Annotated in this window: 53 protein-coding genes, 1 tRNA gene and 1 other RNA gene (1 of these 55 running past the window's edge); 36 read left to right on the top strand and 19 right to left on the bottom strand. The window is 57.9% G+C overall.

Annotation, left to right across the window (positions count from 1 at the left end):
- Both AC6I6H_RS07700 and pfkA read left to right on the top strand, forming a co-directional pair.
- Positions 1–678, top strand: the 3' portion of a protein-coding gene (locus AC6I6H_RS07700) for a tetraprenyl-beta-curcumene synthase family protein (RefSeq protein WP_497953162.1). 396 nt of this gene lie to the left of the window's left edge; 678 of the gene's 1074 nt are visible here — the last part of the coding sequence; its start codon lies beyond the left edge, outside the window; the stop codon is at positions 676–678.
- A 48-nt stretch (positions 679–726) separates the two neighbouring features.
- Complete coding sequence (gene pfkA, locus AC6I6H_RS07695; protein WP_497953161.1) at positions 727–1692, top strand: 6-phosphofructokinase; 966 nt, start codon at positions 727–729, stop codon at positions 1690–1692.
- A 93-nt stretch (positions 1693–1785) separates the two neighbouring features.
- Here the strand turns inward: pfkA and AC6I6H_RS07690 are convergent, their stop codons facing one another.
- Complete coding sequence (locus AC6I6H_RS07690; RefSeq protein WP_497953160.1) at positions 1786–2247, bottom strand: peroxiredoxin family protein; 462 nt, start codon at positions 2245–2247, stop codon at positions 1786–1788.
- 141 nt (positions 2248–2388) lie between these two features.
- Between AC6I6H_RS07690 and AC6I6H_RS07685 the strand changes: the two genes are divergently transcribed.
- Positions 2389–2601 carry a DUF3906 family protein gene (locus AC6I6H_RS07685; RefSeq protein WP_497953159.1) on the top strand — a complete coding sequence of 71 codons (213 nt, stop codon included), beginning with the start codon at positions 2389–2391 and terminating at the stop codon, positions 2599–2601.
- A 126-nt stretch (positions 2602–2727) separates the two neighbouring features.
- Here the strand turns inward: AC6I6H_RS07685 and AC6I6H_RS07680 are convergent, their stop codons facing one another.
- From AC6I6H_RS07680 to AC6I6H_RS07665, 4 genes are all read right to left on the bottom strand, one after another.
- Positions 2728–3906, bottom strand: coding sequence for a putative glycoside hydrolase (locus AC6I6H_RS07680; RefSeq protein WP_497953158.1), 1179 nt, complete (start codon positions 3904–3906; stop codon positions 2728–2730).
- Between the two features lie 257 nt (positions 3907–4163).
- Positions 4164–4358 (bottom strand): hypothetical protein, encoded by a 195-nt coding sequence (locus AC6I6H_RS07675; protein WP_497953157.1) that lies wholly within the window; start codon positions 4356–4358, stop codon positions 4164–4166.
- 135 nt (positions 4359–4493) lie between these two features.
- A complete protein-coding gene (locus AC6I6H_RS07670) occupies positions 4494–5312 on the bottom strand; it encodes a YitT family protein (protein WP_497953156.1) in 819 nt (272 codons plus the stop codon).
- A gap of 169 nt (positions 5313–5481) precedes the next feature.
- Positions 5482–6024 (bottom strand): DUF4178 domain-containing protein, encoded by a 543-nt coding sequence (locus AC6I6H_RS07665; protein ID WP_497953155.1) that lies wholly within the window; start codon positions 6022–6024, stop codon positions 5482–5484.
- A 352-nt stretch (positions 6025–6376) separates the two neighbouring features.
- Here AC6I6H_RS07665 and cshA point away from each other — a divergent pair, with 352 nt between their 5' ends.
- The 3 genes from cshA to ssrS all read left to right on the top strand — a co-directional run bounded on the left by cshA (position 6377) and on the right by ssrS (position 9260).
- Positions 6377–7948: a degradosome RNA helicase CshA gene (gene cshA / locus AC6I6H_RS07660; RefSeq protein ID WP_497953154.1), complete on the top strand. Its 1572-nt coding sequence runs from the start codon at positions 6377–6379 to the stop codon at positions 7946–7948.
- A 203-nt stretch (positions 7949–8151) separates the two neighbouring features.
- A complete protein-coding gene (locus AC6I6H_RS07655; protein ID WP_497953153.1) occupies positions 8152–8979 on the top strand; it encodes a YesL family protein in 828 nt (275 codons plus the stop codon).
- A gap of 99 nt (positions 8980–9078) precedes the next feature.
- Positions 9079–9260, top strand: a non-coding RNA gene (gene ssrS, locus AC6I6H_RS07650) — 6S RNA.
- A 160-nt stretch (positions 9261–9420) separates the two neighbouring features.
- Here the strand turns inward: ssrS and xylB are convergent.
- Positions 9421–10950, bottom strand: a complete 1530-nt coding sequence (gene xylB / locus AC6I6H_RS07645; RefSeq protein ID WP_497953152.1) for a xylulokinase — start codon at positions 10948–10950, stop codon at positions 9421–9423.
- A 220-nt stretch (positions 10951–11170) separates the two neighbouring features.
- On the opposite strand from xylB, the gene AC6I6H_RS07640 reads away from it, so the two are divergent.
- From AC6I6H_RS07640 to AC6I6H_RS07620, 5 genes are all read left to right on the top strand, one after another.
- Positions 11171–11947, top strand: coding sequence for a DeoR/GlpR family DNA-binding transcription regulator (locus AC6I6H_RS07640; protein ID WP_497953151.1), 777 nt, complete (start codon positions 11171–11173; stop codon positions 11945–11947).
- A 108-nt stretch (positions 11948–12055) separates the two neighbouring features.
- The gene (locus tag AC6I6H_RS07635) at positions 12056–13222 is read left to right on the top strand and encodes a galactokinase (protein WP_497953150.1); all 1167 of its coding nucleotides are present in this window, start codon (positions 12056–12058) and stop codon (positions 13220–13222) included.
- A gap of 25 nt (positions 13223–13247) precedes the next feature.
- Positions 13248–14234, top strand: coding sequence for a UDP-glucose 4-epimerase GalE (gene galE / locus AC6I6H_RS07630; RefSeq protein WP_497953149.1), 987 nt, complete (start codon positions 13248–13250; stop codon positions 14232–14234).
- Between the two features lie 49 nt (positions 14235–14283).
- Complete coding sequence (locus tag AC6I6H_RS07625) at positions 14284–15849, top strand: UDP-glucose--hexose-1-phosphate uridylyltransferase (protein WP_497953148.1); 1566 nt, start codon at positions 14284–14286, stop codon at positions 15847–15849.
- 132 nt (positions 15850–15981) lie between these two features.
- Positions 15982–16368 carry a DUF1499 domain-containing protein gene (locus tag AC6I6H_RS07620; protein ID WP_497953147.1) on the top strand — a complete coding sequence of 129 codons (387 nt, stop codon included), beginning with the start codon at positions 15982–15984 and terminating at the stop codon, positions 16366–16368.
- A gap of 126 nt (positions 16369–16494) precedes the next feature.
- Here the strand turns inward: AC6I6H_RS07620 and tpx are convergent, their stop codons facing one another.
- On the bottom strand, positions 16495–17010 hold the full coding sequence (gene tpx, locus AC6I6H_RS07615; RefSeq protein ID WP_497953146.1) for a thiol peroxidase: 516 nt from the start codon (positions 17008–17010) through the stop codon (positions 16495–16497).
- Positions 17011–17124: 114 nt separating this feature from the next.
- On the opposite strand from tpx, the gene gltC reads away from it, so the two are divergent.
- Complete coding sequence (gltC, locus tag AC6I6H_RS07610; RefSeq protein ID WP_497953145.1) at positions 17125–18021, top strand: glutamate biosynthesis transcriptional regulator GltC; 897 nt, start codon at positions 17125–17127, stop codon at positions 18019–18021.
- Positions 18022–18961: 940 nt separating this feature from the next.
- Here the strand turns inward: gltC and AC6I6H_RS07605 are convergent.
- Entirely contained in the window at positions 18962–19669 is a 708-nt protein-coding gene (locus AC6I6H_RS07605) for a zinc metallopeptidase (RefSeq protein ID WP_497953144.1), read from the bottom strand.
- 352 nt (positions 19670–20021) lie between these two features.
- Between AC6I6H_RS07605 and AC6I6H_RS07600 the strand changes: the two genes are divergently transcribed.
- From AC6I6H_RS07600 to AC6I6H_RS07590, 3 genes are all read left to right on the top strand, one after another.
- Positions 20022–21410 carry an ammonium transporter gene (locus AC6I6H_RS07600; RefSeq protein WP_497953143.1) on the top strand — a complete coding sequence of 463 codons (1389 nt, stop codon included), beginning with the start codon at positions 20022–20024 and terminating at the stop codon, positions 21408–21410.
- A 61-nt stretch (positions 21411–21471) separates the two neighbouring features.
- Positions 21472–22533, top strand: a complete 1062-nt coding sequence (locus AC6I6H_RS07595) for a DUF294 nucleotidyltransferase-like domain-containing protein (RefSeq protein WP_497953142.1) — start codon at positions 21472–21474, stop codon at positions 22531–22533.
- A gap of 134 nt (positions 22534–22667) precedes the next feature.
- Entirely contained in the window at positions 22668–23378 is a 711-nt protein-coding gene (locus tag AC6I6H_RS07590) for an exonuclease domain-containing protein (protein WP_497953226.1), read from the top strand.
- 59 nt (positions 23379–23437) lie between these two features.
- Here the strand turns inward: AC6I6H_RS07590 and AC6I6H_RS07585 are convergent, their stop codons facing one another.
- A complete protein-coding gene (locus AC6I6H_RS07585) occupies positions 23438–24763 on the bottom strand; it encodes an MFS transporter (protein WP_497953141.1) in 1326 nt (441 codons plus the stop codon).
- A gap of 153 nt (positions 24764–24916) precedes the next feature.
- On the opposite strand from AC6I6H_RS07585, the gene AC6I6H_RS07580 reads away from it, so the two are divergent.
- A complete protein-coding gene (locus tag AC6I6H_RS07580; RefSeq protein WP_497953140.1) occupies positions 24917–25555 on the top strand; it encodes a TlpA family protein disulfide reductase in 639 nt (212 codons plus the stop codon).
- A gap of 653 nt (positions 25556–26208) precedes the next feature.
- A complete protein-coding gene (locus tag AC6I6H_RS07575; protein ID WP_497953139.1) occupies positions 26209–26796 on the top strand; it encodes a YkoP family protein in 588 nt (195 codons plus the stop codon).
- Between the two features lie 863 nt (positions 26797–27659).
- On the opposite strand, the gene cimA is transcribed toward AC6I6H_RS07575, so the two are convergent.
- A complete protein-coding gene (gene cimA, locus AC6I6H_RS07570; protein WP_497953138.1) occupies positions 27660–29276 on the bottom strand; it encodes a citramalate synthase in 1617 nt (538 codons plus the stop codon).
- Positions 29277–29524: 248 nt separating this feature from the next.
- On the opposite strand from cimA, the gene AC6I6H_RS07565 reads away from it, so the two are divergent.
- From AC6I6H_RS07565 to AC6I6H_RS07555, 3 genes are all read left to right on the top strand, one after another.
- Complete coding sequence (locus AC6I6H_RS07565; RefSeq protein WP_497953137.1) at positions 29525–30814, top strand: DNA polymerase IV; 1290 nt, start codon at positions 29525–29527, stop codon at positions 30812–30814.
- A 94-nt stretch (positions 30815–30908) separates the two neighbouring features.
- A complete protein-coding gene (locus AC6I6H_RS07560) occupies positions 30909–31142 on the top strand; it encodes a ferredoxin (RefSeq protein ID WP_497953136.1) in 234 nt (77 codons plus the stop codon).
- 165 nt (positions 31143–31307) lie between these two features.
- On the top strand, positions 31308–32834 hold the full coding sequence (locus AC6I6H_RS07555; protein WP_497953135.1) for a L,D-transpeptidase: 1527 nt from the start codon (positions 31308–31310) through the stop codon (positions 32832–32834).
- Here AC6I6H_RS07555 and AC6I6H_RS07550 read toward each other — a convergent pair whose 3' ends face one another.
- On the bottom strand, positions 32835–32966 hold the full coding sequence (locus AC6I6H_RS07550) for a hypothetical protein (RefSeq protein WP_497953134.1): 132 nt from the start codon (positions 32964–32966) through the stop codon (positions 32835–32837).
- 175 nt (positions 32967–33141) lie between these two features.
- On the opposite strand from AC6I6H_RS07550, the gene AC6I6H_RS07545 reads away from it, so the two are divergent.
- The 6 genes from AC6I6H_RS07545 to AC6I6H_RS07520 all read left to right on the top strand — a co-directional run bounded on the left by AC6I6H_RS07545 (position 33142) and on the right by AC6I6H_RS07520 (position 38576).
- Complete coding sequence (locus AC6I6H_RS07545) at positions 33142–34242, top strand: quinone-dependent dihydroorotate dehydrogenase (RefSeq protein ID WP_497953133.1); 1101 nt, start codon at positions 33142–33144, stop codon at positions 34240–34242.
- Positions 34243–34266: 24 nt separating this feature from the next.
- Positions 34267–35079, top strand: a complete 813-nt coding sequence (gene yjbM / locus AC6I6H_RS07540; protein WP_497953132.1) for a GTP diphosphokinase — start codon at positions 34267–34269, stop codon at positions 35077–35079.
- A gap of 74 nt (positions 35080–35153) precedes the next feature.
- Positions 35154–35561, top strand: coding sequence for a DUF309 domain-containing protein (locus AC6I6H_RS07535; RefSeq protein WP_497953131.1), 408 nt, complete (start codon positions 35154–35156; stop codon positions 35559–35561).
- A gap of 78 nt (positions 35562–35639) precedes the next feature.
- Positions 35640–36383, top strand: coding sequence for a pseudouridine synthase (locus AC6I6H_RS07530; RefSeq protein ID WP_497953130.1), 744 nt, complete (start codon positions 35640–35642; stop codon positions 36381–36383).
- Positions 36373–37179: a Cof-type HAD-IIB family hydrolase gene (locus AC6I6H_RS07525; RefSeq protein ID WP_497953129.1), complete on the top strand. Its 807-nt coding sequence runs from the start codon at positions 36373–36375 to the stop codon at positions 37177–37179. Before AC6I6H_RS07530 ends, AC6I6H_RS07525 begins: the two co-directional genes overlap by 11 nt.
- 380 nt (positions 37180–37559) lie before the next feature.
- Positions 37560–38576, top strand: a complete 1017-nt coding sequence (locus AC6I6H_RS07520; protein WP_497953128.1) for a hypothetical protein — start codon at positions 37560–37562, stop codon at positions 38574–38576.
- Between the two features lie 76 nt (positions 38577–38652).
- Here AC6I6H_RS07520 and AC6I6H_RS07515 read toward each other — a convergent pair whose 3' ends face one another.
- Entirely contained in the window at positions 38653–40014 is a 1362-nt protein-coding gene (locus AC6I6H_RS07515; protein WP_497953127.1) for an RsmB/NOP family class I SAM-dependent RNA methyltransferase, read from the bottom strand.
- 207 nt (positions 40015–40221) lie between these two features.
- On the opposite strand from AC6I6H_RS07515, the gene AC6I6H_RS07510 reads away from it, so the two are divergent.
- The gene (locus AC6I6H_RS07510; RefSeq protein ID WP_497953126.1) at positions 40222–40698 is read left to right on the top strand and encodes a hypothetical protein; all 477 of its coding nucleotides are present in this window, start codon (positions 40222–40224) and stop codon (positions 40696–40698) included.
- Between the two features lie 29 nt (positions 40699–40727).
- A complete protein-coding gene (locus AC6I6H_RS07505) occupies positions 40728–41429 on the top strand; it encodes an AIM24 family protein (protein ID WP_497953125.1) in 702 nt (233 codons plus the stop codon).
- Between the two features lie 21 nt (positions 41430–41450).
- Here AC6I6H_RS07505 and metG read toward each other — a convergent pair whose 3' ends face one another.
- Positions 41451–43082, bottom strand: a complete 1632-nt coding sequence (metG, locus tag AC6I6H_RS07500; RefSeq protein ID WP_497953225.1) for a methionine--tRNA ligase — start codon at positions 43080–43082, stop codon at positions 41451–41453.
- A gap of 526 nt (positions 43083–43608) precedes the next feature.
- On the opposite strand from metG, the gene AC6I6H_RS07495 reads away from it, so the two are divergent.
- Entirely contained in the window at positions 43609–44832 is a 1224-nt protein-coding gene (locus AC6I6H_RS07495) for a glycosyltransferase family 4 protein (RefSeq protein ID WP_497953124.1), read from the top strand.
- Positions 44833–44901: 69 nt separating this feature from the next.
- Here AC6I6H_RS07495 and AC6I6H_RS07490 read toward each other — a convergent pair whose 3' ends face one another.
- Complete coding sequence (locus AC6I6H_RS07490; protein ID WP_497953123.1) at positions 44902–45660, bottom strand: SDR family NAD(P)-dependent oxidoreductase; 759 nt, start codon at positions 45658–45660, stop codon at positions 44902–44904.
- A 103-nt stretch (positions 45661–45763) separates the two neighbouring features.
- Between AC6I6H_RS07490 and AC6I6H_RS07485 the strand changes: the two genes are divergently transcribed.
- Together AC6I6H_RS07485 and AC6I6H_RS07480 are read left to right on the top strand one after the other, a co-directional pair.
- Complete coding sequence (locus AC6I6H_RS07485; protein WP_497953122.1) at positions 45764–46072, top strand: hypothetical protein; 309 nt, start codon at positions 45764–45766, stop codon at positions 46070–46072.
- 55 nt (positions 46073–46127) lie between these two features.
- Positions 46128–46544: a hypothetical protein gene (locus tag AC6I6H_RS07480; RefSeq protein ID WP_497953121.1), complete on the top strand. Its 417-nt coding sequence runs from the start codon at positions 46128–46130 to the stop codon at positions 46542–46544.
- Here AC6I6H_RS07480 and AC6I6H_RS07475 read toward each other — a convergent pair.
- The gene (locus tag AC6I6H_RS07475; protein ID WP_497953120.1) at positions 46467–47516 is read right to left on the bottom strand and encodes a YkvI family membrane protein; all 1050 of its coding nucleotides are present in this window, start codon (positions 47514–47516) and stop codon (positions 46467–46469) included. The genes AC6I6H_RS07480 and AC6I6H_RS07475 overlap by 78 nt on opposite strands.
- A 188-nt stretch (positions 47517–47704) precedes the next feature.
- A complete protein-coding gene (locus tag AC6I6H_RS07470) occupies positions 47705–48331 on the bottom strand; it encodes a hypothetical protein (RefSeq protein ID WP_497953119.1) in 627 nt (208 codons plus the stop codon).
- Positions 48332–48544: 213 nt separating this feature from the next.
- Here AC6I6H_RS07470 and AC6I6H_RS07465 point away from each other — a divergent pair, with 213 nt between their 5' ends.
- On the top strand, positions 48545–49114 hold the full coding sequence (locus AC6I6H_RS07465; protein ID WP_497953118.1) for a xanthine phosphoribosyltransferase: 570 nt from the start codon (positions 48545–48547) through the stop codon (positions 49112–49114).
- 97 nt (positions 49115–49211) lie between these two features.
- Positions 49212–49538: a hypothetical protein gene (locus AC6I6H_RS07460; protein ID WP_497953117.1), complete on the top strand. Its 327-nt coding sequence runs from the start codon at positions 49212–49214 to the stop codon at positions 49536–49538.
- 99 nt (positions 49539–49637) lie between these two features.
- On the opposite strand, the gene AC6I6H_RS07455 is transcribed toward AC6I6H_RS07460, so the two are convergent.
- Positions 49638–51722: an endonuclease MutS2 gene (locus tag AC6I6H_RS07455; RefSeq protein ID WP_497953116.1), complete on the bottom strand. Its 2085-nt coding sequence runs from the start codon at positions 51720–51722 to the stop codon at positions 49638–49640.
- Between the two features lie 535 nt (positions 51723–52257).
- Here AC6I6H_RS07455 and AC6I6H_RS07450 point away from each other — a divergent pair.
- Positions 52258–52479, top strand: a complete 222-nt coding sequence (locus tag AC6I6H_RS07450; protein ID WP_497953115.1) for a hypothetical protein — start codon at positions 52258–52260, stop codon at positions 52477–52479.
- Positions 52480–52495: 16 nt separating this feature from the next.
- Here AC6I6H_RS07450 and AC6I6H_RS07445 read toward each other — a convergent pair whose 3' ends face one another.
- On the bottom strand, positions 52496–52894 hold the full coding sequence (locus AC6I6H_RS07445) for a YhjD family protein (RefSeq protein WP_497953114.1): 399 nt from the start codon (positions 52892–52894) through the stop codon (positions 52496–52498).
- A gap of 165 nt (positions 52895–53059) precedes the next feature.
- On the opposite strand from AC6I6H_RS07445, the gene AC6I6H_RS07440 reads away from it, so the two are divergent.
- Together AC6I6H_RS07440 and argS are read left to right on the top strand one after the other, a co-directional pair.
- Positions 53060–53146: transfer RNA gene (locus AC6I6H_RS07440), tRNA-Leu, on the top strand.
- A 77-nt stretch (positions 53147–53223) separates the two neighbouring features.
- Positions 53224–54939: an arginine--tRNA ligase gene (gene argS, locus AC6I6H_RS07435; RefSeq protein ID WP_497953113.1), complete on the top strand. Its 1716-nt coding sequence runs from the start codon at positions 53224–53226 to the stop codon at positions 54937–54939.
- 457 nt (positions 54940–55396) lie between these two features.
- Here the strand turns inward: argS and AC6I6H_RS07430 are convergent, their stop codons facing one another.
- Entirely contained in the window at positions 55397–56092 is a 696-nt protein-coding gene (locus AC6I6H_RS07430; RefSeq protein ID WP_497953112.1) for a class I SAM-dependent methyltransferase, read from the bottom strand.
- Positions 56093–56450: the final 358 nt, after the last annotated feature.

Here is a 56450-nt window from a genome sequence, read left to right as displayed (position 1 = left end):
AAGGACGATGGGGGATACCTCTCCAAGCTGGTGGATGTTTGCCGGTCGTGCATCGCCCGCCTGCCGTCTTACCCGCTGGTGGCGGAGGCGCTCCGCTATCAGGTTTCGCTTTACTGCGACCTGCAGGTGTACAAGCACATCCGCCTCGAGCTTCGGGAGGATTCGCTGCTTGATTGGTGGGAATCGCATAAGAACCGTTACCCGGACATATATTGGAACGAATTTGCTGCGGCCACCGGCTCGACCCTTGGCATGTTTATGCTGTTTCTGGCCGCGTCCGACCCCGCACTGGACAAGTCCCAGGTAAACGCGATCGCGGACGCGTATTTCCCGTATGTGTGCGGCCTGCACATTCTTCTCGATTACTTGATCGATCAGGAGGAAGACATAGCCGGCGGCGATTTGAACTTTTGCTTCTATTACGCCGGGCGGGAGCAGACGGCCGAACGGATCGAAGCGATCGTAACCGGCGCCAGGGCGTCCATCGGCGGTCTGCAGGAGCCGCGTTTTCACCGGATGATCATTGAGGGGCTGCTCGGCCTGTATCTCTCCGATCCGAAGGTGGCGGAACAGCCGGAAGTGAAGAATGTCAGCGGCCGGCTGATGAAGCGAAGCCCCCTGATGCGGACCTTTTTTCGCATCAACAGCATATGGATCCGGTTTTCCGGACGGACTTGACCCCACTACCTTACCAGCAAGCATTACCCCAATAGGAGGAAGAGAAAGATGTCGATTAAATCCATTGCAGTATTAACCAGCGGCGGAGATTCCCAAGGCATGAACGCCGCCGTGCGCGCCGTCGTGCGCAGCGCGCTGTACCACAACCTGAAGGTTTTCGGCGTTCAAAGAGGCTACTACGGTCTGATTCATGACGATATCCGGGAAATGGACCTGCGCAGCGTAGGCGATATCATCCATCGCGGCGGAACCGTACTTCAAACCGCCCGCAGCAAGGAAATGATGACCCCGGAAGGCCAGCAGCTGGCCGCCGACAACCTGCGTGCCCGCGGCATCGACGCGCTTGTCGTCATCGGCGGTGACGGCTCCTATCAAGGCGCCAACAAACTCAGCAAGCTGGGCATCCGCACCATGGGCCTGCCCGGCACGATCGACAACGACATTTCCTACACCGATTTTACAATCGGCTTTGACACGGCCGTGACCATCGTTGTCGACGCCATCAACAAGCTGCGCGATACAATGTCCTCCCACGAGCGTTCCTCCATTGTAGAGGTCATGGGACGCCACTGCGGCGACATCGCCCTCTATGCGGGGCTTGCCAGCGGCGCGGAATCGATTTTGGTGCCGGAGATTCCGTTCCAGATCGAGGATGTGGCGGAACGCATGAAGGAAAACTTCCGTTCCGGCAAACGCCACAGCATTATCGTGGTGGCCGAGGGCGTAGGCAGCGCCGAAGAAATCGGCAAGAAAATCACCGATCTGAACGGCATCGATACCCGCGTGACCGTGCTCGGCCACGTACAGCGCGGCGGCACCCCGACGCACAACGACCGGATTCTTGCCAGCCGACTGGGCGACTTTGCCGTACGCAAGCTGCTGGAAGGCGAATCCGGCAAAGCCTGCGGCGTGATCAACCGCGAGCTGGTGACGACGGACATCGACCTTGTCGTCAACACCAAAAAACCGTTCAACACGGAGCTGTACGAGCTCGCCCTCAGACTTTCGCAGTAAGCACAGCTATCATTTTCCTGAATATACACAACAGGCTCCCTGCATGCCGCTTATGAAGCGGTCGGCGGGGAGCCTGTTTATTGGCCGGCTTGATTAGTTCGGCGGCGTGACGATAAGCGTCTGCCGGAGCACTTCCATAATATTGTCCGGGGTCGGGTTGCCGCTGCGCGCGTACCGGATCAAGCCGTCCTTGCCGATGATGTATACCGTGCAGCGCGGACCCGTCAACCCGAGGAGGCCGGGGCTGATTTCATACAGCCGGCTGACCAGGCCGTCTTTATCCGTAACCAGAGGAAACAGAAGATGCTGCTTGTCGGCCAGATACTCATGCTCGCGTTTCGTTCCGGCGTTAATGGCGATGACGGCTGCATTCAGCTTGTCAAACTGGCTTTGGACGTCCCGCAAAACCGAAAGCTGGCGGGCGCTAACCGGGCTGTCGTCCCGGGCGTAAAAAACAAGAACGACCGTTTTCTTCCCCGCATAATCGCGCAAATCAATACGGCCTTTGGTGCTGTCCGCTGTGAACAGCGGCGCTTTCTCCCCTACCTTAAGCATACGACCCTCTCCTCATTGTTTTCAGCTTCACGTCTTTTTTCGGGTCCGGCCGAAGCCGTTGTCTGGCGGGCGTGATGCGTTGTGTGATACACTTGCCGGAACAGGGCTGCCGCCCAAATTCCTGTATTCGGGGTGAAGCGAATGCTGTTATACCGCCTTGAGGCTGCACTTGCCGACAAAACGGTCCGTCTTGCGGTCTTGGCCGACCAGGACGAAAAAGCGTTTGAATATGCCGAGACCATGCTGGCGCGCCATTATATTGTTCCTCCGGAGATCAAAGAGCTCGTCATTCTGGAGAAAAAACGGGCGGCCAAAGGAGCCGGCTATGTAATGGAGGACCCGCCGCAGACCTAAAGGAAGCCGCAGAACGTCTTCATTAATGGTATTCCAGCTTCAACGAAAAAATCCTCCGCGACTTCCGGAGGATTTTTTTGGCTTGCGCTTTACCTCAATCCGGCTGCAATTGCTTCGTCAGACCGGTTACGGGGAATAATTCACACCCGGCGTATACTTGTTGGAGGAGCTCCACAGCAGGAATTCCTCGACGCCGTTGTCTTTCAGCGCTTTGATTTGCGCATCCAGCTCCGGCTTGTCGTATTTGACGTAGCCTTGCACCCACGTTGCGGTAAAGTCCTGGATCCAGGGTCGGACGATCGGCTTCAGGTCGCCGAGCGGCTCCAGCTTCTTGGTCGTGTCCTTGCTGGCGCCGTCAATCGTCTTGTACGGCTCGGCGTCCGGCACGTTGGCGTTATACCAGCCGGTGCTGTAGTGGCTGGGATAAATCATTGCCGAGATGACGTCTACGTTTTGAGAAATCTTTTGAAAGTCCTGACCGATGCCTTCGGCGGCCGGAACGGCGGCGGCATAGCCGAAAATGTCGACCGAAACCCGGACGCCCAGCGGATTCAGCTCCTCGCGCGCATACTTCACGAACTCGGAGACCGCGTTGATCCGCGTGCGCTTGTCGCGGGTGTACTTCAGGGTTTCCGCCCGTTTCTCAAAGCCTTCCGGGAAACGGACATAGTCAAACTGGATTTCCTTGAAGCCCAGCTTGGCCGCTTCCTTGGCCACGGCGATGTTGTAGTCCCACACTTCCTTGACATAAGGATTGACGAAGCTGTCCTTTTTGCTGTTGCTCCAGACCGAACCGTCCGGGTTGCGGAACGACCACTCGGGCTTTTTCTTGGCCAGCACGGTGTCCTTGAATACCACGACACGGGCGATGGGGTAGATGTCATGCTCTTTCATTGTGTCCATCACATGCTGAATATCTCCGATAAAGTTTTTCTCCGCTCCGGTTTTGGCGAGCTCCGGATTGCCGGTCTTGTACGTGATGTAGCCGGAATCATCCTTGATGTCGATAACCAGGGAATTGAGGTCCGTCTCGTCCATAAGCTTCACCAGCTGGTCGAAGCGGGCGCCGCCCGCGCTGTAAGCGGTCGAATAAACGCCTTTGACCTTCGGTGCATCCGGCTGCGGGTCAACCTTGGATTCCGGGCGAAGGTAGTCGTCCGGACTGCCGGCCGGCGTGTTTACGTTGACAACGGCGGGCTTCGGGGGCGTTAGGGCGGCGGTTACCACCTTGTCGAGCGTGACATCCGTCTGCCCGGCGGACATGTTTCCCCAGATCATCAGTAGAGCGGCTAATAAATTTTCCATGCAAAAACTCCTTCAGTTCCGCCATCAGGCTGTATTTATGTATCGTTGGCCCTCGCCGGCCGGCCAGGGAACGAACGGTGATTCACTCGCATAATTAGACGAAAAGCGACAGGCGGGAGTTGCGGCCGGCCGGCAACATTTTTTGCGCCGGCGGAGCCTCCGCCAAATAAAAAGCGGGAACAGCCGAAAAAACCCCAACTGGCTGGCCGCTCCATCCAGAGAATGGACCTGGGCCCGGGCGCCGGTTGGGGTTTTCATCATTGCAGGTAAGCGTCCTTCTGGTGTTCGGAGATGCTGTATTGGATGATTTCCAGCGCATCCTCCGTTTCCAGGGAGTCGATTCCGTTGACCAGAACGATGTCGGAATCCAGCTCGGTCTTCTTTAGAAACGGAATCATCTGAGGCGTCAATTTCATAACTATACTGGCAAGCTTAACGGTTTCCACAAGCATCACCCTCCCAATCGAATTTTCTTGCTTCAAGAAAAGGATTCGGATCGAGCATGCGGGTCTACACACCAGGACAATATGAAATTTACACCTTGATTATACCACCGCCCTTCGAAATGCGACAGTGGCCGGCGCCTATTATTCCCTTCTAAATGCCCCCAGCACGCCAACGGTTTCCACAATGTTGACGAACGCCTTCGGGTCGTTTTCTTTTATGATTTTTTTCAGTTCCGCCAGTTCATAACGGGTCGTCACGATCATCAGCATGTCTTGTTCCTGGTGCGAATAGGCGCCTTCGGCTTTAAGCAGCGTGACTCCGCGGTTGCGAAGCAGCGCTTCCAGCAGCTTGTCCTTCTCCCGGGTGACAATAAAGGCCGTGATTTTAACGTGGCGAATGTGAATGGTATCGACCAGCTTTGACGAGATATAAATCGATAGCATGGAAAAGAGGGCCAAATCCCAATTCTCTTTATAATACCCTAAAAAAAGAATCACTAAACCGTTCAGTAGAAACATCACCGAGCCCAGCGGAAAATCGCGGTTTCGGGTTACGATGGAGCCTACAATGTCGAAGCCTCCGGTCGAACCGCCCGCCCGGAGCGAGATGCCGGCGGCCACGCCGACAAGAACGCCCCCGAATACGGCTCCGAGAATCGGCTCCTTGGCGATCGAATAAACCGGAATCAGCTCCATCAGCCAGGTGGTGGCCGCGACGGAAACCAGGCTCAGCACGATAAACCGCCGGCCGATGGCGATAAGCCCCCAAATGATCACGGGAATGTTCAAAACGAAAATAAGCAGACCGATGTTCCAGTCCGTAAAATAACCGATCAGCATCGCCACGCCGGACAAACCGCCGCTCAGGAGCTGGTGGGGGATCAGCAGCGTATTGAAGCCGAAAGCAATCAGGAAGGCGCCCGCCAGGACGGACGCAAGTTCGAACAGGGTTCGTTTCATGGTACACCTCAGTGCTAGTATTCGATGCGCCATGCAGGATTATCCAGCGCAACCTGTCTATTATATAGTCCGCCCCTGGCGGGAGACAAGGAGTTTATCGCCGCTCCGGACAAAAAAAATCCCTTCCCGGCGGATGTCCGGAAAAGGATGGAAAAGCGGAACGGGCGGGTTACACCGTAGCCGGTCCCGCACCGATGAATTTGACGTCGGCGGTTGGCACCCGCTCCCCCTGCATGGCCACGAATTTGCCGTCGTGCCATTGAAGAAAGAAGTAAGAATCCCCTTCACCGTAATAGCGCCAGACCACAATCTCGCCGCCGCTGCGAAAATCGGTGGTTCCTGCGGAAACCGACTCGAAGCCGCGGTGGCTTTCCAGCTCAAACTGGCGTTCGCCGTCGATATCGAGGCGGCTGGGAACGCTGCTCGGGTCATCCAGCGATCCTTCCAGAAATTCGCAGAGGAAGCATTCGTACTCCCGGCCGATATCCACAAGGAGGCAGGAAACATTTTTGCCGTTGCGGAGATAATAGGCATAGAGATGCGGCCGGCCCCCGGGCGGGAAATAGCGCACTTTCCCGGAAATGACGTATTCGTCCAGGCCGATATCGGCAATGTCGCCGGGCTGTGCTTCTTCGAACCAGTTTTTAACCGGCGCCGCCGGGGCTTCCTTGCGGCTGCTCCAAATCGATTTCACGCGTTTCATAATGGACATGGCGCAATCAACGCTCCCTGATTTTTGAAGTATGAATATGTTCCATTACGAATGAGCAGGGGACCGGTTTCGCCTTCATTCGGATTTTTGGGCGAAATACGCAGTTTTTTTGTTGGTTTGCCCCCGGATTGCTGGTAATTGCTTATTGGGCTGTGCTATACTAACTGATGATGTTCTTTAGTACGGCGGTATTTTCCTGCTAAAAGGGGAAATGCTTTTTTTATGCACCCAAGGGGTATGGAACGGAAGAGCCGCATTTTCCTTTAAGATACCGTACTGGAGACGCCTCACAAGGAAGGCGTATTTAGAAAGAGAAGGGCTTGGAACGCCCGGGAAAAGGAGTAGATCACGATTGAAAAATTTTAACGAATTCGGCTTCGAAGCGAAGGTTTTGCGGGCCGTTACCGAGATGGGCTTTGAGGAAGCGACCCCCATCCAGGAGAAAACCATTCCGCTCGCTCTCGAGGGACGCGACCTGATTGGACAGGCCCAAACGGGCACCGGCAAAACGGCGGCTTTCGGTCTGCCGCTGGTTCAAAAAATCCAGCCGACGGAGGAGCGCATCGTCGCGCTGATCATGTGCCCGACGCGGGAGCTCGCCATCCAGGTGGCGGAAGAAATCGGCAAGCTTGGCCGCTTCAAGGGCATTCGCTCGCTGCCGATTTACGGCGGACAGGACATTGTCAAGCAAATCCGCGCCCTCAAAAAACGTCCGCAAATCATCATCGGCACGCCGGGACGTTTGCTGGATCACATCAACCGGAAAACGATCAAGCTCGATGACGTGCAAACCGTCATTCTGGACGAAGCCGATGAAATGCTGGACATGGGCTTTATGGAGGACATCCAGTCCATTCTCCGCATGGTTCCCGAAGAGCGCCACACCATGCTCTTCTCGGCGACGATGCCCAGCAACATTCAGCGCCTGGCGCAACAGTTCCTCAAAAGCCCCGAACACATTTCCGTTATTCCGAAGCAGGTCAGCGCTCCTCTGATCGAACAAGTTTACATTGAAGTGCAAGAGAAGATGAAATTCGACGCTCTGTGCCGCTTGATCGACATGGAGGCGCCGGATCTCGCGATCATTTTCGGCCGGACGAAGCGCCGCGTCGACGAGCTTTCCGAAGCGCTGCAAAAACGCGGCTATTCGGCAGAAGGCCTGCACGGCGACTTGTCCCAGAACCAGCGCGACAACGTCATGCGCAAATTCCGCGACGGCAGCATCGACGTACTGGTCGCGACCGACGTTGCCGCGCGCGGACTGGATGTGTCCGGCGTATCGCACGTTGTGAACTTCGACCTGCCGCAGGACCCGGAAAGCTACGTTCACCGCATCGGCCGGACGGGCCGCGCCGGCAAGGAAGGCACGGCATGGACGTTCGTCACGCCGCGTGAAATCGACCATCTTCACTTCATCGAGAAAATTACCCGTCACAAGATCACCCGCAAGCCGTTGCCGAGTCTGGCAGAAGCAATCGAAGGGAAACAGAAGATGACGGCGGAGCGCCTCATCGACTTGATGCAGGAAGGCGAAAACCACGAGTACAAAGGCGTGGCCATTCAGCTGCTGGAGCAATATGATTCCGTCAACCTGCTTGCGGCGGCCATGAAGCTCCTGACCGGCGAGAAAAAGGATGTCGAAGTCGAACTGACGCCGGAAGAGCCGCTTCGCGCGAAGAAGCGCCGGCCGGATATCCGTTCGGCGGGCAGACGGCCGGGCGGTTACGGCGGCTACAGCGGCAACCGCAGCGGCGGCCAGCGCACCGGCGGCTCCTATGGCGGCGGCAGCTATGGCGGAAATCGTCCGCCGCGCCGCGATAACTGGGAAAGCCGGGACGGCCAAGGCTCCCGTCCGCGCGACGGACGCAGCGGCTACAAGCGGGACGAGAACCGCAGCAGCTACCGCAAGAACAGCGAGGAATAAGCATCATACAGGCGGGTCCTGTCCATTCCCGAGAGGGGATGGCGGACCCGCCTTTTTTGGCAGCCGGGGAGACCGGAATGTCCGGCTGCGGAGAGGCGTTGGAGCGGAGGCAGCAGGGAAGGATTTGAGTATCGGTTTGGGAAAAAATCCGCTATAATGAGAGGAAGACGGATTACTTTCAATTGCACAGAGGAGGAGCTTTTTTGGAACCACGCGGTATTATGGGAGGTTTTTACCGGATCTCCGAATGGATTATGCGGCTATCCGCTATCAATTTGCTGTGGATACTCTGCTCGTTGCCTTTCTGGTTTTTCTTTATGAATCTGCTCTTTACCCCAGAAGATCAAATTAACGCCGGTTATGTAATGACCTGGCTGTTGACGCTGGCCGTCGTCGCGCCGTTTACCCTGATTCCCGCAAGCGCTGCCATGTTTTCCGTCGCCCGCAAATGGGTGACCGGCGACGTCGATGTTCCGTTATGGAGAACTTACTGGCGCGGGTTCAAGGAGAACTACCGCCAAAGCATGCTGGGCGGTCTGTTGTTCGTTGTAGTCGGCACTTTGATGGTCATTAACTACTTTTTTTATAGAGGCCAAACCGGTTTCTATCAGGTCATTTCCATACTGTTCATCGTTTTGATGGTCCTCCTGGTCGCGGCGCTGCTCAACTTCCTGTCGATCACTGTACACCTGCACATGAAGTGGTTCCAGATCGTCAAGAACAGCGTGCTGATCACCATCGGGCAGCCGATCAGTTCCCTGATGCTGTTGGTTATGAACGCCGCCATTGTGGCGGTCAGCATGCGGTTTTCGTTCCTCATCGTCTTTTTCATGGGCAGCTTGATGGCAAGCGCTTCGTTCTGGAACTTCCACCGCGGGTTTACGCGTATTCAACAGCGGTATGCGGACAAGCAGGAAGGGGACGAAGAGGAAGAAGACGGCGAATCGGAGGGCAAGGAGGACGAAGATCAGCCTTTGCTTGCCGAAGGAGCGGAATATACCGGAATGCAGGACAAGCCGGAAAAAAATTAAGCAAACGCTTGGATTCAGGGCGAGCGGCATCAACCGGAGGTTTTGGAAAATTGCGAAGGTTGCCTTTGGCGGCCGGCAGGCGTATAATAGGTCCTACCTTGAGTCCTGCGGTGTACGTTACGGTTTTATGTTGTTTTGAACCAATGACATGTTTCTAGGGAGACCTACATTGCTTTGCGGCTGACAAGCCCCTTCGCGGGGTAGTCAAAACCAAAGCTGCGGACACCCACCTGCGAGAGCAGGTTTGAAACGCTTGAATCGGACGGCACCCGCGGGCTCTTACGGATTCCAAAAGCCAAAAGGCTGATTCTCCTGCGCTTGAAGCGCTTGGGAATCAGCCTTTTTTTGCATTTCCGGCATGAGGAGAATTGCGGCGGCGCGCACCCTGTTAGCGATACAGGCACCACGCCGCCGGTTTCTTTATTCCGGCGCCGGCCCGTCTCAGGACCGGGCCAGATCGCTCAGTTCGTGGAAGGTTTCCTTCAGAGTCGGGTACAGGGTGCGATAGACGCGGTAATACTTCTCGTAAGCCGCCTGGTTGCCCGGAATCGGCTCGACGCGGTCGACCACCTTGATCCATTCCGCGCACAGCTCGGGAATGCTGCGGCCGGTCACCCCGGACGCCGCCATTACGGCCGCCCCGTAAGCCGGACCGTCCGTCGAATTGACGGTGACGACGGCGACGCCGAAAATATCGGCGATCATCTGCCGCCAGAACGGGCTGCGTGCACCGCCTCCGTTGACACGGAGCTCGTTCACTTCCACTGAGGACTCCTTCATGAGCTCCAGGGAATCGCGCAGCCCGAACGTGATGCCTTCCATCACCGCGCGGGTCAGGTACGCCTTGGTGTGGCGCAGGTTCAGCCCGACAAAAGCGCCGCGCGCCTTTGCGTCGGGGTAGGGCACCCGCTCCCCGGTAAGATAGGGAGCAAACAGCAGCCCTTCGCTGCCGATCGGGGCCTGCTCGGCAAGGGCGGTCAGCAGCTCGTATACGTCGCGGCCCTCCCGCTCCGCCTGCTCGCGTTCCTCATGGGCGAACTGGTTTTTCCACCACTGGAACGAGCCTCCGGCCGCCAGCATGACGCCCATCCGGTGCCAGTTGCCCGGAACGCCGTGGCAGAACGAATGCAGCCGGCGTTCCGGGTCTTCCTGATAGGCGTTGTCGTGGACGAAAACAACGCCGGAGGTGCCGAGCGCCACGCTCGCGATGCCCGGCTTCACGACGCCGACGCCGACCGCGCCGCAGGCCTGGTCGCCGCCGCCCGCCACAACGGGCGTTCCGGCCGCAAGTCCGGTCGCTTCGGCGGCTTCTTCGTGCAGCTTGCCGACGATGTCGTTGCTTTCAAACAAGGGCGGCAGCCATTCCTCCCGGATGTCCAGCTTGTCCAGCACTTCGGCGGACCAGCGGCGGTTGGCGACATCGAGCAGCAGTGTGCCGCTCGCGTCGGCCACGTCGATGCCAAATTCGCCGGTCAGCCGCAGCCGGACGTAATCCTTCGGCAGCATGATATGCGCGATGCGGGCGTAAGCCTCCGGCTCGTGCTGGCGCAGCCAGACAATCTTCGGCGCGGTAAACCCGGTAAGCGCTTTATTCCCGGTCAGCTCGCCGAGCCGCTCCCGGCCGACGGCCTCCTCGATCCAGCCGCACTGCTCCTCGGTGCGCTGGTCGCACCAAAGCAGAGCCGGGCGGATGACTTGCAGGTCGCGGTCCAGAAAGACCGAGCCGTGCATCTGGCCGGACAGCCCGACGCCCTTCACTTCTTCGGGACGGACGCCGGCTTTGGCAAGCAGCTTCTTGATGCAGGCCGCCGTTCCGTTCCACCAGTCTTCAGGGTTTTGCTCCGCCCAGCCGGGATGCGGCTGAAGGAGCGGATACTCGACGCTACCGGATTCCTTAACAGTTCCGTCGGGGCCGACAAGAATGCATTTGACGGCCGATGTACCCAAATCGATGCCCAAATAGTAAGTCAACGTAATCACCTCATGATTCGTGTAAGTTGCGGCGCAAAAGGGAGCCGGTCCCGGAAAAGGTATTCCGTTTCGCTCTCTGCTATAATAGTATTCGAATGAAACCGCTCAAATCCTGCCGCACTTCGTAAATTAATTGAACAAAGTGAGCGAACCGGAAAAAACGCGGCAAACCGGGCGGCGAAGGCCGCTTGGGGTACGGCGACAGGAGGAACCAGAACCAATGTTTGCAGAAGAACGTTTAATGAGAATCGTCCGGATGGTCAATGAAAGCGGAAAGGTGACGGTCGCTCAGCTGAGCGAGGCGCTGAACGTTTCCCCCGTAACCATCCGGCGCGATCTGGAGCGGCTGGAAGAGGAGAGGCTCCTGTACCGTGCGCACGGCGGAGCGCTTTCGCGCGGAAACGGCACGCTCGACACCGCCCGGGAAATGTCCATTTCCGAAAAGCAGGAAGCTTATGCGGCGGAAAAAGACCGGATTGCCGAAGCCGCTGCGAGACTCGTGTCGGACGGCGAATCGGTTCTGCTGACGCCGGGAACGACCAACATGCGGATCGCGGCCAAGCTGTCGGGAAAGCGGGACCTGACCGTGGTGACGAACGCATCCAATATCGCGGCGGGCATCGCGGCCGAGCCGGGCTGGAATGTGCTGTTGACCGGCGGGAAAATCCGCCCGAAATCATTCGCGCTGGTCGGACCGATGGCCGAGCATTCGCTGTCCGACATCCGGGTCGACAAGCTGTTCCTGGGCGTGGACGGAGTCGATTTTACGGAAGGCTTGACCACGCCGAACCTGGAGGAAGCGGGCGTCAACCGGAAAATGATCGACGTCGCCCGGCAGGTCATCCTGGTGGCGGACCGCAGCAAGTTCGGCCGGGTGCTGTTTGCGCGCATTGCCGATTTGCGGGCGGTGGACGTGATCGTCACCGACAGCGGACTGCCGAAGGAAGCCGCAGAATACATAACCAAGGAAACGGATGCCCGGCTGCTCCTTGTTTGACAAAAGAACATTGACGAACGGGAACCCGAGGAGTAGAATGAAATCGAACAAAAACGAAAACATTTTATCATAAACGAAAGCAATTGATCTCATGAGAGAGGTGCACACATGCCTGATTTGAATGAACTGAAGCAGCGCTTTACGGAACGGTTTGGCGGTACGGAAGAAGGCATCCGCAGCTTTTTTGCTCCGGGCCGGGTCAACCTGATCGGCGAGCATACCGACTATAACGGAGGGTATGTGTTTCCGGCCGCTTTGACGTTTGGCACCACCATGCTGATTCGTCCGCGGACGGACCGCGTGATTCGCTTTTCTTCCCTTAACTTCCCGGCCGAAGCCGAAATCGTACTTGCCGAAGCCAAAAAAGAAGCGGAGCACGACTGGATCAACTATCCGAAAGCCGTCCTGGTGCATTTGGGCAAGAGGGGTTATACCTTTGGCGGGTATGATGTGCTGTACCTGGGGGAGATCCCGGGCTCGGGTCTCTCTTCATCGGCTTCGATTCAATTGGTGACGGAATTCGGCTTTATGACGATGGAAGGCCATCCGGTCGACCGGATCGAGCTTGCGCTCGTGGCGCAGGAGTCGGAAAATCAGTTTATGGGCGTCAACTGCGGCATCATGGATCAGTTTTCGGTGGCGATGGGCAAGCGGGAGCATGCGATGATGCTGAAGTGCGACGACCTTCACTACGAATATGTGCCTTTCCGGGCCAAAGGATACAAACTGGTGATCACCAATACGAACATGCGCCGCGGGTTGGTCGACTCCGAATACAACGCCCGCCGGGCTCAATGCGAGCAGGCGGTCGACTACCTCCGCGCGGCGTTCCCCGAACTGAAGCTTTTGGCCGAGCTGAATGCGGAGCAGCTGAAAGCAAACGAGCACCTGATCCAGGATGAAACGGTGCTGAAGCGCGCCCGCCACGTCATCGAGGAGAACGACCGGGTGCTGCAGTCGGTGGAGGCTTTGAAGGCGAACGACTTGAAGACGTTTGGGCTCCTGATGAATGCGTCTCACGAATCGCTGAAAAACCAGTATGAGGTAACCAACAAGGAACTGGACGTGCTCGCGAAGGAAGCGCAAAAGCTGCCGGGCGTACTCGGCTCGCGGATGACCGGCGCCGGATTCGGCGGCTGCACCGTTTCGCTGGTGGAAGAAGGAGCGGTTGACGCCTTTATCGGGACGGTCGGAAAGGCATACGCGGAGCAAACCGATTACAAAGCGGATTTCTATGTATGCGAAATCGGCGACGGAGCAAAAGAACTCGTTTGATCTATCACACGGAGGAGGTAACAGCATGGCGGTATTGGTAACGGGAGGAGCCGGCTACATCGGCTCGCATATGGTGGCGGAGCTGCTCGAGGCCGGTGAAGAGGTCGTGGTCGTGGACAGCCTGGAAACCGGGCATCGCGACGCGGTGCTAGGCGGCAAGCTGTACATCGGCGACCTGCGCGACGCCGAATTTCTCAAGAAGGTGTTCGCGGAAAATCGGATCGACGCCGTCATTCATTTTGCGGCCAACTCCCTGGTCGGCGAAAGCATGAAGAACCCGGGGAAATACTATCACAACAATGTCTACGGCACCTTGTGCCTGCTGGAGTGCATGAAGGAATCCGGCGTGAACAAGATTGTCTTTTCCTCTACGGCGGCAACCTACGGGGAGCCCGAAAAGGTTCCGATTTCCGAGGACGACCGCACTTATCCGACGAACACGTACGGCGAAACCAAGCTGGCGATGGAAAAAATGATGAAGTGGTTTGACACGGCGAGCGGAGTGAAATATGTTTCCCTTCGTTACTTTAATGCAGCCGGAGCGCATGCAAGCGGGAAAATCGGGGAAGACCACGACCCGGAAACCCATCTGATTCCGCTGATTCTGCAAGTTCCGCTGGGCAAAAGGGAAGCGATCTCGATCTACGGCGACGATTACCCGACCGAGGACGGAACCTGCATCCGCGATTACTTGCATGTCTCCGACCTGGCAAGCGCTCATATGCTCGCCTTGAAGCGACTCCGCGAGGGCGGGGAAAGCGCCATTTACAACCTTGGCAGCGGACGCGGCTACTCGGTTAAGGAAATGATCGAGGCGGCGCGAGCCGTCACGGGGCATCCGATTCCGGTCAAAAAAGAAGCGCGTCGGGCGGGAGATCCGGCCGTCCTGATCGCCTCTTCGCAAAAAGCGAAAGACGAGCTTGGCTGGGCGCCCAAGTGGGAGAGCCTGGAGGACATTATCCGCTCGGCCTGGAGCTGGCATCAAGCCAACCCGGACGGCTACAAAAATTAAGTAAGCACAGCCGGCTGGGTCTTTGGGGATGCAGCACAAAGGAGGAGCCATGAGCAACATCGACATCAAGCTTGAAATCGCCCGCCTCGTCCGGTTCGCCGAGGCGAAAGGCCTGCTGGGCGAAGGGGATGCCATCCCGGCGGTCAACGCGCTGCTCGATCTGCTGCGCGTTGAGGAGCCGTACGAAGGCGAGCTGGCGGAGCCGGTACCGGACCGGGCGACCGCCATTCTTGAGCGGATACTGGACGACGCCGCCGAGCGGGGCATCCTGCCCGACAACACGACAACGCAGCGGGATCTGCTGGATGCGCGAATCATGGGGCTTCTGATGCCCCGCGAATCCGAAGTGATCCGGCGCTTCCGGGAAACCGCCCGCGAGAGCTCGGTTGAAAGGGCCACGGATGAATATTATCGTTTGTCCATCGCCTCGAACTACATCCGCATGGACCGCATCGAGAAAAACGAATACTGGCTTGCCCCGACCGAATATGGCGAGCTGGAGATCACCGTCAATCTCTCCAAGCCGGAAAAGGACCCGAAGGAAATCGCCGCCGAGCGCAACGCGCCGCAAAGCCGGTACCCGAAGTGCCTGCTCTGCCTGGAGAACGTCGGCTATGCGGGGCGAGTCAACCATCCCGCGCGGCAAAATCACCGGGTCATTCCCCTGACGCTGGAGGGCGCGCCCTGGTACCTGCAGTATTCGCCTTACGTTTACTACAACGAGCACTGCATCGTGTTCAGCCGGGAGCACACCCCGATGAAAATCAGCCGCAGCTCGTTTATCCGGCTGCTTGATTTTATCGATGCGTTCCCGCATTATTTTATCGGCTCGAACGCCGATCTGCCGATTGTCGGCGGCTCCATTCTGAACCACGATCATTTTCAGGGCGGACGGCATGTCTTCCCGATGGAAAAGGCGCCGGTGGAACGGGAGTTCGTTCACCCCGATTATCCGGGGGTTCGGATCGGCATTGTCAAATGGCCGATGTCCGTCATTCGCATTTCCGGTCCGGACCGCGTATCGCTTATCGACCTGGCAGACCGGTTTTTGGCGGCGTGGCGCTCTTACAGCGATCCTTCTGCGGAGGTGCTGGCCTTTTCCGGTACCGCAGACGCTCCGGTGCCGCACAATACCATTACGCCGATCGCCCGCCGCAACGCCCGCGGCGAGTACGAATTGGATCTGGTGCTGCGGAACAACCGCACAACGGAAGAGCATCCGCTCGGATTATTCCACCCGCATGCCGACCTTCACCACATCAAGAAGGAGAACATCGGCCTGATCGAGGTTATGGGTCTGGCGGTCCTCCCCGGACGGCTGCAGCAGGAAATCGGCGCGGTGGCCGAGGTGCTTTGCCGCTATGCAGGAACGGGCGCGGCTGCGGAAGAGCTTGACCTTGACGTCTCCATCGAGAAGCACCGCGTGTGGATCGCGGACCTGCTTGCGCGGTATCCGAAGCATGCGGACAAGGAGCAGGCGGCGGAGCTGGTGAAGCGGGAGATCGGCATCAAATTCGCCCGCGTTCTTTCCGATGCGGGGGTTTACAAACGGTCGGAGGACGGGCAGCGCGGTTTTTCTCGCTTTTTGACGAACGCAGGATGCCGGGAATCGTAAGGATTCCGGGCCCTCGGGCCGTTCTCGGAGACGGCCCTCTTTTTCTTTCGACAAAACAATGGTAAAATGGTTGGGGGACACCCGCGGGGTGTAAGCCGGGACTAAGGACGAAAGTTCGAGGAGGGCAAATCGTTGTTAAAGAGAACACTGATTGGCGTGATCCGCAGCCATGAGACGACGGGGGAAAACGCGAAAGACCCGGAGCTGAAGACCAAGCACTACAAGCTTCCGAAGGACAAGCTTTGGGAAGAAGTGGTTGCCATGCTCAAGAAGCTGAAAGGGTATACAATTCTTCATGAGGTTGAGAACGTAGGCGAAATCGTCGTGGAGAAGCGGACCGCCTTAGGCCGTGCGCAAGACATCACGCTGACCCTGTTCCGCATTACGCCGGTGGAATCGGCCGTCGACATTTATTCGGCTTCCCGTGGCTCTTTGGGCGATCTCGGTTCCAATTACCGGACGATCCAGGAGATTTACCGGCATCTGGACAAGCGTTTGGCTCAATACCGATTGAAATAACCATCAGTTCCCGGCCGGCGGCTCGGGAGCTTTTTTCACATAGGGCCTTTTTGCGGAGGTCCAAAAGGAAAAAGGCATCCGGGACGGAACAGGTCCGCCGGATGCCAGGCTTCGGATTATTCTTTCTTACAGAAGTTCTTTTACGGCCGCAATCGCTTTGTCGTAGTCCGGGTGCTCGGTCATTTCACCCAGCACTTCCACGTACCGGATCTTGTCTTCTTTATCCACGACAAAGATCGAACGCATCAGCAGACGCAATTCCTTGATCAAAACGCCGTAAGCGGTGCCGAATGACACATCCTTGTGGTCGGACAGCATCACGACCCGGTCGACGCCGGCGGCTCCGCACCAGCGGGCCTGCGCGGGCGGCAGGTCGGCGCTGACGGTAAGGACAACCACCTCTTCGCCCAGCTCGGAGGCCGCGACGTTAAACCGTCTTGTTTGCGCGTCGCACACGCCGGTATCCAGCGAAGGAACGACGCTGATCAGCTTGATTTTCCCCGCAAAATCCTTCAGCGAGGCGGATTCGGCCAGGCTTTTGCTGACCGCAAAATCGGGGGCCGGATCGCCGGCCTTTACCGGAGAGCCCACCAGAGTGATCGGATTGCCTTTCAGTGTCGCAACGCCTGTACGTTCTTCCATTTCGTGATTCCTCCTTTGTCTCATGACCGTCATTCGGTTCAGCTTTTAGCACATACGCCTTTATTATAATGAAATGGATTTTGGCTTGTCCAATCGGGAAAGAGAGGCGCCGCTTTGGAACTTCGACAACTGCACTATTTTCAAAAGGTGGCGGAAAAGCAGCACGTCACGCAGGCATCGGAAGAATTGCATATTGCGCAGTCCGCCGTAAGCCGGCAGATCCATCAGCTGGAGGAAGAGCTGGGCGTGGCGCTTTTCGTGCAAAAGGGCAGAAACCTGCAGCTGACCCCCGCCGGGAAGCTGTTTTTGCAGCGCGTCGAAACCATTCTTGGCGATCTGGAACGGGCCGTGCGGGAAGTGCATGAATTTCTCGATCCGGCGCTCGGCGAAATCCGCATCGGGTTTCCGCACAGCCTGGGGATCAACCTTCTGCCGAAGGTGGTTGCGATGTTCCGCCAGAGCCATCCGGGTGTCCGCTTCCGGCTCCGGCAAGGCACCTACAACAGCCTGATCCGCGATTTGGAGGAGCGGCGGCTTGACCTGGCGTTTATTTCCCCGCTGCCGGATTCGCATGAACGGGTTACCGGAGAGCTGCTGCTGACCGAAGAGCTTTATGCGGTGCTGCCCGCCGGCCATCCGCTTGCCCACCGCGATGAGATTCAGCTTGCCGAGCTGGCCGGAGACCCCTTTGTGATGTTCAGCGAGGCGTATTCGCTGCGGGCGATCGCGCTGGCCGCCTGCCGGGAAGCCGGTTTCGAGCCGAGCATTGAGTTCGAGGGCGAGGAAACCGACACAATCCGCGGGCTGGTTGCAGCGGGAATGGGCGTCAGCCTGCTTCCGGCGATGGCGCTGACGGAGTCGCTGCCTCTGCATCCGGTCAAGGTGAAGGTGGCAGAACCGGCCGTCACGCGGACCATCGGCATCATCCGCCGCAAAGGAGAAAGCCTGTCGCCGGTAGCGGCGGGATTTCACCGGTTCTTGACCGGTTATTTCCGGGACAGAACCGAATGATGGGAGAAACGAGTGTATCAATGAGAGGGGCGATATGAAATTGAACCGATTTGGTTTAAGTTTTTTGCTATTGGCTTCACTCACCTCCATTCTGCTCGGTTGTTCCAAAATCGAACTAACAGATGAAGAAATGATCTATTATGCTGAAGGTGAAAAGTGGACTGGGTAGTATATGACAAGTTCCTCTTCAGCCTCAAAAGAAAATGTGGTATTGAATTTTTTCTACAAGGGCAATCTATCCGAATTAAAGCATCAAATAAAATTGTATTTTCGTATGGCACGGGTTAACGGAAATATTGCAGAAACGCTACGCCATGAAAACATAGATAAAGCTTACTTTATAGATAAAGCTGACTTTGTTCGATCACAATTTCATTCACGGTGATGGTGAATCGGTCGATATCATTCAAGAACTACCCTGAAAATAACGCAACTTCATCGTCTGTGGTGCCCGCCATGGCATGAGTGGCTAACGGTTGCCACAGCGCTTATTCGCCCAAAAAAACCCTGTTCACATTTCTAACGGTTGTGGGAGCGCTTATTTGCTCCAAAAAGACCAAAACGCCCCCTCTCCGAGCCAAATAAGCTCCGTGGCAACCGTTAGATTTTGAAACGTCTCGTTTTAAGCCAAATAAGCTCGCTGGCAACCGTTAGAATTTGTCCGGCCCCTTCCGGCGTCCCATGACCAAACCTCTCGGCGCGTGATGGATATGGGTCCACGGCATAGCCAAAAAATCCCCCTGAACTAACGCAACTTTAGTTTCATTTTCTGTTGTGCCCGCCAGGGCATGGGTGGCTAACGAGAAGATAATAAGTGTTATTGAATGGAACGATAAGGCGAAAACCTTACAGTTAACTCGATTTGTGAGGAAATAAAAGACAAAAAAGTGCCCCGACGCCGTTTCCGGCGCGGGGCACTTTTTTGGTTGGAACCGGTCGCTTAGTCGTTGGAGCGGGAGTTTCCAAAAATCATGATAAACCGGAGCAGCTGCAGAAGCGAAACCAGCGCAGCGGCTACATACGTGAGGGCGGCAGCGTTCAGCACGCGGTCAACGCCGGGTTTTTCAGAAGGAGAGATGAAGCCTTCCGCAACCATCAGCTTTTTGGCGCGGTTGGTGGCGTTGAATTCCACCGGCAGCGTCACCAGTTGGAAGGCGACGGCGGCAGAGAAGAAGATGATGCCAAGCCAGATGAGGCCCGAGAGGCCCATCAGGAAGCCGGCGATCAACAAAAAGGGCGACACGCCGGAAGCAAAGTTGACGAACGGGAACATGCGGTGGCGGGCGACCAGCATCGGATACGATACTTTATGCTGGATGGCATGGCCGACTTCGTGGCAGGCGACCGAAATCGCGGATACGCTGTTTTCATAATAGACCGGCTCGGACAGGCGCACGACCCGTTTGATCGGGTCGTAGTGGTCCGTCAGCGTGCCCGGTACGGCCTCGACCGGAACGTCATACAGGCCGTTCAGGTCCAGCATGCGGCGGGCCGCGTCGTAACCGGTCATGCCGGAGGCGGCGCGGACTTCGGCAAAACGGTTGAAAGTACCCCGGACGCGGAAGGAAGCCCACATCGACAAACCGAAAGCGATCAGAATCAGCAGCATCATCGGGTCAAGCCCGTAAGCGGGATAACCAACTGGCATTGCGGTGACCTCCTGTTATTAGTTTCATATTGTATTAATACTAATACGAACCCGGAGTGCGCCGGTTTCATCCGCTGGCGCTTCCTGACTATCTTTACCCAAATTTCTTTCCTTAATGAAGGGGGAGAAAAGCGGACATGCGGCAACGGAAATATCGCAGAATGGATAAGGTCATGGAATATAATGGACATGACGTAAGCGTATATACCAAAGTATATCGAAATCCGAACGATGGGAAGGAAAACCAACCGGATAATTAAGAAAAAAGATGTTGCATTTTCTAACATAGACCAATATAATTACAACAGATGTGATAGATGTTATGAAATATAACACAAAGGGAGAGGGTTCTATGTGGAAAAAAGTCATGTTAACCGCGGGGGCTTTGACGCTTCTATTCCCCGCCATGGCACTCGCCGCTGACGAAGCGACGAGCCCCCAGCTGCAAGCAGCGATCAACTCGGTCTGGGTCATGCTTGGAGCCATCCTGGTCATCTTCATGCAAGCGGGGTTCGCGCTTCTGGAAGCCGGTTCGACCCGGATGAAGAACGCCGGCCACGTAGCCGGCAAGACGGTCCTCACCTTTGGCATTTGCGCAGTCGCATTCTGGGCCGTGGGCTTCGGTCTCGCATTCGGCGACGGCAACGAGTTTATCGGAACCTCCGGGTTTTTCGTTGACGGCCTGAGCGATTCGGTGTTCGGCTCGCTGAACGCCAACGACATCCCGATCTCGCTCGAATTCCTGTTCCAGCTGGCTTTTGCGGGCGTATCCCTGGCGATCGCCTGGGGCGGCTTCGCGGAACGCGCCAAGCTCCCGGTTTACTTCATCTTCGGTCTTCTTTATACCATCGTCATTTACCCGATTGTCGCTCACTGGGTTTGGGGCGGCGGCTGGCTGGCCCAAATCGGCATGCAGGACTTTGCCGGCTCCACGGTCGTTCACTTGCAGGGCGCGACAGCGGCTCTTGTCGGCACCTTGCTGCTCAAGCCCCGGATCGGCAAGTTTAACAAAGACGGTTCCCCGAACCTTATCCCCGGCCACAACCAAGTTTTGACGGTCCTTGGCGTTATCATCCTCTGGATCTGCTGGTTTGGCTTTAACGCAGGCAGCACGCTGTCCGCGATGGGCGACGGCTTCTTCGGCTACGTTGCCTTGACGACCAACATGGCCGCTGCGGCAGGCGCTGTCGCTACGCTGATCGTTTCCTGGATCTACTTCGGCAAAGCCGATGTGCCCGCCATGCTGAACGGCGTGCTTGCCGCTCTCGTCGCCATCACCGCGGCTTGCGCTTTCGTTGAACCCTGGGCCGCCATCGTGATCGGCGCGGTTGCCGGTGTGTTCACCTTCCTGACCTCGCAGTGGTTTGAGAAGATGGGCCTCGACGATCCGATATACGCATTTTCCGTCCACGGTCTGGCGGGCGTTTGGGGTACCCTTTCCACGGGCCTGTTCGCTACGCCCGAGCTTGCCGAGCGCGTCGGCATCGGCGAAGCCGGCCTCTTCTACGGCGGCGGCTTCCACCAGCTGGGCGTTCAAGCCCTTGGCGTTATCGGAGCCTTCGCATTCGTGCTGGCGCTCAGCTTCGTCATCCTGTTCGCCATCAAGAAAACGATCGGCCTGCGCGTCACGGAAGAGGAAGAATTGATCGGCCTCGACTTGAGCGAACACGGCAATTACGGCTATCCGGAGCAAATGCGCAAAGTGGCCGACGCGACCCAAGCCGAGCTGGAAGGCAAATAAACGGCATCCCTTCATCATGGGAGGGACATATGTCTCATGTTTCCCAAGGGGGATTACCTTCATGACCAACTTGCCGCTGGATACAGCCGCGTCATTCATAGAACGGGCAGGGAGCATGGAAGAGCTGCGGGCGTTCCGCGTCTCGCTCACCCGTACGCTCCGGAGTCTCCCTTTGGTGGATTCGCCCCGGGAATTTCATGAGCAAATCAATCAAATGCACGACCGTCTGATGGTCAAAACGGTGAAGCTCGTCGAAGAAACCCTCCTCCGGGAGGGCTTCGGCGGGCCTCCCGTCGCTTATGCCTTTGTTTTGTTTGGAAGCGGGGGCAGGCGGGAGCAAACGCTGTGGAGCGATCAGGACAACGGGCTTATATTTGCCGACCCTCCGCCGGACCGGATGGAAGCTGCAAGGGCATATTTTGCCCGCTTCGGTTCGGAGCTTGTCGGAGAACTGGCCGCAGCGGGGTACCCGTTATGCGAAGGAGAAGTAACCTGCCGGAACCCGCAGTGGAACAAACCGCTGGCGGAATGGAAGAAGATGCTGGACGGCTGGCTGGAGGAGCGGACCTGGGAAGACATCCGGCATGTGCTGATCATCGCCGACATGCGGGCGCTGCACGGCTCCGCCGAGCTGGCGGACGGCTTGTACGGCCACATGCTGGATTATATCGCGGCGCACCCGGACACGATCCGCCGGATGCTGGAGAATACGCTGCGCCGCAAGCCGGCGCTCGGGCTGTTTAATCATTTGATTGCGGAACGGTACGGCGAGGACGCTGGGAAATTTGATGTAAAGTACGGGCTGTATATTCCGTTTGCCAGCGGCATCCGGCAGCTGTCGGTCCGTTCCGGCATCCGGGAGACCTCGACCCTCGGCCGGATCGAGGAGCTGCTGCGGGCCAATACGATTCCGGAGGCGGACCTGCGCGAGTGGCGGGAGCAATTTCTCTCCGCATTATATTTTCGCGCGCTGGCCGTGTTCGACCAGCCGGAGGAAGAGCTTGGCCCGAGCTCGATGCTGCGGGTATCGGTCCTTACGGCGGACCAAAGAAAACGGCTGAAGCGCGCCTTGCGGTCCGTCAGACGGCTGCAGAGAGCGGCGGCGGAGCAGGTTGGAAACTAGACTTGCGCAAGCCGGACTTATTTTAAAGAGGGATAACCGGAAGGCGGACAAGGCAGGCGTAAATGCGGCTGGGCGCTTTAGCCGGAAAGGAGGGGGCAGTGAAACCACCATTCAGACCATACGAAGGCGGCGGAATGTGGCACTTGTACAAAAAAGGAGGGCTCACGCCGGCTATCGCCTCCATCTTCGATCCGGGCAGCGCCCAGCACATGGCCTTTATCCGCTCCATGATGAAGGAGCAGCGAAAGCAGGATCTGTACGAAATTCAGCTGAAGGACATGGAGGCGGTTGTTTTCGATCTGGAAACAACCGGCTTTTCTCCGTATAACGGCGACGAGATCATTTCCATCGGAGCGGTGGCCGTTGTAGGGGAGCGTGTGGTGGAGGAGGAAACGTTTTATTGCCCGGTGAACCCCAAGCGCAAAATACCGGAGCCGGTAATTCAATTAACGGGGATAACGGACGAGGAGGCGGGCCGGGGCTCCGACCTTCTTCCCGCGCTAAGCGAGTTCATGGACTTTATTCGAAGAAGGATTCTGCTTGCGCACGGCTGCGGGCATGACAAGCATTTTCTCAACGCCGCGTTATGGAAAACTTCCAAAACCAGCCTGAACCACCGGCTGATCGACACGATGATGATCGCCCGCTGGCTGAACCCGAAGCTGCGCGACGTATCGCTCGACGCGCTGCTGGAGCTGTACGGCATTCCTTGCGAGAACCGCCACCATGCGCTCGGCGATTCGGTAATGACCGCAAAGCTCTGGTCCCGCCAGCTGAGCGATATTATGAGCCGCGGCGTGCAAACGCTTGGAGACCTTTACTCCCGGCTCAGCGTGTACGGATAACACGGAACGTCCGTATGCAAGAACAAACAAAAACTCCCGGACATCCGGGGGTTTTTGTTTTACTGCACCGTTTTTTGCGGTTTGACCAGAAAGAAGACCAGCCCGAGGCCGATCAAGGCCAGACAAGATACGGTGATGAACACAAGCTGCTGCGAGCGGTCCATCATCCAGCTGAAGAGGGGAGGGCCGGCGGCAACGCCCAGAAACCGCAAGCTGTTGTAAAGCGAAGTAATCATGCCGCGTTCCGATTTCTGCACGGCTCCGGTAATCAGCGTATTCAAGCAGGGCAGAAGCAGTCCCGTCCCGATGCTGCTCAGGGTGAGCAACCCGATAAACAGATACAAGTAAGTGTAAAAGAAAATCGAAGCCGCCAGCGCAGCCACGGAGAGGGCCAACCCGATCAGCATCAGCCGGCGCATGAGAACGCCGTTTTTCTTGATCAAGCTCCCGGTGATGTAAGAGGTGGCAACCATTCCAAGCAGCGGGATGGCGAGAATCAAGCCTTTGACAACGCCTTTGACCGAATAAGGCGGCTCCTCCAAAATGTTCGACAAGTAAAACAGCACCCCGAACAGCGTGAAAAGACCGATCGAACCGGCGAAAAAGGCCGGTATGAGCCACTTTCCTTTTTCCTTCAGATTATGGCCGATGGCGGATAAGTATTGCTTCAGGGATGGAGCCTCCTTCTTTTTTTTCGGCTCCTTGATCAGAAAGGCTACAGCCAGGATGGCGATCAGGCAGAACACGGGGAAAGCGAAAAATGGAGCATACCAGATAATCAGGGCAAGAGCCGAGCCAAGGATCGGACTGATCACCTTGCCGGTTCCGTTGGAGGCCTCCGTCAAGCCGAGCACCCGGCTTTCGGTACCTCCCTTGTACATATCGCCGACCAGCGCCATGGCGATCGCCGTCGTGCCCGAGGCGCCGATACCTTGAACCGCGCGGGCAATGATGACGGTCGTATACGATTTCCAGATCGCGCCGAATCCCGCGAGGATGCCTGCGCCGCCGAAAATGATCAAGGCCGGAATGATCACTCCCTTGCGGGTAAAACGGTCGGACAGATAACCGGCAACGGGAATCATCAACCCGGCGGTAACGGAGAAAAGCGTGATCACCATACTGCTTTGCGCCTTGGTGATTCCCATTTGGGTCATCATCTGCGGCAGGATGGGGACCAGCATGGAGTTGCCCAGCACAAGCACCATCGGAATCGAGGCAATGGCGAAAAACTCCCAGAAGCGGCCTTTTGCCCGGGTTTTTCCTTTGTCTCCGCCTTTCTGCTCCGCCTCTTCGTCTTCTTCCTCCTCTTCCCGTGGGGAATCGGCCCACTCCATGGCGCTTTCAAAGGACACCGGCATGCGGGAATGCTTGATTTTTTCCACTATATCCCCCTCTTTTCCCAACATCGCTACCGTTACTCTTCCCGGCACCCGCAAAAACCATTCTTCCTATGCCGGAGCTTCAGCGGGTTCGGATAAGGCGGCAGTCGTCCACCCATACTAGCAGGATAAACGGTGAAGAACGGAGGCGGCGGAATGGAAAATGGGGACGAATGGGTGGAACGGAGAAACCGGGTATGGGCCCGCTGCCTGAAGGCAGGACTAGTATTGCTGCTCGCAAGCGGATTAATGGGGAAGGCCGTGCATGGAAGAACGGATGAAAAGACGGCAGCCTTCGAATGGGCCGGCGATCGGCAGAAAGGGATCAAAGGAGGAAGCGATCCGAAAACGGAACCGGCTCTCACGGCCCTTTCGCCGGGGGCAAAGGCGCCGGAAGTGGTGCTGCATGGGCTGGACGGTGAGCTTTACCGGCTTGGCGGCAAAAGGGAGCGGCCGCTCCTGCTTGTTTTTTGGGCGTCCTGGTGCGGCATTTGCGCGGAGGAAGCGCCGATGTGGGCCAACCTGCACCGCATGTACAAGGACAAGCTCGACCTCTACGCGGTCAATGTCACCTTTCAGGACACACGGGAGGGAGCCGAAGCGTTTGCCGATCGGCATGCACTGGCGTTTCCGGTGTTGGAAGACAGGAAGGGGAAAGCGGCACGGGCGTACGGGCTCTCCGGTGTTCCGACGGCCTTTCTCATCGACCGAGGCGGTGTTGTTACCGATATGCTGGTTCTTCCCGATGAAGCGGAGTGGCGGAGGAAGCTGGAGCGGGTGATGAAATCGAAGTAAAATCTTCAAGAATGTGACAAGCGCTGAAACAAGCGCTATCGACCGCAACCTGCCTGAGCATGAAAAAGGATCGTCCCTATCCTGGCTAAGTGTCGGGATAACGGGCGATCTTTCATTTTTTAAGGCAAAGCAGCTCCTCATTTTTTTGCAAAATTTGTTTTAATACCAAACTCCCGCGGAATTACGAGGATTTTGCCAACAATCCGCCCCCATGTTGCGATATAATTTTGTGCATGTACATATTCCGTTCATATTCGGGTAACGAAGGAGACACGTTCATCGTGTACACTATCCCTAGCGGCCGAGAGTAAATGTGGACGATAAGCGGACTAAACGAGAGAAGATGCTTGTAAAAAGTGGAACAATCAGCCGCTTCCCCCAGTTGAGGGAGATGGACGATTTAAAGCTGGCCGGAAAAGCCGAATCAATCTCGCGTTCCTTTCAAGTTCGATCGAAAGAAAAAAATTTGCAACCGTCCAACCGTCCAGTAAAGACACCCGACTTTCATCCAACTGAAACTGCGACCCGCGGCCGGCTTGGAAAAACGCTTGGTCCTTTATACTGAAACGAGGAAGGTTTATTCGCCTATGAAAGATAACTCTCGGGATTTATATTCAGGATTTCAAATTGGAAAGTTGGAAAGAGGTTCGGGTATGAAGCGAGTGGTGCAGTTCGTATGGATGAAGTGGGAGCGTGTATTCGAGTGGTCGACACGCATGCGGTCCGTTTATTCCGGAGAATTCGGAATATGCAAAATGTTTGTTACGAAATATCACGGGAAACGCATTGAGTGCGAAGACGGATCAACGATCTGCCCGGGAGACTGGGTGGGTGAGCTGCATCTGGACAATCGGAAGGTCCTGCTCATGCTGCAATCAAAAGACGCAAATCGCGTCGCATTAACGATCGCGCGGATGGCGCGCATTTCCATGCAGCAAATTTGCGCCGAGGTCCTATCCAACCCGAAGCTGAGTCGAGTCAAAGCTCTGCAAGGCATTACTTTGCTGCACAGGGGAATCATTCATGGACTGGGTTTTGAAAAGCATGAGATCGAAGCCGGCAAATTCCGCACGTTCACGACCTCCTATTTACGGCTTCTGATCCGTGTGTTTCAACCGGGGGCCAGGGAACGAATCGACCGGCATGCAGGGAAGCTTGTTCCGATAAGACTGGTATTGACCAGGAGTGTGCTTATTAGCCGATTCTCCGTGAAGGATAGATGCCCGACAGCAGAGGCCTAATGGCTTAGGTTGGAATCGTATAGAAAAACAAAATTCCCGGAATACCCGGGGATTTTCAGAGTGTCGAGAAACCCGGCTCATTTTAGTGCCCATGGGTTTCTTTTGCGTTTGTCACTGTTATAAAGGGGAAAAACACGAGGGGGGATTCCGTTTATCTCGGTGATTCTGGCAGGTCGCCATCTTCTTCCTGTTCTGGACGGCTACCGTCTTCAATGCCCCCGTTTACTCGCTCACCCTTCCTTTTGCCTCTGCTTTCTTGGCCGAAACTTGCAAGTGGCGGGACACAAGCCAACGATGATCAGGGAAAAGAGGGCAAATAGGTGCACAGCGACACTTATTTCCGACGGTTTCTTGTTCCAATCGCGAAATAATTCCATACACGCACTTATTTCCGGATAAACAAACGATATTCGGAGAAAACAGAAGAAATAGTTGCCTTTTCGCATTTATTTGGCCGTAAACAGCTAAAAATGATGCCAATAGTTGCTTTTTCGCACTTACTGTCCCGCCCTGCCAACGCGAAGCCGTCTGGTTATTGGAATTTCGCATCCGCCGCCCTTTTGCCGATAGCCGCCCACCACCTTGCCGTTCTTTTCCAAACGACGAGTGTCGGAAGAGGCACTGGTCTCCGAAACCACCGGTAAGCCAAATGGATTTGGATATCCCGCTCCGCTCCAATTGACGTTCGGAACGAATGCCGTGAAATGGCTAAGAAAAATGGTTGTTCGATAACATCAACATCAACGCGGTAGCCGTACAAGATTAATTCGCACAAATAAGGTTATCGAGACTACTCGACAAATCGGAACTTCTCGACAAACTGAAAATTCCCGGAATACCCGGGAATTTTGTTTTTCTGGTGCTTACAAATTCACGATGCCCAGCCGTTCCTTTGGATGCCCGGGAGAGACATCGGCTTGGGTTTTGCCGATCAAGGCGTACCGGATACTGTCGAGAATGGCCTGCCAGCTCGCCTCGATCACATTTTCGGAAACGCCGACCGTGCTCCACGAGTTGGTCAAGTCGCTCGATTCCACCAGAACCCGGACCTTGGCGGCGGTCGCATCCTTTTCGTTGATCACCCGCACTTTGTAATCGGAAAGATGCATGTCGGCCAGCTCGGGATAATGCTTGGACAGCGCCTGCCGGAGGGCGTTGTCCAGCGCGTTGACGGGGCCGTTGCCCTCCGCCGCAGTGTAAACCGGCTCTCCGTGAACCTTCAGCTTGATGATCGCTTCCGACGCGATGGCGTGAGTACCGATTTTTTCCACGAGAAGCTTGAAGGAGTCGATGGTGAAAATCTCCTCCAGCGTTCCGCCGGCCTTGTGCAGCAGCAGCTCGAGGGAGGCGTCGGCCCCTTCGAATTGATACCCCTGGTGCTCCATTTCCTTGATTCTCTCCATCACCTCGCGGGTTTTGGAGTTCTCCAGGTCCAGGCTGAGGCCCATCTCCTGCGCTTTGAACTGAAGGTTGCTCTGGCCGGAAAGCTCCGATACCAGCACGCGCCGCTTGTTGCCCACCGAATCGGGCGAAATATGCTCATAGGTCCGGGAATCCTTCAACACGGCGGAGACGTGGATGCCGCCTTTGTGGGCAAAAGCGGCTTTGCCGACATACGGCTGATTGAACGGCATGTGAACATTGGCGATTTCGCTGACGAAACGAGCCGTTCCGGTCAAATGCTTCAGCTGCTCCGGACCGAGGCAGTCATAGCCCAGCTTGAGCTGCAGGTTCGGAATCAGCGAAGCCAGATTCGCATTGCCGCAGCGCTCGCCGTAGCCGTTCATCGTTCCCTGGACCATCCGGGCGCCGCCCAGAACGGCGGACAAAGCGCCCGCTACGGCCAGCTCACAGTCGTTGTGGGTATGGATGCCGATGGAAGCGGCGGCCGATTCCCGCACGCGGGATACGATTTCCTGAATTTCGGAAGGCATGGTGCCTCCGTTGGTGTCGCACAGCACCAGCCAGTCTGCGCCCGCCTCCTGGGCATGGGACAGAACGGCCAAGGCGTACTCGGGATTATGCTTGTAGCCGTCGAAGAAATGCTCCGCGTCGAAGCAAACCTCCAGACCGGCCCGCTTCAAATAACGCACGGATTCCGCAATCATCGCCAGGTTTTCTTCCAGGCTCGTTTGCAACGCTGTGTGCACGTGAAAGTCCCACGATTTGCCGACCAGACTCGCTGCGGGTACGCCGGCTTCAATGATCCGGTTCAGGCTCGCATCCTGCTCGGCGGTGCTGCCTTTGCGCCGGGTGCTGCCGAATGCCGTCACCTTGGCTTGCAGCTTATGCGACTTGATACGCGAAAAAAACTCAATGTCCTTGCCGTTGCTGCCGGGATTGCCGCCTTCAATATAATGAACGCCCAACGCGTCAAGCTTCAGCGCAATTTTCACCTTGTCCTCGGCAGACAGACTGATTCCTTCTCCCTGCGTTCCATCCCGCAGCGTCGTGTCGAAGATAGCGATCCGATCGGCCATCCGTCGTCTAACCTCCTGTTCGGCTGAAAAATCAGAATTAACCCATTATAGCATAACTCGAAAGGAATGGAATGCTTTATTGCGTAAACGGGGCAAAGGATTTTTCTCCGCTCTTGACCCTCTCCCGCAGGGGCGGTATGCTGAAATCGGAGGTGCCGTCTGCGTGCTGCGGAACGGCTTTTTGCATGGAGCTCGGAAACGGGACCCGGCATTTGTCTTCTTCATTTTATACAGCGGTGGTGAAAGTCATGGACCCCGAGAAAACCGCCGGCGCTTATCCGAAAAGCGGCCGGGTCATTCTTCATATCGACATGAACGCATTTTACTGCTCGGTGCATGAAGCGACCGAACCCGAGCGTTATAAAGGCAAGGCGGTGGCCGTTGCGGGGAGCGTCGAATTGCGCCGCGGCATCGTGGTGACCTCTTCCTATGCGGCGCGCGCCACGGGGGTCAAGACCGGGATGAACGTGGGCCAGGCGCTGAAGCTATGTCCGAACCTGATCGTGATTCAGCCGGACTTTCATTTGTACCGCCAGTTTTCCCGGCGGTTTATGGACATCGCGTCCAGCTATTCGCCTCTCATGGAGGCTGTCTCCATAGACGAATGCTTTCTCGATATTACCGGCTCGAAGCAATTCGGGACGCCGCTTGAGATAGCCTCGGAAATCCAGAGAAGAATCCGGGACGAGCTTCATCTTCCCTGCTCCATCGGCCTTGCGCCAAACAAGCTGCTTGCCAAAATCGCCTCCGACATGAAAAAGCCGAACGGCCTGACCGTGCTGCGGCTGAGAGACGTTCCGCCGGTGCTGTGGAGCAAGCCGTGCGATACGCTTTACGGGGTGGGGCGCAAAACGGCCGAGAAGCTGGAACGGCTCAACATCCGGACGATCGGGGAGCTGGCGGGAGCGGAGGAAGCTTTTCTTACCAAAGAGTTCGGCATCGTCGGCTCCTGGCTGAAGCGGGCGGCGCACGGCCGGGACGAAACGCCGGTCAGTCCGCTGCACGAGCCGAGCAAATCGGTTGGCCATACGACGACGCTGCCCGCCGATTTTACGGAAATGACGGATATCCGACGCGTGTTTCTCAATCTCGCGGACCAGACCGCCCGCCGCATGCGGCGTCAGGGGCTCATCGCGTCCACCGTCTCCATCACGATCCGCGACCCGAAAATGAAAACGATCACCCGGGCGATTACCGTTCCGGTTCCGACGGAAAGCTACGACGAGATCTACCGCGAAGCCTGCAAGCTGTTTGAGAAGCACTGGCCGCCCGGCAGTCCGGTCCGGCTTCTCGGCATTACGTTAAGCGGGCTTCAGCCCAAAACGGAATCGGCGATTCAGCTGGATTTGTTTGACTACACCCGGCAGCCCAAAAAGGAGCATCTTAATGAAGCGATGGACCGGATCCGGGACAAATTCGGGGAAAGCGCGATCCTCACGGCGGGCATGCTGGGCGACGACCCGTCCACGCTGATCCGCAACCACAAGATCCGTGGAACCTCTTTGCAGAAGGACCATTTGCGGGAAAAACGAGAGTAGTCCTCCCGGATTTACTGGAAAACAATGAATTGAACTTGTCAGTTAAATATATTATAGTGGAAGGGCAAGGATTCCATCTAGGAGGCAATACCAAATGGCCAAGTATACCTACGTTGACAAAGAGACCTGCATAGCATGCGGCGCTTGCGGTGCGACCGCTCCGGATATTTACGATTACGACGACGACGGTTTGGCGGAAGTCGTGTACAATGGCGACGGAAACCAGGGAGTGACGGAAATTCCGGAGGATCTGCACGAAGACATGCAGGACGCGCAAGACGGTTGCCCCACGGATTCCATCAAGGTAGCGGACGCCCCGTTTAAGTAACACCGGCATCCGCCGGCTTATATACCGGGCAGACGACCCCCGTTCTTGGAGCGGGGGTTTTTCTTTTGACAGCCGGGTGGAAATTCGGAGCTTTCCCGCCGATAACTATGGTAAGCGGCGGTTCGGAGCGAGAGGGCGAGCCCCGTTGTTAACGGAGGTGAAATCGTGCAGGACGATCCTCAGTACCTGAAGAAGTTCGTCAAGGAACACCCGGACAATAAAATGGGCTGGTATTTGCTCGGCCGTTATTACGAACGCACGGGAAAAACAAAAAAGTCGCTTTATTGTTACGCAAAAGCGGGAGAAGTGTTCGAAGCTTTCGAAGACAAGCGGCTGCCGAAGGACCTGAAGCGGGAAGCGGATACGCTGCCGCAGCGGGAGGAAGCAATTGGAAGCGGGGCGGCGAAGGAAGAGGCCGCATACGCGGAAACGGAAGCGGATGCGCCCGAGCGGGCCGTCCGCGCCGAGCGTCCGGCGGCTGGGCCGGACAGACGGCGAAAGGGCAGCCTGGCCCGCAACGGGCTGCGGCTGGCCGCCGTGCTGCTTCTGCTGCTGGCCGGCACCGTGTATTCTCCCGCCGCCGCGCCGGATCGCAGCGCGTCCGAAAACGGGGAGCACGGCTCCGCGGTCGAACCGGACCTGCCGGCCGGCCCGTCCGGTCAACCGGCTTCGATGAGCCGGCCGGCCCGCGATGTGCTGTACATAAGCGAAAAAGAAGGAAAAGAGGCCATCCGCACAGAAGCCGGCAATCTTGTCATGAATGAGCCGCGGAGCGAAAGCGCCATTCTGGCGGAAGGGCCGGCTACGGCGGACGGACAGTGGACGGCGTGGCCGGTCAAGCCGAAGCTCTGGCTGGAGGTCAAAGCGGAGGAGCCGGGCGGAAGCCGGCGGGAAGTGACGGCCTACAGCCCGGAGGCGTGCCAGTGCGAGCCCGGCCGGGACCCGGCAAAAGCGGCCGCGTTCGTTTCCGGCTGGCAGGCGGAGCAGGAGCAGGAGGCGCTGCTCGCGAGTGCGGTCGGCGCTTACCGGACCGCTTACGGCCGGACGCCGGATACCCTGGCCGAGCTGAGCCGGGATTACCCCGCCAACTTCATCTCCGGTCCGACCCCCCTGATGGAACAGCTGTGGGGTACCCGTTATGCCGGCGGAGCTTCCGCGCCCGGGGCAGGGACAGGCGGCGGCAACGGAGCCGCGGGTCCGGCCGGCGGCGAAAATGAAACAGCCGGCGGAGGTTATCCCAACCCGCTTGGCGAACCGCTGGCGATCATAGTGGACAAGCAAAATCACCGGCTGGCGCTGGTCAGCGGCTCCGTGATCGTCCGCAATTATCCGGTTGGCCTTGGCGCCGACAAGACGCCGGAGGGCGAATTTGTGGTGAGCGAGAAGGTCAAAAACCCGAACGGCAAGCCGGACGGCGCGTTCGGAAGCCGGGGGATGACCCTGTCGGACACGTTGTACGCCATTCACGGCACGGACGAGCCGGACAGCATTGAAAAAGACGAGTCGCTTGGCTGTGTGCGCATGCTCCAGGAAGACGTGGAGGAATTGTTCGCCATGACGCCTCTCGGCACGAAGGTTACCATTACTTCGGGAGCGCTGCCGGACGACATTTTGCGGGCAAACGAAAGGTTCGCCCTTCCGGCCGATGCCGAAGAGACGAACCCGGGGAAAGTATACCGTTGGCTGAACTGATCAGGAGCCGAACACGAGAAGCAGAATCATCAGAATGATAAAGCCGCCTGCGATGGACGAAGCCCAAATGATCGCTTTCTTGTTCATTTGTTCCTTCTGCTGGCGAGCTGCATAACCCGGCTTCTTTTTCATAACGAACACCGTCCTTGGGATAGTGGCTTTCTCTACATTTTATCACAAAGAAAGCGTTTCAGCCGATGTTTTTTTCGCTGACTCGCCTTTTCTTTTTGGCGCTAAAAGAATAAACTGATTCGAGGGAGTATAAAATCGAACCGGAGAAGCGCTTCGACGAAACGGAGGATCGCGTGTGCTGTATCAAAAAGCTGCCAAACCGCTTCTCTTCCGGCTCGATCCGGAAAAAGCGCATCATTTGACGATCGGGGGACTCCGGACGGCGTCTCGTCTTCCCGGCATGCTGCCGGCAATCAGGAGCATGTACGGCGTAAAGGCGCGGCCGGAAACCTCGGTTTCCTTGTGGGGAATCGACTTCCCAAACCCGGTTGGACTCGCCGCCGGACTAGACAAAAACGCGGAGGCGGTAGCCGGGTTTTCGGCGATGGGCTTCGGCTTTGTGGAGGTGGGGACCGTTACGCCCCGCCCTCAGCCGGGCAACGAGCAGCCGCGGCTGTTCCGCCTGCCGCCGGATCTGGCGCTGATCAACCGGATGGGCTTTAATAATGAAGGAGCGGCGAAGATGGCCGAATCGCTCGGCGCGCTTCGTTCCCGCCCCGTTCCGGTGTGCGTCAACATCGGCAAGAATAAAATCACCCCCAACGAGGAAGCGGCGGACGATTATTTGTCCTGTATCCGCACGCTATACGGGCAAGCCGACCTGTTTGCGGTCAACATCAGCTCGCCGAATACGCCGGGGCTGCGCAGCCTTCAGCACGGGGATGAGCTGCGGCGGCTGCTGAACGCCGTGGTGAGCGAGCTGGAGCGGCAAAGAAACGCTTCCGGCGAAGGCCGGGCGAAGCCGGTTCTGGTCAAAATTGCGCCCGACCTGAGCGAAAGCGAGCTGGAGGAGGCTGCGGACACCGCGCTTGCTGCGGGCGTGTCCGGCATTATTGCCACCAACACGACCATCGCCCGGGACGGGCTGCGGCATGGAAACGCCGGCGAAACCGGCGGCCTCAGCGGCCGGCCGCTGACCCGCAAGGCGAACGACGCCGTCCGGCGGTTGTACCGCGTCACGCAAGGAAAGCTGCCGATCGTCGGCTCCGGCGGGATCTTTACCGCCGCCGACGCCTATGAGCGCATCAAATCGGGCGCCAGCCTTGTCGAGATTTACACGGCGCTCATTTATGAAGGACCCGGCCTGCTCCGCGAGCTGAACAAGGGGTTGGCCGACAGGCTGAAGGCCGACGGCTTCCGCCACATCTCGGAGGCCGTAGGCGCGGATGTGAAGTGAGTATTTCGGGAAGGGGAAGTACGGATGGATGGAAGGGATTGGAACAAGTTTTTGCTCCCTTACGAACAAGCGGTCGAGGAGCTGAAAGTCAAATTCAAGCTGCTGCGGGCGGAACTCAAGAAAAGGGAAGAGTATTCGCCGATCGAGTTCGTCACGGGCCGCGTCAAGCGGATTTCCAGCATCCTGGATAAAGCCAAGCGCCTGAAAGTCCCCATGGACCAACTGGAAACGGGAATCGAGGACATCGCGGGCATCCGGATCATGTGCCAATTTATGGAGGACATCGCCCGGATGGCGGATTTGATCCGTTCCCGTAAAGATATGAAGGTGCTTTATTATAAGGACTACGTGACCAACAAGAAGGAAAGCGGCTACCGGAGCTACCATATCATCGTGGAATATCCGGTCCAGACCGCCCTCGGGATGAAAAACATTTTGGCTGAAATCCAGATCCGCACGCTGGCGATGAATTTCTGGGCGACCATCGAGCACTCGCTGAATTACAAGTACAAAGGCGATCTCCCCGAGGACGTCAAAATGCGGCTGAGCAAAGCGGCCGAAGCGGCCTACCAGCTGGACAAGGAAATGGCCAGCATCCGGGAGGACATTACGGAAAGCCAGAAGCTGTTTGAAGACCGGTCCAATCTGATCAGCTCGCTGCTGAACCGGATCCAGGTGCTTTACTTTTACCGGCGGGTTCGGGAGGCTGCACAGTTTCAATTGCGGTTCAACGAGCTGTGGGACAATGAGGACATCTGGGGCCTTAAGGAGCTGGCGGAGGACATGGACCGGGCGATCGAGAAAACGACACGCGATTACGAGGCACGCCAGGAATAGAAGGTCCGCCGAGTCCGGCGAATAATGACCGGCATCTCTTCCGAAATGGCGTACCGGCAGGCAGGAGGACGCTAGTGGCATACGATCCGCTGTACGTGGCATTTCTCTATCATTTTAATAGGGACCGGGATTATTTCGAGTGTCACGAAGTGCTGGAGGAGCTGTGGCTCCGCGAGGGCCGCAGTCCGCTTTACCAAGGGCTGCTGCAGGTCGCGGTCGCGCTGTACCATCATCGCCGGGCCAATGTAAACGGCGCCTTCAAGCTGTTTACGGGAGCGGTGGAGAAGCTGGGGCCTTTTCCGGCGGATGCGCTCGGCATCGATCTCCGCAAGCTGCTGGCGGAAAGCCGGGCTTACCGGGAGGAACTGGCGGCCGCAATCGCCGCCGGAGAGCCGGAGCGGGTGCCGTTCCGGGATTTGACGATCGTGATCCGGGACTCCGGCCTTCAGGTATTGGTGGACCGGTTTGCTTCCGAACAATAACCATTCGAGACCGGCAAGCCGGATTTCCATCCGGTTCATGCCGGCCTCTGCTATATTCGGATGAAAAGGTGGAACGTGATGAAAAAGACCGAACGGCTGGACAAAATATTAGCCCATGCGGGCTTCGGGTCCCGGCGCGAGATCAAGGAGTCGGTCAAACGCGGACAAGTTACCGTAAACGGTGGTCCGGCGAAAGACAGCGGCATGCAGGTGAATCCGGAGCTGGACGACATCCGCGTTTCCGGCGAACCGGTCCATTATCGCAAATACGTTTACCTTATGCTCCACAAACCGCCGGGGGTCGTCTCGGCGACGGAGGACAACCGGGAGCGGACCGTGCTTGACCTTTTGGGCAAGGAATACGCGCACCTGGAGCTTTTTCCGGTCGGCCGTCTGGACAAGGATACCGAAGGGCTGCTTCTGCTGACCAATGACGGGCAGCTGGCGCACCGGCTGCTCTCGCCGCGAAAGCATGTGCCGAAAACGTATTACGCCGAAGTGAACGGATGCGTCGGGGCAACGGACCGGGAAGCGTTTGCCGCCGGAGTCGCGCTGGAAGACGGGTATGTGACCATGCCCGCCGAGCTGAAGGTTTTGGCGGAAGGCAACCCGGAGCAGGGCGAAATGGCCCGCATCGAGCTGACGATACACGAAGGAAAATTTCATCAGGTCAAACGGATGTTTCAGGCGGTGGGAAAAACCGTCGTTTATCTGAAGCGGCTTTCGATGGGGCCGCTTGTGCTGGACGAGCGGCTGCCGATCGGACAATATCGGGAACTGACGACCGAAGAAGCGGAAGGATTGAGAAGCTATGAAGTGTAAACTGATCGCGCTTGACGTGGACGGAACGTTGATCACGGACGATCATGTGCTGACGGAACCGACGCGGGAAGCGGTTAAGCGTCTGGCGGAGGCCGGAACAACCATTGTGCTCTGCACGGGAAGAGGTCCCTTGAGCGCTTTGCCGGTATACGAGGAGTTGAAGCTTGGCGGTGAAGGGATCATGATCACCCATAACGGGGCGACTGTGATCGACATCGACGAACGAAAGGTGCTGAGCGATTTCCGCATCGAATTCGCAGACTTGAAGCCTTTGGTCGATTACTGCCGGGAGAAGGGCATTCACTACGATTTGTGCTCTCCTTTCGACCTTTATGTGGAGCATCTGACGGATGACCTGAAAGCGATGTACGAACGGTTTTCCCAGATTCCCACGGTGATTCCGGACGTCTCGCATGTGGACGAGCCGAAGGTGAAGTTTACGCTTTCGGGCACGGAGGAGGCGATGGACCAGGTTGAAAAGGATTGGCCCGAAATCGGCTGTTCGCTTCGGAAAATCCGCAGCGGCCTCTTTTTCATTGACGTTATCAACCCGGAGGCGACGAAGGGCAACGCGCTCAAGCAGGTATGCGGGCAAATGGGCATCGCGCGCGAGGAGGTTGTGGCGATCGGCAATTATTACAACGACATTGAAATGCTGGAATGGGCGGGGCTTGGCGTAGCCATGGCCAATTCGCCGGACGCCGTCAAGGAAAAGGCGGACGTCGTCACCGGCTCCAATGCCGAGGACGGAGTCGCGCAGGCGATTCGCCGCTATATTCTGGACGCCGGCCAATAAACGGAAGACAAAGAAAAACCGCCGCTTATCGCGGCGGTTTTCTTTGTCCGGGTCTTCCTCCGTTAAAACGTGAACGGCTTAGTAAAAGGAGCCCTTCAGGATGATGACAAGAAGGATAAACAGAACCAGAACAAATCCAATGGCTTGCCCGTAACCGGCAACTGCGGTCATCGAAATGCCCTCCTTTTTAACGGAAATTGCTTTTCCCGAATGTTCATCCGGCTTTGACTTTGCGTCAGGCGCTTTCGTCCGCCGGATAATTCCATAGTATGAAAAACGTCACGAAGAGTATGGACGTTTGCCTGTTTTCTCTTTCGATAATCCGTTTTTTTTCGGGCACCCTATCTTTGATCACACCGAAGGGGAGGGAACAAGCGGATATGACGACCATAAAGCTCGAATTGCAGCCCGTGATGCGAACCGCCGGAGGAGAGGTTTGCGACATTATGGCGGACGGGACGTTTGCGGGTACGTTGACACTGGTATACCGGGAAGGAGACCGCATCTTTGGAGCGGCTCAGGTGGAGGAGGACGCCATCGACCGGGACGACATGGCCGAAGTGCGGGATTTCCTGGACCGGTACGTCGGTGCGCTGGCCGATGCTTTGGAGGCGGATGAGTTTGAAGTATTGCTGACCCGCAGCCCCTACGAAGATATCCTGGCTTCCGACGAAGACCTCGAGGCGGAATTTCTGGGCAGCGACGAGGCCGATTGGGTAAGCGACCAAATTGTTCTCGACGAAGTAACCGGAGCCGAATACGATTACGAACTGGTGCTGGTGGAAGAACGGCGGGACCGGGCGGTGTACCGGATATACGACAACGAGGACAACTGGCTGGCGGAGGCCCGGCTGCGGATTTTGCATTCGACCGTCACCGGCGAGATACGCTGGAACCTGGAGCCGGACGACCTCGATATCGAGGGAGTGACGCGGCTGGTCGTGTCCGATTTCGACGAGGACACCGTCGACTCTTTTACGCTGGTTCACAAACGGGGGGACGAATACCTGGAAACCGTTCAGCTGGATCACGAAGACCTGCTTTTCGAATCGGAGATCGAGGCGGACGAAAACGAGGCGGACTTGAATACGGTCGTAGATGAGGATTTCGAAGTGGTGCTGGCGCGGGACGACGGGGATGTGTTGACGTACGAAATTTATCAGCAATCTCGAGGCGGACTTCCCGTCGGTACCGCCACCGTTGACATTCACGACCGGAGGCTGACGGGGTTTCTGGATTTCCGGGACAAGAACGGGGAAAAGGATGCGGAAATCATCTCTTGCCTCCTGATGCGGGAGCTCGACAAAGAAAAGGATTATACCGGTCTTAACCTGACGCTTATGCACGGAAATGAAGCGATTGACGAGCTGGTCATCGAGAATGAACCGGTGCATTAACGGTACGCCCGTCTGAATAAAACCGCCCCCGGCAGCCTTGACGGACGCCGGGGGCGGTTTGTTATAAGCGGCGCTGTCAGGCCGGGGGCAGACGCAGCCCCTTCGGATAATGATTTTTCAGAATGCCGCCGCTTGCCTTGGCCCAACCAAGCGAATACCCCTCGACCGTTACCAGCGTCCAGCCGGATAGGCGGGGATCGGCCGGCAGGGTTTCTCCACGCAGGTAAGCGGCCGCCTGGTCGGAAGAGAGCCGGACCGTTTGGGCCGCTTCCTCCGGCGAAAGGGCGGCGGCCAGAGCATGCGCGGGCTCCACGCGGCCCTTCTTGAGCTCGGCCAGGTGAAGGCCGGGCCGCAAGGCCTTGACGCCCTCCAGCATATCGGCCCCGAAGCCGGTACCGGAGGCCTGCGGGAGCAGGTAAAGCTGCTCTCCGAAGAGCAGCGGGCTTCCGGGACCGGTACGGAAGCCGGGAAGCGCACGGGCCGCGAACTCGCGGAACCGGTCCATCGCTTCTTCCGTCCGGCGGGCGGCGGTCCGGTCGGTGCCGCGGGACTTGCGCCCCGGACGACGCTCTTCGTCTCCCGCAGGTCCCGGAGCACGGTGAAGCAGGGCGACGAAATGCCCTTCCCCGAGCGCCCGGTGCGGCCAGATCCGCTCCATCCGCAGGCATTCGAAATCGTCGCGTTCTGCCAGAAACGCCCGTATGGCGTCCTCATTCTCCTCCCGGTTAAAGGTGCAGGTCGAATAGGCAAGAACCCCGCCCGGCTTCAGCATGCGGGCGGCCTGAAGCAGAATATCGCCCTGCCTGGCCGCGCAAAACGCGGGCGCGTCCGGTGTCCACTCCGCCGCCGCGTCCGGGTCTTTGCGAAACATGCCTTCGCCCGAGCAGGGCGCGTCCAGCATGATGCGGTCGAAAAAGGCGGGAAAGCGGTCCGCCAGCGCATCGGGCGTCATGCTGACGACGACCGCGTTGCGGATGCCCATCCGTTCGATGTTTTCCGAGAGAATGCGGGCGCGTCCGGGATGAATCTCGTTGGCGACGAGGAGCCCCTGTCCTTGAAGCGCTCCGGCAATTTGCGTCGATTTGCCTCCGGGAGCCGCCGCCAGATCAAGCACCGTTTCGCCCGGGCGCGGGTCGAGCATTTCGGCGGCCGACATGGCCGACGGCTCCTGAATATAGAACAGCCCGGCGGCATGATACGGGCTCTTGCCCGGGCGGGCGTCTTCCCGGTAGTAGAAGCCCGTCGGGCACCATTCGACCGGCTGCAGGCCGAACGCCTCCTTAAGCCTCTGCCAGACGGGATCGTCTTCACGGGTTTTCAACGGGTTACGACGCAAACCGTATGTCCGGGGGGCGTCGTAGGAAGCCAGGAAGGCGTCCGCTTCGGGCCCGAGCTGGCTTTTTATCCGGTCCACAAACGCGTCCGGCAATCGTTTCATGGTTTCAAGCTCCTGTCCTTCGAAAATTTTGCATGGGATTTTTCCGTTTCTCCCATCGTACCGCAAAAAATCCCCGCAAGCTAATCCGCAAACTTTGCCGAAAAATGCTGCCATTTGAGAAACGAAACGGGTAATGATACGTATACATGAGAGGCGATTCCCGGGCGGGCGCCTTTTGACGATTTCATAGCGGGGAGGACGCGAACCATGAAACCATCCGGCCGACGTACCCTATTTTTGCTGCTTGCAGGCACCTTATGCTTGACCCTCCCTTTTCCCGGTAAGGCCAGCGCGGATGCGCTCGGCCGCGTCAAGGAATTTTTTCAGCTTCCCGAAAAGGTCAACAACCTGCAAAACAAATACCAGGAAATCCACGAAGAATACGAAAACAGCGTGGAGCAAATCCAATCCCAGGTCGATCAAACCCAACAGAGCCTGCAGGAGGCGCAGGCGGCTTCCGAGCGTCTGCAGCAGGACCAGGCGGCTCTGTTGAGTCAAAATAAAGAGCTGGCCGAGCAGAACCGGCAGTTGGCCCTGACGGTGAGCGAGCTGCAAAACACGGCCGAGCTGAAGGAAAAGGCCAACAAGCGGCTTTGGCGCGCCGTCATTACCGCCACCGCTTTGATCGGCGCCGCCTTCCTGGCGGGCCGGTTCACCCGGCTGGCCCTGCGGCGCCGCCATTAAGGTTGCAAGCGAGTAAAGGAGGGGGCGGCATGATCGTCCAGCAAGACAAAGAAAGCGACAGCGGAGCGAACGGAGCCCGGCTGACGCTGGCCGAAGGAGAACGGCTCCACCTGCTCAACTCCAAAACCATCGTCGCTTTCCGCGGGGCCTCCCGGCTCCGCGAGGACCGGATCATGAACCTGAAGGGCATGTACCGGAAGCGGAAGCTGATCCGCTCCGATCTGTCCGGCCCTTCCGAAACGGTGATCGCGCTTCCCGCCGGTCATTACCTTTTGCCGATCGAGCTGACAGGGGAAAGCGACCTGCTTTTCGATATCCGCAGCGTGCTCTTTTACGGCTCCGGGATTTCGATGAAGAGCGTCATCCTCAAAATCAAAAACATGCTGGTGACGCGGGAAATCATGAAGATGAAGTTTACCGGCGTCGGCCAGCTCGGCATTCTTTCCCGCGGGCCGCTGTACGAGATGAAGCTGGACCCGGAGATTCCCGTTTATGTGGATTCCCGCTGTCTGGTGGCTTATCCGGAAAGCGCGAAGGTGGACATGTGCGTCTACGGCAATCACCTGGCGAGCCAGCATATGAATTACCAATGGGAAATCCGCGGGCGCGGAACGGTTCTGATGCAGACCGGCACCACCGACCGCGAGCTGGAAGCGGAGCTGTCCAACGAAAGCCTGATCCGCCGGGTTCTGCGGGAGGTCATTCCCTTCGGCGGCGTGTTTATCAAATAATGCCCGGCTCCGCCGTCCCGGTTATTCGATGCTGTTCGCGGCCAGCCGGGCCGTTTCCTCTTCGGCGGCGGCAGGATCGATGCGGCCGAACAAGACGCCCGGCTCCCGGAGCGCGGTTCCGGCCGGGATGCTGCTGTAAGCCCATTCCGGCCCGGTCATGCCCAGGAAGCCTTGAACGGCTTCGCAGGAAAAGGGAAGGAAGGGGGAAAGCAGAACCGACAGGTTGGCGATCATCTGCACGCAGGTAAACAAAGTATCCGCGGCCCGCCGGGGATTGTCCCGGAAGTCGCTCCAGGGCTTTCGTTCGTCGAAATACTTGTTGCACGACCGTACGTAGGCGAACACTTCCTCCAGCGCAAGCTTCAGCTCCGCCGCTTCGATTTTTTCCCCGATCCTTCCGTATAATCCCGCCAGTTTTTCCCGCTGCTCTTCATCCATTACGCCTTCGGGTACCCGGCCTTCATACGATTTCATGAGAAAAGCGAGATTGCGGTTGACGAAATTGCCGAACGCGCCAAGCAGTTCGCCGTTGTGGCTGTTGATAAACTCGCGCCAGCTGAAATCCCCGTCATGCTTTTCGGGCGCGTTCGCCGTAAGGAAGTACCGGATCGAATCGGGCTGGTAGCGTTCCAGGAGCTCCTGCGCCCAGACGGCCCAGTTGCGGCTGGTCGATATTTTTTTGCCCTCCAGCGTCAAGTATTCGCCGGATACGATCCGGTCGGGCAAGCGGAGATTTCCTGCGCCCAGCAGCAGAGCGGGCAGAATGACTGTATGGAACGGAATGTTGTCTTTGCCGTGTACGTAATACGAGACGGCCCCTTCGCTCCAGAAGGGACGCCAGTCCTTGCCGGTCTGCTCCGCCCAGGTTCGGCTGGCCGAATAGTACCCGCTGACGGCCTCGATCCAGACGTAGATTTTCTTCCCCTCGAAGCCTTCCACGGGAACATCGACGCCCCAGGGCAGGTCGCGTGTGGCGGCACGGTCGTGCAGGCCTTCCCGCAAATAGCGCTGCGTCAGCTGGACGGCATTTTCCCGCCATCCGCTTGCGGATGCGGCGTATGCCTCCAGTTCCTTTTGCAGCTTGGAGAGGATCAGGTAATAATGGTCGGCCGGCCGGAAAACGGGCTCGGTTCCGCACAGCTTGCAGGTGCGTTCCAGCAGGTCCGAGGGGTCCAGCACGGCGGAGCAGGCCTCGCACTGATCGCCGCGCGAAGGCTGGCCGCACCGGGGGCAAAGGCCTTCCACGTAACGGTCGGGCAAAAATTTGGCGCAGGAGGGGCAATAGGTTTGGTCCACCGTCCGTTTTTGCAATAGACCTTTTTCCAGAAGATCCAGAAACAGCTCGCGCACGACCCGGTGATGGCTCTCCTCGTCGGTTCGCGTGTAAAGGTCGTAGGTGAAGCCGAGCCGGCGGAAAACCTCCGCGAACTCGCGGTGGTAGCGGTCCGCAACCTCCTGGGGCGCAATTCCTTCGCGTTCGGCGCGGATGGCGATGGGCGTGCCGTGGCAGTCGCTTCCCGATACATACAGCACGTCTTCTCCCTTGAGGCGGTAATACCGGGCAAGAATATCGCCCGGAAGCAGGCTTGCGATGTGGCCCAGATGCAGCGGGCCGTTGGCGTACGGCCAGGCTCCTCCGATCAGAATCGGCATGTTCATCATTCCTTTGATTTGGTTTGGGTAACGCAAAAAACCCCCGCCGCTTCACAGCCGAAAATCCGGCATGAAGGGACGAGGGAACATTCACCCGCGTGGTACCACCCTGGTTCACCGGCCCCTTGCGGAGCCGACCTTATCGGGTACGCCGCAAGAAAATGCGGTTATACCCTAGCGCGGTAACGGGCGCAAGCTTCCGGCGCAGCCTACTTCTCCGGGGAGGTTCGATGCGCGGCTCGGAGACCATGTTCCTTTGGCGTTTCTTTGCCCCTTTTCAGCGGACGGGGCTCTCTGGCAAAAGAAACGGACAAAGTACTCTTTCTCTTCGCAGCCTTTGTTCCAATCGATTGGATAGAACTATAGCACAGCCCTGCGGAAACACGCAAGCGGGCATCCGAAAAAAACTTCTCTTTCCACATTCGCCGCAGGGAAGGTACAATAGAGGCATACGACAGGCGTCCGTTCCGGTTAGCCCGCAGCATCAGGCGCGCCGGGACGGGCGGACGACCGAAAGGGGAACCACATGAACATCCTGCAAGCATTGTTTTTTCCGCCGGAGCAGCCCGGCGGGGTTTCTTCCATGGTGCCGTACATTCAAGAGCGGTTTGCGGCCAAAAAAGGATGGCAAATGGAGCTTTTCTCCCTCCCCAAGCGGATTCGCGGCAAAGGAACGGAAACGGTCGTCTTTTCCACCTTCGATTGGACGGCTTACGAGGGCCATCCGATCGTGGACAAATACATGCAGACATACCGGGATTATCTGTGGTGGACCCGCATGCGGGTGAAGGAATCGTATGATTTGATCCATGCCCATCATCCGATAGCCGCGCTGGCCATGCGGGAGGCGTTCCCCGATACGCCGGTGATCGTCACCATTCACTCCAGCTATGAAAGGGAGCTGCTGCTGAACGGCAAAATCCGCGAAGGCGGACCGGAGCAGGCGTTTCTCACCTCGCTGTACCGGGAGCTGGAAGACAAGGTCAATCAGATTTTGACCGTTTCCTCGGCATTCAAGCAGTATCTCTCGGATTTTGTGCAGGAGCCGGAGCGGATCGGCATTATCCCGAACGGGTTTGACGAGAAGCGGTTCCGCCCGGTTCCCCACGACAACGCGGTGCCGCAGCTGATCACCGTTTGCCGGCTGGTGCCCGCCAAGGGGCTTGATGTTCTGCTTCGCGCTTGCGCGCTGCTGAAGCAAAGGAACAAGCCGTTTGTGCTCCACATGATCGGCGACGGCCCGAGCCGCCCGGAGCTGGAGCAGATGGCCGCCGATTTGAACCTGTACGAGGACACGATCTTTTACGGGTACATGCTCCATCCCGAAGAATTTATGCCGTTCTTCGATATTTTCGTTCTGCCGTCCCGCGCGGAGGCGTTCGGCAACGTTTTTGCGGAAGCTTCGCTTTGTCTTCTGGCCGTGGTCGGGACCAACGTAGGCGGCATCCCGGAGCAAATCGAGAACGGCCGAAACGGGCTGCTGGTTCCGGTGGACGATGCGGAGGCGCTGGCCGACGCCCTGGAGAAGCTGTTTATGGACCCGACCTACCGCTACAACCTGGCCCGTGCCGGCTGGGAAAAGGCGAAGAAGTCTTACTCGCTGAACCGGGTCATCCGCCAGTTCGCCAAAATCTATGAATCATACCGGAAGGAAGAAGCGCCTTTGCCCGGGGCAGAGGCGGGAGAAGAGCCGGTGGCGCAGCCGGCGGTCGAACGGCCGCCGGGCTCGGGAAACGCTCCGTCTACCTGAACGGACAGCCCGAAGCGGCGGGGAGACGGCAGCGAAGCAGGACGCGCTCCCGGCCGGTCGGAATCGGACTTACACGTAAATCATCTTGACGGTCATGCCGCCGTCGACCACAAAATTTTGGCCGGTGATAAAACCCGACTGCGGAGAGGCCAGGAACAGGCAGATTTCCGCAATATCGTAAGGCACGCCGACCCGGCCGACCGGATGCTGCGTCTTGTCCTGCTCGCTGTGGACCGGTTCTTCCGCCCGGGAGGACAGCTGCCAGTCGGCGGTTTCAATCCAGCCGGGGCTGACGGCGTTGACCCGAATGCCGGACGGGCCGAGGCTGACCGCCATCGCATGCGTGAGTGAAAGGATGCCGCCCTTGGAGGCCGAATAGGCTTCGGTGTCCGGCTCGGACATGAGGGCCCGGGTGGACGACATATTGATGATGCTCCCGCCGCCGGTTTCTTTCATCACCTTGGCCGCTTCCCGGGCGCACAGGAAGGTGCCGCGCAGATTGACTCCGATGACCCGGTCGAAATCGTCCGCCGACAATTCGAGGAACGGCGTGGAGCGGGAGATGCCGGCATTGTTCACCAGCACGTCGATGCGGCCGAATTCCTCCCGCGTGAGCGAAATCCAGCGGCGAACGGCGTCCTCCTCCGCTACGTCGACGCGGAGAAAAAGAGCGCTGCCGCCCAGATCGCGGATATGCCGGATCACCTCCAGGCCCGCTTCCTTGTCGGTGTCGCAGAGGGAAACGGCATAGCCGTCCTGCGCAAATTTGATGGCGAGGGCTCGTCCGATTCCCTGTCCGCCTCCCGTGATTAAGGCCGTTTTCCTCATGCTTCCCATCTCCCTTGTTCGATAACTTGTATGAGCCGATTATACATGCAGAAATGCTTGCAATCAAAATTGTGGCAGCGCCACGCGAAGGACGGGATCATTCATGGCAAAACCGCCCGCAAAACCGCCGGTGACGCGGGAAATCACTTACCGGATCGGCCGCCGGACCGGCCGGATTCAGGCGCCGGGCACCGCCGTCGGGCTAAAATCCGCCGGCCCGGCGCAGCCGGACGGCGCCGGCGCCGGAGAGGCCGCCGCAGCCGTCAGCGGGGCGGTGCGCTTGTTTCGCCGGACGATATGGCGGGAAACGCCGCTTCCCGGGCCGGTTGCGCTCCGGCTTCTGCTGCTGGCGCTGCCCGTCTGTACCTTTGCCTTGACCGTATGGTATGTATTTCTTCTGACCCGTCTTTAGGGAGGGAATGCTTGCTGTCCGGCAGGTGTAATCCACTGCAAGGAGGCTGTCTGCAATGACCAAAGGACTGCTTATCATCGGGGTCGCCGCCGGGCTCTGCCTGACTGCGATCGCCGTCTTTACGGCTTGGTATTTTGCCGCCTGGAAACGGAGAGGGAACGACGCCTCGGAGGGTGCGGACCGGCGCGGGGAAGCCCGCCGGCTGCTTGGCCGCTGGAACGCCCTGGATTACCTGCTGCTGTTTCCCGCCGCGTTTGCCGTCTTGTTCCTCGCGGTGAATTTGACCGCCGTCTGGCGGGACCGGGAGGTCTTCCCTCCGTATTACCCCGCTTATCTTTTGTCGGCGCTTGTTTTTGTGCTGCTCGGCTTTGCATTCCTGTATACCCGCCTCGTGCTAACGATCCGGCTGTTTCGGGAGCGGGCCGTTCCGCAGGAGCAGACCGGCCCAGCCGACGCTGACCGCGCCGAATAGCGGGTACAGAACAGACAGCAGGGAGGAAAAGCCGGCCTGGGACACCAGCAGGCACACTCCCAGAAGCGCCGGAATCACGAGACCGGCGGAACGGTTCACTTTGGTTCGGATTTGGGCAGCTCCGCCAAACACGTCGGCGATAAAAGTGGTAAAGATTTCACCGAAGATGACCAGGCTGTAAAGCAGTCCGAACACCTTGGGGAAGGCTCCGAGCATCCCGGCCATCGGTATTTCCGCCCGGGCCGCTTCCGGCATGCGGGCGGCGAGGGCAATGTGGGCGGCCAGCAGCATAAGGCCGATCAGGGCGCCGCCGAGGATGCCGCCCCGGACCAGGACCTTGCGGTCGGCGAACGCGGCGCCCATCGGAACGAGAACCGCCTGGGCGGTAGCCAGATTGAACGCCGCGTATAGAAACGGCGAAAGCAGGATACGGAGCGGGGAACGCTCGGTCGGAAGGGAAACCCAATTAAGAACGGCCGGATGGTCCAAGCTCGCGTAGAACACCAGGCCGATGAACAGAATCATCATCGGAACCACCACTGCGTTGACCGCGAGCAGCCCGTTCATGCCTTTTCGGAGCACGGCGTAGCCAAGGGCGACAGTGAGCAGCACGCCGGTCTGGTAGTGGAGCCCGAACTGCTCGGTGAACAGCGATCCGGCCCCCGCCGTCATCACGGATGCGGTGCCGATCAGCACGACGGCCTGAAACCAGCTGAACGCGGTGCCGAGCTTCGGTCCGAGAAGATGCCGGTTCAGCGCCTCGGCGGTATCCGCTTTTGTTGCGTGAGCCAGCAGCATGATCCGGATTCCCAGCCAGGCAAAAAGAAAAGAAGCCGCCAGAATGCCGGGCACGGCCCAGCGGCCGGAGAGCGTAAAAAATTGCAGGATTTCCTGGCCCGAAGCAAAGCCCGCTCCGACGATGGTGCCGGTATAGGCGAAGGCCACCTGCAGCGATTGGCCGCGTTTTCCCATCAAACCCCTCCTCCTTTCCGCATAGCCGCTATTAACAAGCTATGTCCGGAAGGGACGGGTCATGCCGGGTTGTCCGGGGCAACCCGGTAAACCAGGATAACCTACAAAAGCCCCTTCGGGCAGCCGGAATGTTCCGGCTGCGGCGAAAGGGCTTTTCCATTGGTTGTGAAGGTGCGGCCAATGCCGTCTCAGGAGGCGTCCAGGCCAAAAAGCTTGATCGATTGTATCGTGTCGGACAACGGGTCCACATCGAGCTTGAGGACGCTGTCCTCCGTCTGGTACGTCATGACATAACCGGTGTTGCCGTCGGGCTCCCCGAGCGCCTTCACGGCCTCGGAGGGAGACTGGCCGAGCCGCAGGCCGCGCAGGCCGGGATCCGCCTCCACCCCCGCGATTTCGACAAAACGGACGCGGTTGTTCTTATCGAAGCCGACAAAGAACTGGGAATAGTCGTAGACGGTCAGCGGGTCGCTTGGCTCGTTCATCGTATAGCGGCGGTACGGCTCTCCATACCGGCCGGTGACGTCTTCCAGCCCATCCGCAATTCCCAGCGACATCAGCACGGGCTTGTCCGCGGAATATTCGATCGAAGGCGCGCTGTCCGCTTCGGGGGTCGGAACGGGTTTGCTGAACGGAGCTTCGTTGCTGTCGGGTTTGGAATGCAGGGCCTCCGCGGACTGGTTTCCGCCGGACGGAGCCGGTTCTTGCTTCGGAGCCGCGCCGGGGGAGACGAGGTAGCCGGCGGCAAAGCCGATGACGACGGCCAGACCCACGGCAAGTATGCCGGGCATCCAGCGGCTTATGGTGCGTTTCATCCGGCACATCCTTTCCGTTGTCTGTTCCAGAGCGAACGAAAAATCATCTTCTTTATATAGACGGTCCGAAAGACGAAAAAGTTCCGTTTTTGCCGAAAAAACCGTACCGGTTCTGTCCATTTCCGAGAAAATGCGAATTCTTTACCTGTTTGGCGAAAGTTTGCTATGATAGACAAAAGATGCGGACAGAAACGGGAGGGCGGACGGAAGCCTATGGAAAAACTGAAAGAACGAATTCGCCGGGAAGGCACGGTGCAGCAAGGCGGGGTGCTCAAGCTTGATGCGGTGCTCAATCATATGGTGGATCCGGAATTGATCATGGAGATGGGAAAAGAATTCGGAGAGCGGTACCGGGAGCTGAACGTGACGAAGGTGGTGACGATCGAGTCGTCCGGCATTCCGATTGCTTTTGCGACCGCCGCGTATTTGAAGGTTCCTATGGTGTTTGCGCGCCGCAAGAAGACGCTCACCACGGACGAGGATATTTATTGCGAACGGGTTCCTTCCTTTACGAAGGGCATTGTGACGGACATCATGATCCCCCGTTCGCTGCTTAAAGCGGAAGACCGGGTATTGATCATCGACGACATTATCGCCAACGGCGACGCGGCCCGGGGCATTGTCCGCATTATCGGGCAGGCGGGTGCGGAAATCGCCGGCTTTGGAGTTGCCGTCGAGAAGGCGTTCCAGCAGGGGGCCGCTTCCATCCGGGAGCTGGGCATCCGGCTCGATGCCCTGGTGACGATCCTCAGCCTGGAGCAGGGCGAAATAAGAATGAAATAACCAGTTTTTCTGAAAATCGGATGAAAAACGCGTCTTTTCCCAAAGGCCATTATCCGATATAATAGAAAGAACGGTACAGAGAGAGGAGGAAAGACATATGGGGGATAAAATCATCTCGGAAGAGTACATGATCTCCAAACTGCAGGATGCCAAGGTGCATTTCGAGCGGGCCCTGGATTGCAAACACACGGACTTCGACGATCTGTATCCATACATGATCGAACATCCCCAGTTTTTCTGGTACAAACGGTATGTCGCCTGGTCTGAACTGCTGACCATCGTCAAATTGTGCAAGGAACTGGATATCGTCTGGCAGGAGCAGTTTTCCGCAAAGCAGGTCGAGTACATCGACAGCCAGGTTATGTCCGGTACGGTGCTGGATTGCTGGTATGAGACCAATGACAGCAAGGAACATGTCGGATAACGCCACGTCTCTTATAGATAAAACCCGGCCGCTTGGCGGCCGGGTTTTTTGCTGTTTGTTCATTGCCATGCCGTAAGCCGCCGGCCGACGGTTCTACCGCTACCGCAGCTCGTCTTCCGGAGTTTCAATGGTTACTCCTTCCGCGTGCTTACGGCTCAGAAGCTTTCGTTTTTTCCGGTTTTCCTTGGATTCAAACACGATATCCATGTCGTAGTCGGCGGGATAAAGATGCTTCCGGTCGATATAGGGCTTCAGCCGTTTGCGGTTGACCCGGACTTTCTCTTTCTGGATCAACAGAATCAGGTTGCCCCGCTCGTCTTCTTCCCGGTACACCACCCCCGGTTTTTTGAGATACGGTACGAAGACCAGGTCGCCGGTTTTGAAGCGCTGTCCGGCAGGCGGGCCGCCTTCCGGGCTTTCCGCCTCCCCGTTCCCGGGTTGGCCCCCGGAGTTCGGCTGTCCGTCGCCGCCGGCGGAGGAATTGCCTCCCGGCTTGGGATGCTCGCGCTTCGCGCGTTGGCGGGAAGGCGAAGCGGGCTGGCCTCCGTTTCCTTCCGGTGCAGCGAGGCCGGCGGAAGCCGCATGCTCAATCGGCTTGCCGGTTTCCGGATGCCCGCCTTCTTCGGAGGGCTCCTCCTCCATCCGCTCAAACGGAGAGGCCGCTCCGCTTGTGACTTCCCGGGCCCGGTCTACAATGCGCGGGTCGATGCCGAGCCGGAGCGCGATCAGGAACGCGTAGCTGCTGCCCGCTTCGCCGACCGTGAGCCGGTATAGCGGCTGGAGCGTTTCCGGGTCGAACTCCATCCGGGCGTTTTCGAAACCGGGTGTGCGGTCGGCAAACCGCTTGATCTCGTTGTAATGGGTCGTCGCGATGACGGAAGCCCCCTTCCGGTAGAGCTCCTCCAGTACGGCGATGGACAGGCCGATGCCTTCTCCTGGATCGGTGCCGCTGGCCAGCTCGTCAAGCAGGACCAGGGTGCGCGAATCGGCTTTTTGCAGCATGCGGATTACCGTCCGGATGTGGGAAGAGAACGTGCTGAGCGACTGATCCATGCTCTGGTTGTCGCCAATGTCGACCTCGATGTTCGTGTAAACCGGGACGGTGCTTTTCTCGGCAGCCGGGATGGGAATCCCAGAAAGCGCCATAAGGATCAGGAGGCCGACCGTTTTGAGCGCGACTGTTTTGCCCCCGGTATTCGGGCCGGTAATGACAAGCGCTCGGTAACGGTTGCCGAATTCCAGCTGGAGCGGGACCTTTGCGCCCTGCAGCAGCGGGTGCGTCGCGTTGACGAGACGGACCTGCGCTTCTTCATTGATGCCGACGGCGCGGCCGCCGACGCTTGCGGCGTATTTGCCCTTGGCGAAAATAAAGTCGTAGTTGCCGATCGTCTCCACGTTCAGCTTCAGCTCGGCTTGATGCTCCTCGGCCAAGCCAGTCAGCTCGGTGAGAATTTTTTGCTCCTCGACTGCCTCTTCCGCCTGAAGAACGGAAAGCTCCTCCTGCAGCGGAATCAGCTCCGACGGCTCCACGTAAACGGTCTGGCCGCTCGCGGATTCATCCAGCACGGAGCCGGCGATCCGTTTGCGGAATTCCTTTTTGACCGGAAGGACGTAATGCCCGCCGCGTTTCATCACAAGCGCTTCCTGCAAAATATCGCGGTGCTTGCCGAGCAGGCCGTCCAGCCGCTTCTTGATCCGCTCGTCCGCGATCCGGATTTTTTTGCGAATTTTGCCAAGCTCCGGACTGGCGGAATCCAGAATCGTGCCTCGGTCAATGCACCAGTCAATCGCTTCTCCCAGGGCGCGCAGGTCATGCATGGAGTAAGCGTAGACGGACAAGGAGGGAGCGAGCTCGGTTTTCCGGGTAATAAAATCGGTCCATTGGGTGCAGCTCCGGATAAAAAGGGCGATCGCACCCAGGTCGGCTGCCGTAAGCAAGTACCCCTTGCCCAGCAGGGCGAGGGGGCTTTCCATCCCGGTCAGCGTGGGAAGCGGAAGGCCGGAGCTGGTCTCCCATACTTTGCGGGCTTCATCTGCTTCCTGCAGGCGGGCCCGGATGGCGGGCGCGTAATCGGCAGGCTGAAGGTCTTCGGCCTGCCGGCGGCCGGCGAACGTAACGGCAAATTCCGCGATGGACGCCTTGATGCGGTCATAGCCAAGGGTGGTAAACGTTTCGGGATTCATGGGGTACCTCCTGGTTTGGTCAAAATAAAAAGGGCAAAGAGCGAACGTAAGCTACGTCACTCTTTGCCCTTAAATCGGGAGTGCTTCCGGCCGGAGAGAAGGCGGACGGTCCGTCCTCGGAGACGGACCGGGCGAGCCTTCGTGTGCGTCCTGCCGCGGCCCCCGTCTTTTGTCGAAGATCGGAAGGCGAGCGGAGAACGCAAAAAAACCGTGCGGCAGCACGGCTTCATCTCCTCGGAAGGTTCCCGGGCGGGGTGATTTCAGCTGTTCTTAACCGTGTTGGCTGACCCGAATCAGACGCACCAAACCAAGCCGCCTGTAGGCGCGGCTTCGATCAAGAGCATGCGAGGGTCAATCCGTTATGAAATTCACAGGTTAAGAACATACACCGACATCAAAATTTCCCCTTTGGGTTTGATGGTTTCATCATACGAAAAGCAAAAGATGAAAGTCAAGGGACAAAACGATTATAATGAAGGGACAGTTCGCCGCAGGAAAGGCGGCAGCAAAAGAGGGAGGGACGGGAAAGCGCATGATGAGCGAAGAAAAGTTGGACCGGTTCCGGCTGGACGGCACGAAGGTTCGTGTCATCCGGGACGCGGATCCGGCCAACGATGTGAAAGGCTATGTGATGGCTTGGGACGACAGCCATGTAGTCATCAAAAAGCTGAACCGCAAAATTCTGAAGCTGGGGCGGGAATATCGCATCCAGCCTTGGGACCTGCCAAGGGATGCGGAGGAATCCAATTCAAATTAACCGGCAGCCGTGCCGCTTATTCGCTGGGCTCCGCTTTCGTGTCGACATACCGGCCGGCCAGGAGGCTGATCTCGGTGGAAACCTCGCTGCGGGCCATGGAAAACACCTCGTGGTACCCGCGGCAGACGTACTTGCAGGTGACGCCTTCGGCGTTCTTGTCTTCGGAATAGATGCGGATGCCGGCCAGGCCTAGGCGCTGGCGGATGCGTCCGAAGTCTTCGCGCACGGCGTCCATCGTCCGCTGGATGACGACGACCGGAGGCAGACTGATCCGCAAGGAAGATTGGCGGATCGTGTCCAGATCCCGCTGCAGCATGGCAAGCAGGATGGGCAGCAGCATATATTGCTTCACGAGCACGCGCTCGGAATTGGCGGTAACGGGGGGACGGGTCAGGTCGATCGCGTTCATTGCCATGGATGCGAACCTCCGTTCGTATGTTTGTTTCCATTGTATTACAGATGAAAGCAGAACGCAAGCGATTTGCAAAAAAGAGTTTGACATCGGTTTGGCGGGCGTGTTATATTACTTTTTGTCCGCAAGAGATGTCATCGGGTAACAGCGGGGCAGCAAGCGGTGCATGCGGTCGTGGCGGAATTGGCAGACGCGCTAGATTCAGGTTCTAGTGGTGTAACAGCCGTGGAGGTTCAAGTCCTCTCGACCGCACCAACTACATAACATCGAGGGCACCCCATACGGGGTGTTTTCTTGTTTATTGACCGTTTTGAGAAAAGGAGAATGGATGTATGAACCGCTATAAGACATTGATCGGAGAGCTCATCGCAAACGCCGTGGAAGGCCTGGATGCCCAAGCGGTCGTCGAGCTGCTGGAATATCCGCCCAATCCGGAGATGGGGGACCTGTCCCTGCCCTGCTTCAAGCTGAGCAAGGCACTGCGCAAATCGCCGCAGGCCATCGCCGACGGACTCAAGGAACAGCTGCGGCATGAAGCCATCGAGAAGGCGGATTCGGTGTCCGGCTACCTGAACATTTACCTGGACAAAAAGCGTTTTGTCTCGGAGCAGGTGGAGGAGATTTTGCGGCTGGGCGCCCGTTACGGCTCCAGCACGCAGGGAGAAGGCAAAAACATCGTCATCGACTACTCTTCTCCGAACATCGCCAAGCCGTTTCATATCGGCCATCTCCGCTCGACGGTTATCGGCAACGCGATCAAACAGATTTTCACCTTTCTCGGCTATAACGTCATCGGCGTCAACCACCTCGGGGACTGGGGCACGCAGTTCGGCAAACTGATCGTCGCCTACCAAAGATGGGGCGATGCCGCGCGGGTGGAGGAGCAGGGGATCGATGAGCTTTTGCGCTTGTACGTGAAATTCCACGACGAAGCGGAGATAGAGCCGGCGATGGAAGAGGAAGCGCGCTCCTGGTTTGTCCGCATCGAGCAGGGGGACGAGGAAGCGATCCGGCTTTGGAAGTGGTTCGTTGAAATCAGCCTGGCCGAGTTCAAGAAAATATACGATCTCCTCGGCGTCAGCTTCGAGTCGTTCGCCGGCGAGAGCTTTTACAACGACAAAATGGCTCCGGTAATCGCCGAGCTGAAGGATAAGAACCTGCTGGAAGAGGACGACGGCGCGATGCTGGTCCGTCTGGACGATTACAACATGTCGCCCGCCCTCATGCTGAAAAAAGACGGCAGCTCCCTGTACCATACGCGCGACGTAGCGGCGGCGCTTTACCGGAAGAAAACCTACGATTTCGTCAAAGCCGTGTATGTGACGGACTATGCGCAGAACCTGCATTTTCAACAGCTGTTCAAAATCGTCGAGCTGATGGGCTACGAGTGGGCGGCGGACATGGTGCACGTCCCGTTTGGCCGCGTAAGCCTTGAGGGCATGAGCCTGTCTACCCGCAAAGGCAACGTCGTCAAGCTGGAGGACCTGCTTCTGCAGGCGATCGACAAAACGCGTGAGATCATCGAAGCAAAGAATCCGAACATGGAGAACAAGGAAGAGGTGGCCCGCCAGGTTGGCGTCGGCGCGATCATTTTCAGCGACCTTTATGCCAACCGGATCAAGGACATCGTGTTCTCCTGGGAAGAAGCGCTGAATTTCGAGGGCGAATCGGGCCCGTACGTCCAGTACACCCATGCCCGTGCCTGCAGCGTGCTGCGCAAAGCCGCGGCGGCCGATGCCGGTACTTCCGCGCCTACGGCCCAGATCGACCCTGCGCTTTTGCAAAACCCGGAGGCCCTCGGCGTACTGGCCGAGCTGGCGCGTTTCGGCGAGCGGATTGAGCAGGCCATGAACAAGCTGGAGCCGTCCATCATCAGCCGTTACCTGGTTGACGTGGCGCAGGCGTTCAACCGCTTTTACCACGAGTGTCCGATTCTGGTCGACGACACGGCGCTCCGTGCCGCGCGTCTTGCGCTCGTGGAATGCGTCCGCATCACGATCGCCAACGGACTGAAGCTGATCGGACTCCAGGCGCCGGAGAAGATCTGACCCGCGCCAAAGTCGGCATAAGGAAAGCCTCGTATGAACGGATTTTGCAAATCCGGTCATGCGGGGCTTTTTGGTTGTTTGCGCGCACATGCCGGTTGAGGGCTGCCGGGCGGGAGTGCTTGCGGCCAAACCGGGGGAGCCTTCCTTGGACGAGGGAGCGTGCGGACCGCCGGGGGAGCCGCCCTTGGACGGGGGAGCGTGCGTCCGCCGGGGAGCCTTCCTTGGACGAGGGAGCGTGCGTCCGCCGGGGGAGCCGTCCTTGGACGAGGGAGAAAGTGCGTCCGCCGGGGGGGCCGCCCTTGGACGGGGGAGAAAGTGCGTCCGCCGGGGGAGCCGCCCTTGGACGGGGGAGCGTGCGTCCGCCGGGGAGCCTTCCTTGGACGAGGGAGCGTGCGTCCGCCGGGGGAGCCGTCCTTGGACGAGGCGTGCGGAGCGCCATCGGAGCGGGCGTTTTGGCTTACCGCTCCTCCGCTTCCGGCTTTACCCAAACCGCTCCCATGCACCAGCCGAACGAGTAAAACTTGCAGCCGGGCAGATGCTCGCCGTACAACCGGCGGAAGCCTTCCTCGGACAAGTAACGATCGGAGGCCAAGTGGTCAAGCCATGGAGTGGAAGTACGGAAGCGGAAGGCTCTTGCCGCGTTGCGGTAGCCGTAGGTTTTGGCATCGGGCAAAAAATCGCGTATCGCGCCCAACACGTACCCCGCCCGAGCGGGTGTTTCCTTCTCGGAGACGTTATCCAGCACCGCGATTGTTCCGCCCGGGCGGGTTAATTCCTTCATCCGGCCCAGGATGGCGGGAAGGTCGTCGGTGAGATGATGGAAGGTCGTCCGGCTGACAATCAGGTCAAACGGGAGAGCAAAATCAAGCTCCCGTGCATCCTTTCGCAAAAAAGCCACGTGAGGCGCCTTGTGGTATTCCATCGCGATCGCCAGCATGGATTCGGATATGTCGATGCCGACCACTTCCCGGTACCGCATGGCCAACTGCCGGGCCAGCCGTCCGGAACCGCATCCGATGTCCAGCGCCCGCTCTTTCCGGCGGGACAAATGGTCCATAAAAAAATCGTAGCGGTCAAACACGGAAGCCATAAAATCATAGTCCAGAGCGATTTTGTCAAAGCTTTCGCCGGGAATCATTTCTTCTTGCCGCATAAGGATCGCCTCTCCGGGAAATTTCGTTTTCTCCCTAAATAACGGTCCAGCACGGCACCAAGTTGCCTGCATTTCAAAATCCATGGTGGACGGCGGGCAGAACTCTGCATTTTGTTCGAAGCGGCGAAGCGGTTACTCTAACGGTTGCCACAGCGGCTATTTGGCCCCAAAAGAGTGTTTGCAAAATCTAACGGGTGCCACAGCGGCTATTTCCCGCTTTTTTGCTTGGTTCGGCCCGGTTTTAACCCAAATAAGCACCGGCTTCGTGGCAACCGTTAGCCACCCATGCCCTGGCGGGTACCACAGAAAATGAAAATAAAGTTGCGTTATTTCAGGTGGATTTTTTGGCTATGCCGTG

The sequence above is a fragment of the Gorillibacterium sp. sgz306347 genome (assembly GCF_059735245.1).
This window is presented reverse-complemented; position numbering and strand designations above follow the sequence as displayed.

Coding starts and splice junctions, on each gene's coding strand:
- pfkA (WP_497953161.1), top strand. CDS start 727: ATGTCGATTAAATCCATTGCAGTATTAACCAGCGGCGGAGATTCCCAA.
- AC6I6H_RS07690 (WP_497953160.1), bottom strand. CDS start 2,247: ATGCTTAAGGTAGGGGAGAAAGCGCCGCTGTTCACAGCGGACAGCACC.
- AC6I6H_RS07685 (WP_497953159.1), top strand. CDS start 2,389: ATGCTGTTATACCGCCTTGAGGCTGCACTTGCCGACAAAACGGTCCGT.
- AC6I6H_RS07680 (WP_497953158.1), bottom strand. CDS start 3,906: ATGGAAAATTTATTAGCCGCTCTACTGATGATCTGGGGAAACATGTCC.
- AC6I6H_RS07675 (WP_497953157.1), bottom strand. CDS start 4,358: ATGCTTGTGGAAACCGTTAAGCTTGCCAGTATAGTTATGAAATTGACG.
- AC6I6H_RS07670 (WP_497953156.1), bottom strand. CDS start 5,312: ATGAAACGAACCCTGTTCGAACTTGCGTCCGTCCTGGCGGGCGCCTTC.
- AC6I6H_RS07665 (WP_497953155.1), bottom strand. CDS start 6,024: ATGTCCATTATGAAACGCGTGAAATCGATTTGGAGCAGCCGCAAGGAA.
- AC6I6H_RS07640 (WP_497953151.1), top strand. CDS start 11,171: ATGTTTGCAGAAGAACGTTTAATGAGAATCGTCCGGATGGTCAATGAA.
- AC6I6H_RS07635 (WP_497953150.1), top strand. CDS start 12,056: ATGCCTGATTTGAATGAACTGAAGCAGCGCTTTACGGAACGGTTTGGC.
- galE (WP_497953149.1), top strand. CDS start 13,248: ATGGCGGTATTGGTAACGGGAGGAGCCGGCTACATCGGCTCGCATATG.
- AC6I6H_RS07625 (WP_497953148.1), top strand. CDS start 14,284: ATGAGCAACATCGACATCAAGCTTGAAATCGCCCGCCTCGTCCGGTTC.
- tpx (WP_497953146.1), bottom strand. CDS start 17,010: ATGGAAGAACGTACAGGCGTTGCGACACTGAAAGGCAATCCGATCACT.
- AC6I6H_RS07605 (WP_497953144.1), bottom strand. CDS start 19,669: ATGCCAGTTGGTTATCCCGCTTACGGGCTTGACCCGATGATGCTGCTG.
- AC6I6H_RS07600 (WP_497953143.1), top strand. CDS start 20,022: ATGTGGAAAAAAGTCATGTTAACCGCGGGGGCTTTGACGCTTCTATTC.
- AC6I6H_RS07595 (WP_497953142.1), top strand. CDS start 21,472: ATGACCAACTTGCCGCTGGATACAGCCGCGTCATTCATAGAACGGGCA.
- AC6I6H_RS07590 (WP_497953226.1), top strand. CDS start 22,668: ATGTGGCACTTGTACAAAAAAGGAGGGCTCACGCCGGCTATCGCCTCC.
- AC6I6H_RS07580 (WP_497953140.1), top strand. CDS start 24,917: ATGGAAAATGGGGACGAATGGGTGGAACGGAGAAACCGGGTATGGGCC.
- AC6I6H_RS07575 (WP_497953139.1), top strand. CDS start 26,209: ATGAAGCGAGTGGTGCAGTTCGTATGGATGAAGTGGGAGCGTGTATTC.
- cimA (WP_497953138.1), bottom strand. CDS start 29,276: ATGGCCGATCGGATCGCTATCTTCGACACGACGCTGCGGGATGGAACG.
- AC6I6H_RS07565 (WP_497953137.1), top strand. CDS start 29,525: ATGGACCCCGAGAAAACCGCCGGCGCTTATCCGAAAAGCGGCCGGGTC.
- AC6I6H_RS07560 (WP_497953136.1), top strand. CDS start 30,909: ATGGCCAAGTATACCTACGTTGACAAAGAGACCTGCATAGCATGCGGC.
- AC6I6H_RS07550 (WP_497953134.1), bottom strand. CDS start 32,966: ATGAAAAAGAAGCCGGGTTATGCAGCTCGCCAGCAGAAGGAACAAATG.
- yjbM (WP_497953132.1), top strand. CDS start 34,267: ATGGATGGAAGGGATTGGAACAAGTTTTTGCTCCCTTACGAACAAGCG.
- AC6I6H_RS07530 (WP_497953130.1), top strand. CDS start 35,640: ATGAAAAAGACCGAACGGCTGGACAAAATATTAGCCCATGCGGGCTTC.
- AC6I6H_RS07525 (WP_497953129.1), top strand. CDS start 36,373: ATGAAGTGTAAACTGATCGCGCTTGACGTGGACGGAACGTTGATCACG.
- AC6I6H_RS07520 (WP_497953128.1), top strand. CDS start 37,560: ATGACGACCATAAAGCTCGAATTGCAGCCCGTGATGCGAACCGCCGGA.
- AC6I6H_RS07515 (WP_497953127.1), bottom strand. CDS start 40,014: ATGAAACGATTGCCGGACGCGTTTGTGGACCGGATAAAAAGCCAGCTC.
- AC6I6H_RS07510 (WP_497953126.1), top strand. CDS start 40,222: ATGAAACCATCCGGCCGACGTACCCTATTTTTGCTGCTTGCAGGCACC.
- AC6I6H_RS07505 (WP_497953125.1), top strand. CDS start 40,728: ATGATCGTCCAGCAAGACAAAGAAAGCGACAGCGGAGCGAACGGAGCC.
- metG (WP_497953225.1), bottom strand. CDS start 43,082: ATGCCGATTCTGATCGGAGGAGCCTGGCCGTACGCCAACGGCCCGCTG.
- AC6I6H_RS07495 (WP_497953124.1), top strand. CDS start 43,609: ATGAACATCCTGCAAGCATTGTTTTTTCCGCCGGAGCAGCCCGGCGGG.
- AC6I6H_RS07490 (WP_497953123.1), bottom strand. CDS start 45,660: ATGAGGAAAACGGCCTTAATCACGGGAGGCGGACAGGGAATCGGACGA.
- AC6I6H_RS07485 (WP_497953122.1), top strand. CDS start 45,764: ATGGCAAAACCGCCCGCAAAACCGCCGGTGACGCGGGAAATCACTTAC.
- AC6I6H_RS07480 (WP_497953121.1), top strand. CDS start 46,128: ATGACCAAAGGACTGCTTATCATCGGGGTCGCCGCCGGGCTCTGCCTG.
- AC6I6H_RS07475 (WP_497953120.1), bottom strand. CDS start 47,516: ATGGGAAAACGCGGCCAATCGCTGCAGGTGGCCTTCGCCTATACCGGC.
- AC6I6H_RS07470 (WP_497953119.1), bottom strand. CDS start 48,331: ATGAAACGCACCATAAGCCGCTGGATGCCCGGCATACTTGCCGTGGGT.
- AC6I6H_RS07465 (WP_497953118.1), top strand. CDS start 48,545: ATGGAAAAACTGAAAGAACGAATTCGCCGGGAAGGCACGGTGCAGCAA.
- AC6I6H_RS07460 (WP_497953117.1), top strand. CDS start 49,212: ATGGGGGATAAAATCATCTCGGAAGAGTACATGATCTCCAAACTGCAG.
- AC6I6H_RS07455 (WP_497953116.1), bottom strand. CDS start 51,722: ATGAATCCCGAAACGTTTACCACCCTTGGCTATGACCGCATCAAGGCG.
- AC6I6H_RS07450 (WP_497953115.1), top strand. CDS start 52,258: ATGAGCGAAGAAAAGTTGGACCGGTTCCGGCTGGACGGCACGAAGGTT.
- AC6I6H_RS07445 (WP_497953114.1), bottom strand. CDS start 52,894: ATGGCAATGAACGCGATCGACCTGACCCGTCCCCCCGTTACCGCCAAT.
- argS (WP_497953113.1), top strand. CDS start 53,224: ATGAACCGCTATAAGACATTGATCGGAGAGCTCATCGCAAACGCCGTG.
- AC6I6H_RS07430 (WP_497953112.1), bottom strand. CDS start 56,092: ATGCGGCAAGAAGAAATGATTCCCGGCGAAAGCTTTGACAAAATCGCT.